The following is a 56237-nucleotide window of genomic DNA, read 5'->3' as shown; positions in this document are numbered from 1 at the left end:
GGCCTCCACCAGGGCGGCCTCGTCGATGAGCCCGCCGCGGCTGGTGTTGATCAGGAACGCGCCCCGCTTCATCCGGGCGAGCTGGTCCCGGCCGATCAGGCCGCGGGTGCCCTGGGTCAGCGGCAGGTGCAGCGAGACGATGTCGGCCTCCGCCAGGAGGGCGTCGACCGAGGCGGTGCGCAGGGCGCCGGCCTCGGTGAAATCGGTCTCCGGGCGGCTCGGCCCGTAGGCCAGCACCCGCAGGCCCAGAGCGGCGCCGAGCCGGGCGGTCGCCTGACCGATCGCCCCGAAGCCGATCAGGCCGAGCGTCAGCCCGGCGAGCTCGATCAGCCGGGTGGTGAACTTGAAGCTGTCGTCGCCCCGCCGGACCGACCGGTCGGCGGCGGGCAGGGCTTTCGCCAGGGCGAAGATCAGCGCCAGCGTCTGCTCGGCCACCGAGACGGCGTTGGCCCCGGGCGTGTTGACCACCACGATTCCCGCCTCGGTCGCCGCCGCCTTGGCCACGTGGTCGGTGCCGGTCCCGTGCACGCCGATCACCCGCAGGTCCGGCGCCGCCGCGATGGCCTGGGCCGGGAAACCGGTGTTGCGGGTGATGACGGCGACGCAGCCGGCGACGTCGCGGGCCAGGCTCTCGGCGTCGGTGCCGCCGGCCGGGCGCGGCTCCAGCCCGGCCGCGCGCAGCCGGTCGAGGCCCGCCGCGTGGATCGGCTGAACGATGAGGCAGGGACCGGTGATCACGGGAGAGGCAGCCTCTGCGGACGGGCGAGCGGGGGACGGCAAGTCGTTTGCCGCGCGCGTCTTGGGCGCTCCGCGCCGGGGTGGCAACCGGTTCGATGGCAGTGGATCTCCGAGCCGCCGCGCGCCGACGGGGCAAACCCATCCGCGGGGCGCGGGGCCGGACGCGAGAGGCCGGGAGCACCGCGATCCTCTCGGAGGGGAAGCCCGGTCCGATCCGCGCGTCTCCCTCCCCGCGGAGGGGGGAGGGCGCGTGACGGTTCCGGACCGCCACACCCGTCGACCGGGCGACGATCGCGAATGCCGATAAGCAGCGCTTTCGCCGACCGAGCGCGGACGCGTTACATTCCGCCCCCCCGATCCGGAGACGAAGGTTCTCATTCCCGGGGCCGTGCCCAGCTTGCGGTTGCGTCCCGCCGTCCAGCCTGTTTCACATCATCGAATCCGCGACAGCGGGACGACGGGGCCGGTGCGCGTCCTGCCGGTCCCGCCCGCCACGAGTGCCATCGGTCCATGAGACACGACACCCTGCGCCTCGGCGCCTTCTTCTACGCCACCGGGCACCACGTGGCCGGCTGGCGCCACCCGTCGAGCGAGGCGGATGGCGGCCTCGTGCTCGACCGCTATGTCGACTGGGCGCGCAAGGCCGAGGCGGCGAAGTTCGATCTCGTGTTCCTGGAGGACGGGACGGGTATCCGCGACGGCAACCTGCGCTCCAGCGAGCGGACGGCCCGCTCGACCCATTTCGAGCCGGTGACCCTGCTCTCGGCGCTCGCGGCCGTGACCCGCCGGATCGGTCTGGTGGCGACGACCTCCACGAGCTTCAACGAGCCCTACAACGTCGCCCGCCGCTTCGCCTCCCTCGATCACCTCAGCGGCGGCCGGGCCGGCTGGAACCTCGTGACCTCGACCACGGACGCGGAGGCCGCCAATTTCGGGGCCGACGCGATCGCCCGGCACGGCGACCGCTACGCGCGCGCGGAAGAATTCGTCGACGTCGTCCTCGGCCTGTGGAACACCTGGGACGACGGGGCGGTGATCATCGACAAGGCCTCCGGCCAGTTCTCGAAGCCGGACGGTTTTCGCCCGCTGAACCATCGCGGCACGCATTTCGAGGTGCGGGGCCCGCTCAACATCTCGCGCACGCCGCAGGGCCAGCCGGTGCTGGTCCAGGCCGGCGCCTCGGGGCCCGGCAAGGACCTCGCGGCGCGCACCGCCGAGATCGTGTTCACCGCCAACCAGACGCTCGCCGAGGCGACCGAATTCTACGGCGACCTGAAGGACCGGATGGGCCGCTTCGGGCGCGACCGCGACGACCTGAAGGTGATGCCCGGCCTCTTCCCGGTCGTGGGGCACAGCGAGGCGGAGGCGCGGGCGAAGTTCGAGGCGCTCCAGGACCTGATCGACCCGGTGGTCGGCCTCGCCCTGCTGGAGCGGATGATCGGCGGCTTCGACCTCTCGGGCTACGATCCGGACGGGCCCGTGCCGGAACTGCCCGAGGCCAACGGCGCCAAGTCCCGCCAGCAGCTGATGTTCGACCTCGCCCGTCGGGAGGGTCTGACCCTGCGCCAGCTCTACCTGCGGATCGCGGGCGCCCGGGGCCATTCGCAGATCGTCGGGACCCCCGCCCAGATCGCCGACGAGATGGAGGAGCGGTTCCGGGCGCAGGGCGCCGACGGGTTCAACATCATGCCGGCGACCCTGCCCGGCGGCCTCGACGACTTCATCGCCCTGGTGCTGCCGGAACTGCGCCGCCGGGGCCTGGTCCGCGACGATTACGCGGGGTCGACCCTGCGCGCGAATCTCGGCACCCGCCCCCCGCCCCGGAATGCGGCCCGGCCGTCGCCCGAGGCGTGACGCGGCAACCGGGATGGGGCCGGCCGGTTTCCCGCCCGTGTCCCATCCCGATCGTCCGGGCCCTCAGGGCCGCGGCAGCGTGTGCAGCGCCCGGAGGAAGGTGTCGACCTCCGCACGGGTGTTGTAGAAGGCGAGCGAGGCCCGGACCGACTGGTCGACCCCGAAGCGGCGCAGGGCCGGCAGGGCGCAGTGATGGCCCGAGCGCACCGCGATGCCGTGGGAATCGAGGTGGCGGGCGACCGCCGCGTTTTCCTGGCCCGCGAGGGTGAAGGACATCACGCTCGCCTTCTCCCGCGCCGTGCCGATCAGGCGCAAATCCGTCACCTCGGCCAAGCCCGCCTGCGCGTAGTCCAGCAGGTCGTGCTCGTAGGCGGCGATCGCCGGCAGGCCGATGCGCTCCAGGTAGTCGAGGGCCGCCCCCAGGCCGACCGCGCCCGCGATGTCCGGCGTGCCCGCCTCGAACTTCTCCGGGGCGCCCTTGTAGACCGTCCGGGTGAAGGTAACGTCCTCGATCATGTGGCCGCCGCCCTGCCAGGGCGGCATCGCTTCGAGCAGGGCGGTCTTGCCGTAGAGGGCGCCGATTCCCGTCGGCCCGAACACCTTGTGGCCGGAGAAGACCAGGAAGTCGGCGTCGAGCGCCTGCACGTCGAGGGGCATGTGCGGCGAGGATTGCGCCGCATCGACCAGCACCGGCACCCCGTAGGCGTGGGCGAGCGCGATGATCTCCCGCACCGGGTTCACCGTCCCGAGGGCGTTGGCGACATGCGTCACCGAGACGATCTTGGTGCGGCCCGAGAGCAGGGCCGCGTATTGCTCGAAGATGATCTCGCCGCGATCGTTGACCGGGATCACCCGGATCGTCGCCCCGGTGGCCTGGGCGAGCAATTGCCAGGGCACGATGTTGGCGTGGTGCTCGATGGTCGACAGGATGATCTCGTCGCCCGGGCCGATATGGGCCCGCCCGTAGGAATTGGCGACGAGGTTGATCGCCTCCGTGGTGCCGCGCAGGAAGACGATGTCGTCCTTCGAGGGCGCGTTGAGGAAGCGGCGCACGGCCTCGCGGCCGCCCTCGAACAGGTCGGTGGCGCGCGCCGCCAGGGTGTGGGCGGCCCGGTGGATGTTCGAGTTGTGCCGACCGTAGAACGCACTCGTCGCGTCGATCACGGCCTGCGGCTTGTGGGTGGTGGCGGCGTTGTCGAGCCAGACCAGCGGGTGGCCGTTGACGCTCTGGTGCAGGGCCGGGAAGTCCCGGCGGACATGCTCCACGTCGAACGGCGCCGCCACCGGGCTCGACCCCTGCGCGGTGAGCCGCGGCGCCGGGCCCGGCTGGCGGGCCGGCTCGACCCGGGGGTGCGCCGGGGCCCGGCGGGCCGGGACGCCGAGGTTCAGGAAGTAGTAGTCGCCCGCCGGCGCCTCATCCCCGCCGGCCTTCGACGGGGCGGCGGGGACGTGATGCGGGGCCAGCGCCTGCGCGAAGGCGTTGGCGCGGGGATGGTCCGCGGCGATCTGCCGGTGCAGCTCCGGACCGCCCGGGAGGAAGGCCGCCGGCGCCGGGGCGCCGGGGAAGGCGAAGTCCCGCAGGACGGGACGCGGGCTCGCCGGGTGGACCGGCGGGATCGCCCCGACATCGGCGAAGGCCGGGCTCGCAGGACGGTGTGACTGGGCGAGGTTCGGGACGGTCGGGCCGGTGAGGCCCGGCGCGCCGACCGGCGGTGCCCCGAACGACCGGGCGCCGAGGGCCGCGACGTCGGGTTGGTAGCCGTAGGGCAGTCCACCGGTCGGCGCCGAGGGGACGCCGATGGAACCGCTCGGCAGCGGCGCGCCGCCGGGACCCTGCGGCAGCCCCTCGACGCCCTGCGCCAGCCCCTCGACGCCCTGCGGCGCTTGCGGCCCCGCCGGGATCGTCGGCGCGAAGGGCCGGCTCGCCGCCTGCCCCGGCCCGTAGATCTCGCGGGCGAGCCGCCCGACGAGATCCGCGTGGGCGAACTCGGGATGGGCGAATTCGCCCGGGTTCGCCGCGGGCGTTCCGAAGGCCGGCGCCTCAAGCGTAGTCATGGTAATTGCCGAGCAGGACGTTATCGAGGCGGGCGATCGCGTCCTCGACCAGCACGGCGGCCGAGAAGTAGCGGGTCACGAGGTGCGAGGCGATGGAATGGTCGTTGGTGCCCATGTAGCGCACCGACAGGCCGGGCTCGATCTCGCCGGTCACACCGGATTTCTGGAGGCCGACCACGCCCTGCTCGCCCTCGCCGACGCGCAGGAGCAGGATCGTGGTGGTCTGGGCGCCGGTCACCGGATCGATGTCGATCGGCAGCTTGTCGCTCGGCACCAGCGGCACGCCCCGCCAGGTGATGAACGGCGCGCCGAACAGGTGCACCACCACCGGCGGCACGCCCCGGCGGGTCGCCTCCCGGCCGAAGGCCGCAATGGCGCGCGGGTGCGCCACGAAGAAGGCGGGCTTCTTCCAGACCAGGGTCAGCAGCTCGTCGAGATCGTCCGGGGTCGGCGGGCCGCCGCGGGTCGGGATGCGCTGGCGCGGGCCGACCTCGCCCAGCAGGCCGAACTGTGAATTGTTCAGGAGCTCCCACTCCTCGCGCTCCTTCACCGCGTCGACGGTGAGGCGGATCTGCTCGCGGAGCTGGTCGATCTCGTTGGAGTAGAGGTCGGTGACGCGGGTATGGGTGTTGAGGATCGTCTGGATGGTCGAGAGGTGGTACTCGCGCGGATCGACCTCGTAATCCACGAAGGTCGTCGGCAGGCGCGGCTCGCCGGCATGCACCGCCAGGAGCTCGATGCCCTGCTCGCCGTAGGCATTGGAGTGGCCCTTCAGCCGGTCGCGCTCCTCCCGGTACTGACCGATCCGGGTGCGGATCGCCTCGTCCTCGATCGCGGCGCGGTCGAGGGTCAGCAGGGTCACCGCCGAGAGCGCCTTCACCGCCGGAGCGGGCGCGGCCTCGTCCGCGAGGTCGCCGTCGCCGAAATAGTCGCCCTTCGTGGCGAGCCCCTGGCGCAGGCGGCCCTTGTAGGGGCCGGAGAGGGTCAGTTCGACGGTGCCGTCGGCGACCACGACGAGGCTGCGCTCGGTCGCGCCTTCCTCGCGGATGACCTCGCCGGCCTGGTGTCGGCTCTCGGTGAACTTGCCCGCGAGCGTGGCGAGCTCGCCGTCGCCGAGCCGGCTGAACAGCGGCACCGCGCGCAGGGAGGCGGCCCGGATCGCCCGGCCCTCGGCCTCGGCGGCGAACTCGACCCGGCCGGGGCGCGCCAGCACCACGGCGCGGCGGTTGACCCGGTAGACGCCGCCGGCAACGTCGACGAACGGCAGGAGCCGCAGGAGCCAGCGCGGGGTGTTGGCCGCGTTCTGGACCGATGTGACGGTGGCGGTCGCTAGATTGCGTGCCGCCGTCGCGCTGACGCTCAAACCCGGTCCGCTCATCGGTCATCGTCTCCCAAGCCAAGGTTTCGGGCACGCCGCATCGACCCGCGCCACGGTGGGCTGTCCCGCGGCCATGGCGGGTTCGGCGCAAGTGTTCTCAAGATCGGATCGGCCATTATCGCCGGGTCCGGTCGCATCGGATCAAGTGTTTTCGCGGTGATCCACGATCAGGAGCCGCGACCGTGCCGGACTCGATTGCGAGTCAACTCGGTACGATCTGAGTAAGCTTGGCGAATGGTCTCGGTCAATAAAAAGATCTTCTCTTTATCTTGATTTCAAAGAAGACCGTGTCGCCGTACAGACCATCCGTAGAACAAGATCATGCGCACGGCCGCCGCACGGAGAAGATCGTTCCCCGAGCCCGGACCCAGGCGGGCGCCGGTCGACGGCATTGTTTTGAAGGGAGGATTTTTTAGCCCGGCCTAGATCCCGTCGCCGTGCCCGAAGGACTGGTCCATGCTCTGCGCCGGCTCCTCCTCCGGGCGCAGGCGCGAGACGACCCGGGCGGGCACACCCGCCACGGTGGTGTGCGGGGGCACGTCGGACAGGACCACCGCGGCGGCGGCGACCTTAGCGCCCTCGCCGACGCGGACGTTGCCGAGCACCTTGGCGCCGACGCTGAGCAGCACGCCGCGCTCGATCTTGGGATGGCGGTCCCCGCTCTGCTTGCCGTTGCCGCCCAGCGTCACGGACTGGAGGATCGACACGTCGTCGGCCACCACCGTGGTCTCGCCGATCACCACCCCGGTGGCGTGGTCGATGAACACCCCCGAGCCGATTCGCGCGGCCGGGTGGATGTCGCAGCCGAACACCTCGGAGATCCGGCTCTGGACGTGCAGCGCCAGGGTCGCCCGCCCCCGGTGCCACAGCCAGTGGCCGGCCCGGTAGGCCTCGAGCGCCGCGAAGCCCTTGTAGAACAGGAAGGGGTCCAGATAGCGCCGGCAGGTCGGGTCGCGCTCGCGGATGGCGACGAGGTCGCGCACGGCGTGGGCGCCCGCCTTCGGATCCGCCTCGAAGGCGGAGAGGCAGAGGTCGCGCATCGACAGGCGGGCGAGGTCGCCGTCGCCGAGCCGGTGGGCGAGGCGGTAGGCCAGCGCCTGGGCGAGGCTGCGCTGGTCGAGGATCGTCGCCTGGATGATGCCGGCGTAGAGCGGCTCCTCGATCAGGGCGGCTTCGGCCTCGGCCCGCAGATCCGTCCAGACCTCGTCCTCCGCGGTGCTGCGGCTAAGGGCGCGCAGGGGCGGTTGAAGGGTGGCGAGGGCCGTCATGGCCGGCATGTCCGCGGGATCGCCATCACTGCACCCGCCGGAACAGGTCCGGCAGGTAATGCCGCAGCGTCTCGTGGCCCTCGAACTTCACGTCGATCGTGGCCGGGCGGCCGCCCCGGCCGTGGATGTCGACGATTCGCCCCCGGGCGTTGCGCCAGATCCCGAGGGCCTCGGCGAGGTCGAGCCGTTCGAACACCACCTGATCGCCCCGCCTGATCGTTGCCGAACCCATCGCGTCCTCCTCATGGCGCGGGCCGATTCCGCCGGCCCGATTCCGCGCTCCGGACCCGCTGTGCCGGGCCCGCGCCCCATCCCGGGAAAGCCCTTCTGCCGCCCCCGGAACGGGAGAGAACGTTTGGTTCGCGGCGGGCCCGGAAAGGAGCATGTTTTTCACTAAGCCATTGACGTAGCTTGATAATTATAGACGGGGCGGCGTTTGGCAAGGCTTGTCCCCGCCGGCCGCCGGCGATATCCCGGTCACGGTCAGCCCGGCGCCGGGGCCGTTGCAGCGGGGACACCATCGATGGACGCGTATCTTCCGGCCCTCGGGGGCGGCCTGCTGATCGGCCTGTCCGCGGCGACGCTGCTGCTGCTCAACGGCCGCATCGCCGGCATCAGCGGGCTCGTCGCCGGGCTCGGCAGGCCCGGGGCGCGGCGGCGCGCCGATGCCGCCTTCCTGCTCGGTCTCGTCCTCGGGCCGCCGCTCTTCACGGCGCTGGCCGGGCACGGGCCCCGCATGCGGATCGAGGCGGGGCTGCCGGTCCTGGCGCTGGCCGGGCTGCTCGTCGGCTTCGGCACGCGGCTCGGCTCCGGCTGCACCTCGGGCCACGGGGTCTGCGGGCTCGCCCGGCTCTCGCCACGCTCGATCGTCGCGGTTCTGGTGTTCCTCGCCACCGGCATGCTGACGGTGGCCCTGGTCCGGGTGGCGTCGTGACCGGCTCGGCGCGCGCCCTCGCGGCGCTGACCGCGGGGCTCCTCTTCGGGCTCGGCCTCAGCCTGTCGGGGATGCTCGATCCGGCCCGCGTGCGCGGCTTCCTCGACGTCGCCGGGGCCTGGGACCCGAGCCTCGTCTTCGTCCTCGGCGGGGCCGTGACGGTGTCGGGCCTCGGCTACGCCCTGTCCCGCCGGTTCGGCCACCCGGTCCTGGCCGACAGGTTCGACCTGCCGCAGCGGCGGCGGATCGATGCCCCTCTGGTGCTCGGCGCGGCCCTGTTCGGGATCGGCTGGGGCCTGTCGGGCTTCTGCCCCGGGCCGGCGGTGGCGGCGCTCTCCACCGGCGCGCGGCCGGTTCTCGTCTTCGTCGCCGCCCTGCTGGTCGGCATGGCGGCCCACGACCTTCTGCGCAACCGCGAAGGCGCCGGGACCGGAGCGCCCGCGGAGCCCTGAAGGCTCCGAGACCGGCCCCGGGGCCGGCCTCAGGCGGAGCGCGAGGCCCGCGGCGGGGCGGCGTAGCGGCTGGGGGGACGCGCCAGGCCGAGATGGTCGCGCAGGGTGGCGCCCGCATAGTCGCGCCGGAACAGGCCGCGCCGCTGCAGGAGCGGCACGACCGCGTCCACGAAGGTCTCCAGCCCGTCCGGGAGCACGTCCGGCATCAGGTTGAAGCCGTCCGCGGCCCCGGCCCGGAACCAGGCCTCGATGTCGTCGGCGATCGCCTCCGGGGTGCCCGCGACGATCCGGTGGCCGACCCCGCCGCCCAGCGCCCGCAGGAGCTGGCGCACCGTCAGCCCGTCCCGGCGGGCGAGGGCGACCGTGCCCAGGAACATCGTGTGGTTGGCGTCCGGCGGCAGGGGCAGCGGGTCCGGCAGCGGCTTGTCGAGGTCGAGGCGGGCGGGGTCGATCCGCAGCGTCCCGGCGAGGCGGGCGAGGCTGTAGTCCAGCGGGACGAGGTCCCAGAGTTCGTCCTGACGGCGGCGCGCCTCGGCCTCGGTGGAGCCGATCACCGTGGCGAGGCCCGGCAGGATGACCAGGGCGTCCGGCCCACGCCCGTAGCGCGCCGCCCGCGCCCGCAGGTCCCGGGCATAGGCCACCCCGTCGTCGATGGTCTGGGCCAGGGAGAACACCGCGTCGGCGGTGGCGGCGGCGAGCTCGCGCCCGTCCTCGGAGCCGCCGGCCTGGAAGGTCACCGGACGGCCCTGCGGCCCCCGCGGCACCGTGAGCGGCCCCGCCACGGAATAGTACGCGCCGCGATGGTCGACCGCGTGGACCTTGCCCGGGTCGGCGAACCGCCCGCTCGCCTTGTCGCCCAGGAAGGCGTCGTCCTCCCAGCTGTCCCACAGGGCGTGGACCACGTCTGTGAATTCCCGGGCCCGGGCGTAGCGCCCCCCGTGCTCGGCGGCGCCCGCGAAGCCGAAATTGCGCCCGGCGGCGGCATCGGCGGTGGTCACCACGTTCCAGCCGGCCCGGCCGCGGCTGACGAGGTCGAGGGTCGCGAACCGGCGGGCCAGGTTGTAGGGCTCGTTGTAGGTGGTCGAGGCGGTGGCGATCAGGCCGATATGGCGCGTCACCGCCGCCACGCTGGCCAGCACGACCGTCGGTTCGAGGGCGTTGAACGGCCGGTAGTCGATCCGGTCGTTGATCGCCGGGGTGTCGGCCAGGAAGATCGCGTCGAGCTTGCCGCGCTCGGCGACGCGGGCGACGCGCACGACATGGTCGATGTCGATGAACGCGTCCGGCCGGCTGTCCGGCAGCCGCCACGCCGACGGGTAGACCCCGGAATGCAGCAGGTTGACGTTGAGATGCAGGGTGCGGCTGCTCATCGAACGCCTCCGGATCAGCGCACGCGCGGCACGATCTGCGCGGCGAAGCGGCGCATCTCGGCCTCGAACGGCTGGAACTGCAGCATGAACAGGTCGATGCCGGCCGCGTGGAAGGCGCGGATCCGCTCCGCCACGGTGTCGTAGCTGCCGACCAATCCGGCCGCGGTGCCGCCGTTGGTGCCGACGTGCCGGGCGGCCGCCGCGTCGGTCTTGGCGAACATCACGCTGGCCTGGTCGGTGCGGGCGCGGGTGTCGGCGCGCAGGTCCGCGTCCCGCCGCGCCAGGGCGAGCAGCCGGGCGTGCTCCCCGTGCGCCTCCGCGTCGGTGGCGCGGGCGATCACGAAGGCCGAGAGGCCGTAGCGCAGCGGGCCGTGGGCGGCGGGGCGACGGGACACGTCGGCGATCAGGGCGGCGACGTCCTCCAGCGGCTGGCCGTTGATGAACCAGACATCGGCATGGTCGGCGGCCAGCGCCCGGGCCGGCTCCGACTCGCCGCCGAGATAGATCCTCGGCCGCGGCCGGAAGGTGCCGGCGGGGCGGAGCCGGTACTCCGCGACCTGGAAATGCGCCCCCGCGACGGTCACGGTCTCCCCGCGCATCAGCCGTTCCACGAGGGCGATCCATTCCCGGCCGTAGGCGTAGCGGTCGTCATGCGCCGGGAAGGGCAGGCCGGCCTGCTCGAACTCGGCCCGGTTCCAGGCATTCACGAGGTTCAGGGCGAAGCGGCCGCCGCTGATGTGCTCGATCTGGAGCGCCATCTTGGCCAGTACCACCGGGTGGTAGAGCCCCGGCTTGATCGCCGCGATGATCTCGATGCGCCGGGTCAGCGCCGCCAGCGCCGCCGCCCCCGTCCAGGCCTCGAGCTGGTCGCGCTCCGGGTCGTAGGGGTTCATCGTGTGCTGGGCGACCAGCACCGAATCGAAGCCCAGGGCCTCGGCCTCCAGCACCAGGGCGCGGTTGCGCGCCCAGGTCGCGTCGTCCGGCTCGTCGGGGTCGTGATGGGCGGCCCGGGAGCCGTGGACGGCGGCCCAGATGCCGAAGCGGGGCGGTGCGGCGGCCATGGCCTCAGCCCCGCTCAACCCCGCCCCGCCGGCGGCTGCCAGATCGGGACGTCGGTGGCGTCGATCCGGCGCGGGATCAGCTTGGCCTCGTAGAACACGTCGGCGATGGCCTGCTGCTCGCCGAGCTGGCCGCGCTCCACCGGCTCGACCGCGTAGGTCCGGCGGCTGTTGGCGGCGGCCACGACCGCGGGGGGCAGGTCGCCCCAGATCGGGGCCAGCAGCGCCACGGCCTCCTCCGGGTTCGCCTTCACCCAGCCCCCGGCCTCCACGAGGGCGCGATACACGGTCGCCACCACCTCCGGCTGCGCGGCGACGAAGCTGTCGTTGACCAGGTAGTAGCGGTGATAGCTGGTTAGGCCGCTGCCGTCGGCGATGACCCGCACCGGGCGCTTGGCCTCGGCGAAGGCCAGGAACGGGTCCCAGATCGACCACGCGTCCAGGCTGCCCTGCTCGAAGGCGGCCGCGCCCTCCGGCGCCTGGAGATAGGCCGGCTTGATGTCGGCGAAGGTCAGCCCGGCGCGCTTCAGGGCGGCGGCGAGCACGTAGTGGCTGCCCGAGCCCCGGGACACGCCGACCGTGCGGCCCTTCAGATCCGCGACGGTGCGGACCGGCGACTCGGCCGGCACGATGATCGCCTCCGCGGCCGGCGCGCCGCGCTCGCGGGCGTAGAAGGTCAGGGGCGCCCGGGCGGCCTGCGTGAAGATCGGCACCGCGTCGGCGACATCGGCGTGGATGTCGACCGCGCCCGCCGTCATGGGCTCGAGCACGCTGGTGAACAGGTGCCAGGTCGGGGCGAAGCCGAGCGGGGCGAGGCGCTCGGCGAGGGTGCCCTTCACCTTCAGCACGGTGAACAGCACCGACGAGCGCTGCATGCTGATCGTCACCGTGCGCGGGGCCGCGCGCACGGCCGGCGCGCCGAGCGCCACGGCGGCGGCCCCGCCGAGGCCCGCCCGCAGGAGGCTGCGGCGGCTCGGGGCCGTCCGGCCCACGCTATCGTCGATCATCGCGCTCTCCGGATCGTGCGGCCGGCCCGACGGCCGGCCGTCGGCGCGGCGACGGTCCTTCAAGGACTCGCGCCGCCTGTCATCGCGGTCTCTATTGAAGGCCAAAGTCGATCGCGGGATCAAGGAAACGGTCTTCCGATCTCGCCGACCCGCGTGAAAGTCCATTCTTCGCAGCGGCGCGATATCGGGGATCCTGTTCCTGTCTCTCCGGCGCGGAGCAGCCCGCACCGCCGCCTCGCGCGTCCACCGTTCCGATGCGCGGCCGGGCGGCGCGGGGGATGGACCGGGTGCAGGCGGCATCGCGCGGGTTTCGGCGCGGAATGGTCTTTCGCGTCGGGCCTGTCTCGCGGGATGAACCTGTTCTCGTTGCGGCTTCTACGAAACGAGACTTCCAAAGGATCGGAGATCTCGCCGTTTCGGCTTGAGATCAGGGTACAACTCCTCGATTCCAGGCGATGCCCTCGGGGCGATGGCCGGGATCGTGGATTCGAAACCATGTCGCAGGTGGATGCGGGCTGGGGCGCGGGCCCGAGCGAACGCTACGAGGCTCTGGCGGATCGCTTCCGCCCGGTCTTCGCCGAGATCCGCGCCACGGCGGTCGCGCGGGACCGCACCCGCGGCCTGCCCCATGCCGAGATCGGCTGGCTGCGCGAGGCCACTTTCACCACCCTGCGCCTCGCGCCCGACGAGGGCGGCCACGGCGCCAGCCTGCCCGAGCTGTTCGCGCTGCTGATCGAGCTGTCCCAGGCCGATTCCAACGTCACCAATGCGCTGCGCGCGCATTTCGGCTTCACCGAGGACGCGCTCTGCGCATCGTCGGCCGAATGGCGCGCCCAGTGGATCGCCCGGATCGGCGCCGGCGCGACGATCGGCAGCGGCGTCTCGGAGACCGGGCCGGCCAAGGTCGGCGCCTTCGACACGGTGGTGCGCCGCCGCGACGGGGACCTGGTGGTCGAGGGCCGGAAATTCTACACCACCGGCTCATTGTTTGCCGACTACATTCACCTCTCGGCCGAGGACGAGGCGGGCGGGGCGGTGACGGCGGCGGTGCCGGTCCGGGCGCCGGGCGTGACCATCGTCGACGATTGGGACGGGTTCGGGCAGGGGCTGACCGCCAGCGGCACCGCGACCTTCGAGGGCGTGGTGCTGGATCCCGCGCTGATCAAGCCCGATCCGGCCCGCTTCCCCTACGCCATGGCGTTCTTCCAGCTCGTGCATCTCGCGACGCTGGCCGGCATCGGCCGGGCGGCGGCCGAGGACGTGGCCCGGCTGGTGGCCGCGCGCACCCGGGTCTACAGCCACGGCAATGCCGGCCGCACCGCGGAGGATCCGCAGATCCTGGCGGTGGTGGGCCGGGTGCGGGGCAACGCCTACGCGGCCGGCGCGGTGGTGCTCAAGGCGGCCGAGGCGCTCCAGCGGGCCTATGCGGCCCATCGGGCCGGCGACGGAGCGGTGGCGGACCGGGCCACGACGCTCGCCGATGTCGAGGTCAACCAGGCGGTGAGCGTGGTCACCGACCTCGTGCTGGAGGCGACCACGAACCTGTTCGACGCGCTGGGCGCCTCCGCGGTGAAGGCGGGTCTCGGCCTCGACCGGTACTGGCGCAACGCCCGCACCATCGCGTCCCACAACCCGCGGATCTACCGGGACCGGATCGTCGGGGCCTTCGCGGTCACGGGCGCACCGCCGCCCCGGCAGTACCGCGTCGGATCGGCGTGAGGCGGCGGCCCGGCCGCGGTGCCGGGCGCCGTGTCCGACGTCGTTCATCGTCGGTCACGGCGCGCCGCGTGCGGCGAAAATCGAGTATAGACGCACGAGGATGCTGATTCAGCAGCAATAAAGTGTTGTATGATCCGGCAGTCTGTCCCGTAAAAATAACTTTCGATGGATGAAAGTCCCCCGGATTGTCCGGGGTCGCACGTGTTATGGTTTTTTCACGACCTTGCTGTTCTAGTGGTTGACGGTCGTCGCGTGACCAAACGACTTTGAAACGGTGGCGCCGTGACATCGAGACCCGTGTTGTCGACAGGATCGCTCGGATTGCGCAGTCCGGTCAGCCGGAGGGGGGCACTGATCGCCGGCCTGTCGACGCTCGCCGGCTGCGCCACGCTGTTGCCGCCCAAGGAGACGAAGCTCACCGTCAAAATCGGGACTGCGGCGACCGTGAATCCATCGGCCGCGGATGTGTCGTCGCCGCTGCTGTTTCGCGTCTACACCCTGCGGGCCGACACCAAGTTCCTTCAGAGCGATACCCAGTCCCTCTACGATGCGGATGCCGCCACCCTCGGCACCGATCTGCTGAGCAAGCACGAATTCCTGCTGGCGCCCTCCGCCGAGGACGGCTTCACCGCGACGGTGCCGGCCGAGGCCGCCTTCGTCGCCGTGGTGGCCGGCTTCCGGCAGCTCGACGTGGCGCAGTGGCGGGCTGCGGCGCCGATCAAGGTCGCCCAGATCAACACCGCGTTGATCTGGGCGACCGGTCTCGACATGACGCTCACCGTCCAGGCGGAGCCCAAGGCCTGGCCCCTGTGACCGCGGGGTGCCGCGACGTTCGGAGCGATGACCCCCCCGCGGGGGAGCACGCCGTCCGATCGCCGGCCGACCGCGTCGTCGCGCGTTTCGCCTCCGGCCACCTCTCCTTCGCGGACGCCGCGCGGACGTTGAGGAGCGGGGAACCGCCGGTCCGGGCGGATGCCGCGCTGGCGGCGCTGCAGCGCGCCATCGACGGCCGCCTGCTGCCTTTTCGGCTCGCGTGCCTGCTGTACGACGCGGTCGCGGCGCCGGCTCCCGCCGCCGACCGAGGCGCGATCGCGGACCGCATCGGCGCGGCCGATCTCGACCGCCTGATCGCGCGGCTGCGGGCGCAGCTCTCCCCGCCCGGAGCCCCCGCCGGGTGGGGAGAGCCCCGCATCGGTCAGGTGTTGCGCGACCGCTTCGTCCTGGATGCCGAGATCGGGCAGGGCGGCATGGGTGCGGTCTACCGCGCCATCGATCGCCGCCGCCAGGAACTCGACACGCTGTCGCCCTTCGTGGCGATCAAGATGCTGGCGCCGCGCTGGGCGGGCGACAGGACGGCGATGCGGGCGCTGGAGGCGGAGGCACGCCATACGCAGGCGCTGCGGCATCCGAACATCGTCGCGGTCCACGACTTCGACCGCGACGGCGCCGACGCCTTCATCGTGATGGAAAACCTCGTCGGCCACGCGCTCGACGTGATGCTGGACCGCTATCCGGGCTTCGCCGGCAGCGCGCTGGCCCGGGCGACCCTGACCCAGCTCCTGGACGGCCTGGCCGCGGCGCATGCCCGCGGCGTCATCCACGCGGACCTAAAACCCTCCAACCTGTTCATCTGCACCGACGGGGACCTGAAGATCCTGGATTTCGGCATCGCGGCGATCCTGTGGGAGGGCGGCGCCGACAGCGCGATCGGGCGGGCCATCACCCCGGCCTATGCGAGCCCCGAGCGCCTGTCCGGCCAGCCCCAGACCCTGCGCGACGATGTCTATGCCCTGGGCTGCCTGATCCACCTGTTCCTGACCGGCCGGCATCCCTTCGCCCGCCTCGACGCGCGCGAGGCGCGGCGGAGGGGGTGCGTGCCCATGCCGATCACGGGCGTGTCCGACGCCATCAACGCCCTCGTGGCGCGCGCCCTGTCGTTCGATCCGGCCGCGCGGCCCATAAACGCGTGCGAGGTTCAGGCCGGCATCCGCTTCCCGTGAGACCCGGCCGACGGCCGCCCCTCCGTGATGAGGTCCGCGATCCGGTGCAGGCCGGCGGCGAAGGCGGTCCAGGCGGGGGACTGGCCCGGGCGCGGGCTGCGGCCCGGCGGCCCGATCCCGTCGCAGCGGGGCAGGATGGCGGCGACCGGCCGGCGGCAGGACGCCGCCATCGCGTCGGCGCAGGCCTGGACGTCGAGCCCCGGCGCGGCCTGATTGCCGACGATCAGCATCCGGGCGGGTTCGAGCCGCTCCAGCAGCGTCAGGTCCAGGCCGGCGTGCCGCTGCGGCTCGGTGGGCAGCAGGACGAGCAGGCAATCGGCCAGGGCGGCGGCCAGAACGGCGTCGTCGCCGAACCCCGCCGGCGCGTCGAGGATCAGCAGGTCGAGGGCCAGGACCTCCACCGCCTGGCGCAGGCCGCGGGCGAGCCGGCCGGGATCGAGTCCGTCGTTCAGCAGGCGGGCGATCTCCCCGGGGGCCGGGCTGGCCGGCAGCAGGTACAGCCCGGCCCCGGCCGGCAGCGGCCCGGGCAGGTCGCCCCCGAGGTCCAGGGCCGCCTCGGCGATCCCGCAGCGGTGCCAGAGGAAGTCGTTGAGGCAGGCCGTGGCGGCCACGCCGAACAGCGCGTGCAGGTCCGGCGCCCGCAGGCAGCAATCCGCGACGCCGACCCGCCGCCCGCCGCGGGCCGCCTGCACCGCGAGGTGGCCGGCGAGCGTGGTCGTGCCGACGCCGCCGCGCGGGCTGTGGACGGTGACGATCACCGGCCCGGAATCCTCAGCGCCGGATCGCCCAGACCGGCGAAGTGGAGGATGGTCTCGTCCGGCACTTCGAGCCGTCCCCGCAGGGATGGGAGGCCGAGGCCGGTCAGGTGCGCGAGGGCTTCGCCGTAGCGGTCGACCGCGCCCCGCAGCTTCCGGTCGTAGTTGATGACGATGCGGTACTTGCTGGCGGCGCCGTAGAACAGCGTCACGGCCCGGTGCTGGAAGAGATCGAGGAAGGCCTTCAGCCCCGGATTGTTGGCGTGCAGGCTGTCCGCCACCAGGGCGGTGTAGCTGTAGGGCAGCACGCCGACCGGACCGAGCAGGCCGAATCCCGAGACCGTGACACGCAGGACCGCGCCGTCGAAGCGGGCCGCCGTCAGGGTGGCGTGGGGATAGCGCAGGCGCGTCTCGGTCACGAAGCGCGCGCTCGGCCGCCCGCCGCCCGGGTGGGCGTCCCCGGGCGCGGCGGGATCCGCGTGGCCGAGGCCGAACCTCGCCTCGATGAGGCGCAGCGCCTGAACGAAATCGAAGGCGTGCGGCCGCTCGGTCAGATGCGCGATCACAGGACCTGCCGGTCGCCGGCGCGGGCCGGCCATGCGCGGAGGATCCCCGGCTGCCCCCGCACGGTCGCGGTCAGCCGGGTGAAGGCATTGATGCTCGCGTACAGGGCCAGGAAGTGGTCGAGCACCAGGGCGAACAGGAACAGGCTGCCGCCGACGAAATGCGCCGGATCGAAGGTGACGCCGACGTCGATGCCCCGGCAGAGGGCGTCGGCCCAGGGCGGATCCGACGGTCGTCTCGGGGCCCGCGCCGTGCCGCGCCGGGCGGACAGGCCGACGAGGCCGTCGATCTGGCGCAGGGTCTCGGCCGAGTTGCGGAAGTCGTAGAGCCGCAGGATGTCCTTGAGCGCCTCCAGGCCCCGCTCACCGGTGAGCGACAGGTGGTTGAGGCTCAGGTGGCAGAGCAGGCTCCAGCGATGACTGTCCGGGGGGCGGGTGTGGAGCGGTGCCGTCGGCGGCACCACGCAGTCGAGGCCCGCGACGGCGCTCGATCCGTCGATCAGGCTCAGCCGCGGGTGGCCGCCCCCGTAGGGCAGCCGGGTCGGCAGGTCGCGGTTGCAGCACAGGGTGTCGAGGGTCACCGTCCATTCCGCATAGGCGGCCGTGGCATCGGTCAGGTCGCTCCCCGTGAAGGAGAGGAACAGGTCGGTCCCGCGCCGGCCCCCCTGGGCCGGACGGCGCGCCCCGTGCCAGAACAGGCCCGGGGCGTTCGCGGCCCGGCGATTGGCGTAGAAGGGCAGGACATCCCGCTGCTGGCCGGCGGCGTTGCTCACCGAGGCGGCGACGACGGAATGCACCTCCAGGACGCTCTCGCGTCGACAATCCGGGACGAGCCTGTGCTCGAAGCGGTTGGCCGCCATCAGGATCGGCTCGGCCCGCTGGGGGAACAGGTTGACGACCGGCGTGCAGCCGAGGGCGAACAGGTTCTTCGTCACCGCCCGTTCGAGGCTGGCGTCGCGCGTCCGGAAATAGAGGACGATGCGCAGCTCGCGCCCGGCCCGGGCCAGGACCTTCTGGAGGATCTCCACGTCGAAGAACAGGAACTTCTCCGGGAAGACGAAGAACTCGGTGAGGATGCGGTAGGCGCCCTGCGAGCGGGCCGGATAGGGCAGCAGCGCCTCGTCCGGGGCGAAGCCCACGGCCGTCACCGCGCCGGGCGGCACGATCACCGGATGCGGATCGGTGGCGCTGTCGGCCAGGGCCACCGAGACGGTGTCGTTCAGGATCATCTGGTGCAGGGTGTAGACCTGGGAGGCCGGCCCGCGCAGGTAGAAGCGCAGCCGCTCCGGCTGCAGCTCCGAGAAGGTCATCCCGTCCGGCAGGCAGCGCAGCGTCAGGCTGAGCGCGGCGCTGGCCCCCTCGGCCTCCGGGTTGGCCGGCGCCGCCAGCGGCTGGCCGAGCATGGCGGCCTCGGTCAGCTCGATCGGCCAGAGGGTCACCGGGTAACAGGTGCGGAACCGGCAGGTCTCGCCCTCGACCGTCTCGGTCTCCAGCATGCTGCCGCTCGGGATCAGGTGCGGCCCGGTCACCTCGGCCGCGGGCCTGAACCGCACCACCGACATCGACGGGATCGGCGCGAGGTAGTGCGGGTAGAGCACCTCCAGCAGCGTGTCGACGAGTTCGGGGAACTCGTCGTCGAGCTTGCGGGCGGTGCGGGCATTGAGGAACGCCACGCCCTGCATCAGCCGGAGGACGTGGGGATCGTCCATCGCGTCGCCGCTGAGCCGCAGATGCCCGGCGATCCGGGGATGGGCGGCCGCGAAGTCCTGCGACATCCGGCGGAGGACTTCGAGCTCGCGGTTGTAATACGGGAGCAGCTCGTCGCTCATCGCGCGTTGACCAGGGCCACGGTGTTGGTGAGCGGATCGATGATGGTGTCGAAGACCATGGGCTCGGGCGACGGTTCGAGCAGGATCGACGCCTCGATCCGGATGCGCAGCGCCCGGTCGGTGGGATCGGCGTTGGGCAGGGCGACGGCGTGCAGGTTGGCGAGGCGCGGCTCCCATTCGTGCACGATCTCGCCGATGATCGTCACCACCGCCGCGCGCCGCTCTTCGGTCGCGAGATTGACGGTGGCGAGATCCATGATGCCGAAGCTCAAGAGCGAATGATCCAGCTCGGTCAGGTGGGCGGGCCACCGGCGCACCCGGGGATTGGCGTTCAGCAGATCCTCGAGATCCCGGCGCAGGCCGTCGCGCAGCACCGTGAGGGCGCTCTGCTCGGGGGCGAGCAGCCGGTCGAGGATCGACAGGCGGATCCCCCGGCCCATCGGGCCCATCACGGGGCCTCGAACGACAGCGTGCCGAGATCGTGGATCGCCACGCTCGCGTCCCCGACCAGGAAGCAGCGCAGGCCGCGACCGCCGACCCATCCGCCCGGCCGCTCGATCCAGTCGGTCCTGCGGCCGATCCGGATCGCGTCGTCCGCCTCCCTGTCCGCCGCCTCGCCCGCCGCCTCGTCCGCCTCCGCCGGGGCGGGGTAGATCGCCGGCACCACGACCTGACCGGCCGGGCCGTCCTTGACAGACAGCTCCAGGGTGCACCAGGCAGCGTCGATCGGACGGCGGGGCGGCTCCACGGCGAGCTCGAACACCTGCTCCAGCGCCACCCAGAAATACTTGCCGGTCGGGGTCATCACCTCGAGCACGCCGCCGATCAGGTCGTCCATGTCGCGCCAATCGTCGAAGGGCTGCCCATCGCGGGTGCCCGCCACCGCGGGCCGCGCCGCCTCGGCCTCGGCGAGGCGCAGGGCCGCCCGCTCGGCCTCGCCCCGGCGCAGGTCGACCAGCGCCTCCAGGCGCAGGCGGAGGTGATCGGGGGCCGGGCCGACCAGCTCGGGGGCGCGGCCGTTCCGCCAGACCTCGCGGCGGGCGAGGCCGGCCCGCACGAACTGGCGCAACGCGCTCACCCGCGGCGCCGTCATCGGGGCCTGGGTCGCGATCGTGTCGAACTGCCGTTCGGCCCGCTCCAGCGCGTCGGCGAGGCACAGGAACTCGGCGAGTTCGCTGCGCAGCCGGATGTCCTGCGGGGCGGCCTTGACCTGCTCGGTCGCGATCGCCAGCGCCGCCTCCAGGCGGCCGGCCGCGAACAGCGTGAGGGCGGTGTCGGTCATGATCGGCTCCCGAAGGTCGGACCCTGGGCCGGCGCGCGGCCCGTGAGCGATAGGTCGGTGACCAGCTTGAAGGTGGTCGAGATCCGGTCGAGCTGGAAATGCGGCCGCAACTGCATGATGCAGGCGTAGGCGCCCGGGCGGCCCGGGATCTCCCGCACCTCGACCCGCGCCTCGCGCAGGGGATAGCGGGCCTTCACCTCGGGCGCGGCATCGTCGTTGCCGATGGAGTAGGCGTGCAGCCAGAGCTGGAGGGCGGCTTCGCAGGCCTCGGGCGTGGCGTAGCTGCCGACCCGATCGCGCACCTGCACTTTGACGTAATGGGCGAAGCGCGACACGCACAGCATGTACCGCAGCATCGCCGAGACCCGGGCGTTGACCACCGCCGGGGTGGGGGCGCCCTGCGGCACCGCCCCGATCGAGACGCCCGAGCGGAAGATCAGGTAGGGCGTGTCCTTGCAGGCATTCAGGTTCATCAGACCGAGCTGCCAGAGGTCGGCCTCGACAGGGGCCGGGATCACGATCTCGCAGCCGAGACGCTGGACCACCTCCGGCGCGTCCGGCTCGGTCGACGGGGCGGGGACGCCGGTGACGAGGCCGTGGTCGATCTCGTCCGGACGGGCGCCGCAGATGTCGGCGAACCACCCGTGCTGATCGAAGGCGCGGATCAGCACCTCGCCGAAGGCATAGACCGCGTTGCCCCAGCACAGGTCGTCCCGGTCGAGGCCGCGGCGATCCTCGCGGTAGCGGAACGGCATCGGCACGTCCGCATAGGGGGCCCGCATCAGGATGCGCGGCAGCACGAGAGCGAGGAAACGGGTATCCTCCTGCTGCCGCAGCCGCTCGTAGCGGTGGTATTCGTCGCCGCGAAACAGCTGCGCGAGGCCGTGCAGGCGGTCGAGGTCGGCGAAATCGTCGAGGCCCAGGAGGTGCGGCGACGCCCCCAGCACCGCGGGCGCGAAGGCCGCCGCGGCGACGCCCGCGAGGCTGGCCAGCACCGAGATGTCGTCGGTCGGGTGGGACGGCAGGGGCCGGTGGCGGATCTCGTAGTCGCACAGCAGCACGCCGTAGGGCTGACCGCCGGGCATGCCGAACTCGGCATTGTAGATCTTCTCGAACAGCGCGCTCCGTTCGACGTCCTCCGCCCGTTCGAAGTCATGGGCGAGGTCCGTCCAGCTGACGTTGAGCGCCTTGATCCTGACGGCGGGCGCGGAGGCGCCGCAGCGGCAGAGGTAATCGAGGCCGCGCCAGGACGCCTCCAGCGCCCGGAAGCGGGGATGATGCAGGATGGCGTTGAGCTGGTCGGTCAGCATCGTGTCGAGCATCGCGATGTCGCGGTCGAGGGCGTCGGCGACCGACCGGCCCCCGAGGCGCGCCAGATCGTCCCCGAACCACGCGCGCAGCGCCGAGATCGGGTCGGCGGCGGCCTGGAAGCGGTCGAGCGTGTCCGCCGGCAGCCGTCCCAGCGCCAGGTCGGCGGCGCGCCGCCGCAGCGGCGCGGGGACGGTGGCCGTCCCTGCGGGGACGGGGGCCGCCCCCGCGGGGCCGGGGGCCGCCTCTGCGCGGACGGCGCCCGGGGCAGCGGACGTGCCGACGGATGTCGGGGATGGGATCGACACGGGGTCCTTCGGACAGCGCGGGGTATCGGGTGGGGGAACGGTGTCCGCGGCGCGGCACGGCGGGGCGCGCTCCGTCGCCGAAGCGCGCGGCCGTCCCGTCCCGGGGCTTGAGCGGGCCGGTCGCGCCCAGCCCGCTCGATCGAGACCGAACGGGCCGGCGAATGTGGATCAGGCCGCCGTGCTCACGAGGCGCTCGGGATCCGGGCGACCATCCGCATCGAGGTCGTCAGCTCCTCGAGCTGGAGCCAGGGCCGCAGCCAGGCGACGGCGTTGTAGGAGCCCGGCCGCCCGGGGATCTCCCGAACCTCGATCTTCGCCTCGGCGAGCGGATACTTCGCCTTCATGTCCTGGCCGGCATCCGGGTTGCCGTTGACGTAGTTGATGATCCACCGGTTGAGCCAGTCCTCGCAATCCTTCGCTTCCATGAAGGAGCCGATCTTGTCGCGGGCCATGATCTTGAGGAAATGGGCGAAGCGGGCCGTGGCCATCATGTACGGCAGGCGGGCCGAGATCGCCGCGTTGGCGGTCGCCTCCGGACGATCGTACTTCTTGGGTTTCTGGGTGGTCTGGGCGCCGAAGAACACGGCGTAATCGGTGCCCTTGTAATGGCACAGCGGCAGGAAACCGAGCTTGGACAGTTCCGCCTCGCGCCGGTCGGTGATGCCGATCTCGGTCGGGCATTGCTGGTCGGTATCGCCGTCGTCGGAGACGAAGACGTGGCTCGGCAGGTTCTCGACCTTGCCGCCGCCCTCCGCGCCCCGGATGGCGGTGCACCAGCCGTGCTGGGCGAAGGCGTCGGTCAGACGCGCGCCCAGCACGTAGGCGGAGTTCATCCAGCAACATTCGTCGTGGACCATCCCGTGGGCGACGCCGTCCTGGATGTTGCCTTCCTCGTAGTCGAACTCCTCGATCGGCTTGGTCGCGGACCCGTAGGGGAGGCGGGCCAGGGTCCGGGGCAGCGTCAGGGTGACGAAGCGGCTGTCCTCGGATTCACGGAAGCTGCGCCACTTGGCGTACTCGACCGTATCGAAGATCTTCTCGAGGTCGCGCGGCTTCGAGAGTTCGGTATAGCCGTCGAAGCCGAACAGCTTCGGGCTGGCGGCGGCGATGAACGGCGCGAAGGACGCCGCCGCCACGTTCGACATGAGGCTCAAGAGCTCCACGTCTTCGGGGTGGTTCGTGAACTCGTAGTCGCCGATCAGGCACCCATAGGGTTCGCCGCCGGCGCTGCCGAATTCCGACTCATAGATCTTCTTGAAGATGGTGCTCTGATCGAATTCGGAGGCCTTCGTCAGGCTCTTGTAGAGTTCGCGCTTGGTGCAGTTCAGGGCCCGGATCCGCAGGCTGGTGCCCGTCTCCGAGTTCATCACGAGATGGTTCAGCCCGCGCCAGGTCCCCTCCAGCTTCTGGAAGTCCGGGTGATGGAGGATGGCGTTGAGCTGGGTCGAGAGCTTCTGGTCGATGCTCGTGATCGCGGCGGTGATGGTCTGCGTCAGGTTCTTCGAATAGGTGACGGTGCCCGACATGGCCTCGCGGGTCAGGGTCCGCAGCAGCTCGGTGGTCCGGTCGGGATCGGTCTGCTTGGTGGCGGCGATGGCCTGGTCGAGGAACGACAGGTCGGCGGTGCCGGCTTGCGCCTCGGCGGTCTCGGGCGCGGCTTCCGTGCTCATCAGTGGGCGTCCTCTTCCGTGCCGACGCCGAGCTGTTCGCCCAGCGACTTCAGATCGGTCTCGTTCGACAGGATCTGTTCGAGCAGGGTCTCCAGATCCTCCGACCGGTCGGCTTTCGACAGGAGGTCGCGGAGCTGGTTGCGCGCCTCGAGCATCTTGCGCAGCGGCTCGACGCGCGCCACGACGGCGGCCGGATCGAAGTCGGACATCGACTTGAAGGCGAGTTCGACCGACATCTGGCTGCCGTCATTGGTCAGCGTGTTCTCGACCTTCATCTTCAGGCCAGGGGTCATGCGCGCCAGGACCTGATCGAAATTGTCCCGGTCGATCTGAATGAACTTGCGGTCGTTGAGCGGTTTGAGCGGCTCGCTCGGATCGGCCGAGAAGTCGCCGAGCACGCCGACGACGAACGGAAGCTCCTTCTGGACGACGGCCCCCTCGGTCTCGACGTCGTAGGTGATGTGTACCCGCGGTTTGCGGACCCGGTTCAGCTTTTCGTGGATACTTGCCATGGATCAACACCTCGAAGATTGATATTTTGCGATTCGCATCGGCGCGCGCCGAGCCTGCGTCGGTGACGTCACTCCACCTCTTCTTTGGGCTTCACCCCCGACGCGATGAAGAAGAACCGGCGTGCGTCGGGATCCATGATCAACTCGTCGAGCAGTTGCGGCAGCGGCAGCCGGCCGCGGCGGACCACGTCCTCGAGCGAGTATGAAATCGGCGAATGCGGCTCGGTCGCGCGGAAGAAGGCCGCGATCTGCAGCAGCTGGCGGAACGCGTCCTCGCGCCCGGCCGGTTTGCCGGGCGCCGGGACCCTGCCGTCCGGGGCGCCGGCTTCGTCCGCGGAGGCCGCGGCCCCGCCGCCCGGCATCTCCGCGGTGGCGACCGCGCCCGGATCGGGGGGCGCCTGGAGCAGCTTGTCGGCCGCGGCGACGCGCACGGCGTCCTCCAGGTCCTGCAGGATCCCGCGCAGGCCGCCGGCGGGGGGCGCCTCGCGTCCGACCCGGGCCGCGAAGGCGTCCGAGAGGGCGTCGAGGGATCGGCGTGCCTCGGCGACGTCGTCGAGGAGGTTGGCGTAGAAGGCGGCCGGGGTCTCCCGAAGCGCCTCCAGGAACTCCTCCATGCTCAGGGCGCCGCCCGCGAGGCGGCTCGCCCGCTTGCCCTCGTCGGCGAGGGCCTCGATCTCCCGCGCCTGCTCGTACTGCCACAGGGCGTAGCCGGCGCCCCCCGTCAGGGGCAGCTTGCGCAGCGCCTGGGTGAGCGTTCCGTCGCCGCCGCTGCCGTTGAGGGCGATGAACGGCGAGAGACGCGGCTCCTGGCCTTCCTCGTCGGGCCGCGGATGCACCTCGTCCCAGAACTGCTCGACCAGCCCCTGGGCCACCGTCAGGCCGGTGAACAGGCCGGGCAGGCCGTCGAGCCGCAGCAGGGCCTCGATGAGCCAGGCGGCGATCTCCAGATCCTTGCCGTCCTCGGACAGCACGAGGCAGGCGTTCTGCGCCACCTCCGACCAGTCCTCCGTCGGCGGAGCCGCGTCGGCGTCGATGTCGAGGGCCCGCTCCTTCCGGCGCGCGCTGGCCCGGGCGTCCTTGATCAGCAGGAAGCGCGAGGCCGGCGACAGGTCGGCCCGCGGATCCTGTCCGGCCGGGCTCGCGCCGTCGAACGGGGCGAGCAGGGTCTGCGGGTCGAGGGTCGGTGGACTGATCATCGCGGCTCCGGTCGGCAGCGTCCCGAGGCCCGGAGGCCGCAAGGCCGGCGCATCCGGGCTTCCCCCGGGAACAGGTCGGGCGCCGTGCCGCGCTCCGTCGCGCCCGGTCCCGTGTCGCGGCGGGGCGTCATGACGACGAGGACCCAGAGACCAGCGACGGCAGGCACCGGAAGCCGCTCATCAGGTTCGTGCCGAAGGGATTGTCGACCGTGGCGGGCTGCAGCGAGAAACCGGCGGTCCGGCTGCCGAGCTGGACGGTGAAACTGAAGCTGTTGCCCCCGGTCACCCGGAGGGATCGGTCCGCGAGGAAGCGGAACAGCGCCCAGGGCCCTTTGACGGTGATGAAGGACGGCTCGCCCGGATCGTTCGCCCCGAAGCCCACCCGCACGCCGCTGTGCGTGCCGGGCCACTGCATGGCGACGCTCTGCTGCGGCCCGTACTGGTACGTGAGCGACTGTCCGTCGATGTCGAGGGTCACGCGCATCGCGCCGGGATCGAGATCGGTCGGCGTCACCGCAAACGGGACGAGCGGGGCCGCCGCCCCGCCGGGGAAGAACACGGTGCGGATCCGGCTCGCCTGCTCGAACAGGCGCAGGGCCTCCGGGGTGACGTCGAGCCGGGCGCCGGCGATGGCCGGGAGCTTCCACGGGCTCGCGCTGGTGTCGACGAAGGGCTTGAGCTGGCGGGTGAAGAACTGATCCAGCAGGCCGCCGGGGGCGAACATCCGCCTGAAATCCGCCAGCGCCACGTCGGCCGCGGCGGTGTCGAACGGATAGCGCCCGCCGATGGCGGATTGGCAGAACGGCAGCACCTGCGCCTTCCAGGCGGCGTCGAGATCGGACCGGACACTGGTGTTGGCGATCGCCGAGGTCCGGCGCACCAGGGTGCGGATCGAATCGGACACCGGCGGCGGTGCGCTCATCACGCTGAGCTGGAGCTGGCTCAGGGTTTGGGCGAAGGCCGGATTGGACGTCATCTCGGTGGCCAGGGCCGGAACCGCGCGACCCGCGCTGGCCACCGGGCCGAGCAGGGCCCGGAGCTGGTTGATCTGGGCCAGCAGCCCGTCGAGGGCGCTCGGCGCGCCCGCGACGAAGCGGTGCAGCACGGCGAAATGATCGGTGACGGCCCGAGCCGGGGCCACCGAAGCGGCGGGCGCCGCGCTCAGATCCTGCTTGACGCCGTCGGGCGTCGGCTCGCCGCCCGGCGGCTTCTGGCCGGCCAGGGCGGTGTTCTGCGCCACCGCCTGCAGGAGGGCGGCGTAGGGCGAGGGCGGTCCCGAGAGGGCCTGGAGCACCCCGAAGGCATCGGTGAAGTTCGCGAAGGGCGCGATGTCGATGGCGTTGAGCAACTGCTCCCAGCGCGAGACGTACTCGCCGATGTAGAGATCGACGATCTCTCGATACAGATTGTCGATCAGGATAGGATTGCGGCCGCGTTCGGACTTCGGATAGCGGACCCAATCCGCGTTGATGACGCGCTTGGCGACCTCGCCGATCTTCGGCAGCACCGCCGTCGCGAAGGCGGCACGGGTGTAGAGACCCGGGATCGTTTCGCTCAACGGTTGGCCGGACGAGCGCCGGACGAGACCGTAGGAGGCGAGCGGCCCGGTGACGTTCGTCAGCTGCCAGGGCGGCAGGCTCGTGATCTCGTCCGCCGCCTTGAGCAGGGCCAGGCCATACAGGGCCGGGGACAGGGCGTTGAGGGCGGTGCGGGCCTGGGCCACCAGGGCGGCGTTCAGCGCGATCGGCTCGAACCCGACCTCGAGGAGGTTCTGCACCTGGCCCTGGAAGTCGCTGCAGAGCTGGTTGTGCAACGGTTCGGGATAGAGCGCGCGGCACCGCTGGTTCATCCAGCCCAGGACGACGTCGTCCTCGACCGCGTGCTCGCCGCCGAGCATCAGATAGACCATCAGGGCGCCGTAGAGGTCGTTCGGCCTGTTCAGGCTGGCCTGGATCCGCGTCTCGAGCTTCAGGGCGAGGCGGGGCAGGAAGATCTGCTGCAGGGCCTGCACATACTCGCCGCGGGTCGCCGCGGCGATCACGCCGTGCTGGGACAGGCCCCCCTGCTCTTCGAGCGGCACCGCGTCGGACCGGGAATTCCAGCCCTCCGGCAGGGCCTGGAGCCGCTTCAGGGCCGCCAGCAACGAAGCGAGGTCGACCGCCGTGTTCGCGCGGCCTTCGGTGTCGGCGATCAGGGCAAGGCTCGAGCGGACCTTGGGCACCTGGGCGCGGACCGTGTCGATCAGCCGTGCGTTGCCGAGGAAGCTCACCGACCACCACGCCACCAGGGCGACGGCCGCCGCGGTGGTGGTCCCGAGGAGGGCGGCGCGCAGGGTCAGGGCGGTCCGGCTCGCCCTGGCGTTGAGGCCGGCGAGGCCGGATTCGGGCAGGATCACCTTGTCGATCAGGTCGCGGATGAACAGGCCGGGTTCCGCCGCCGGCCCCGCCGCCGGCCCCTCGGCCGGCCCCCCCGGCAGCGCGAGGTGGCCGGCATCGGGCCGCGCGCTGGTGAAATAGACGCCGCGCAGGAGCAGCGGCTCCTCGAACTGGCTCGGCCTGAACACCTCGGCGATGACATCGCCCAGCCGGGACTTCAGGGCGGCAAATTCCGGCAGGAACATGAAGGCGTCGAACCGCGACGCCGCCTCGCCCTCCGCGTTCATCAGCTCCAGGGTCCGCGGCGTGTGCCACTGCACCAGTTCGTCGAAGCCGCGGCCGAACACGGTGGCCACGTCGTCGGGATCGGCGCCCCCGTGCGACCCGTCGAGGAGCGGCAGGGTGAAGCCGAGGACGCCGTCGCGGGGGAAGGCCGATGCCCCGCCGAAGAAGGCGCGAAAGCCCGGCAGCGCGTCGAGCTTGGTGAAGACGAGATAGACCGGCAGCCGCACGCCGAGGCGGCTCACCATCTCGCCGAGCTGGTGACGGAGATCGTCGCCCAGGGCCAGGGTCTGGGCGGGAACGGCCGCGCGGAACTCCGGCAGGCTCAGGGTCAGGATCACGCCGTTGGCCGGCTGCTGGCGGCGGAACCGCTTCAGCAGGCCGAGGAAGTAGCTCCAGCCGCGCCGGTCGAGCTGGCTGCCGAGGGCGCTCGCGCTGTCCACGAACACCGCCCGGTCCGTCAGCGACAGGGTGTAGGCGGGGCCTGCCGCGACGGTATTGCTCTGTCGGTCGCCGCCGCCGAACCGCAGGCCCGAAGCCTGGACCAGGGCGGTCTTGCCGGCGCCCGCAGGGCCGGTGACGAGGTACCAGGGCAGGGCGTAGGCATGGGAGCGGCCGCGCCAGCCGGTCCCGGGCAGCTGGCGCAGCATCCGCATCATCCGCTGCATCGAGCGGTCGAGGGCTCGGCTCTGCCGGCCGTAATCGTCGGCCGCCGGGGTCTCGGCGGAGGCCCGGGCCGGACCCCGGCGCAGCGCCAGGGCCGCGATGACCCCGAGCAGGAGGATGACCAGCGTCACGAACAGCCGCAGGGCCGGGTCGGCCAGCATCGGCTGATTGCCGATCCTGAGGTCGGGACCGAGGAACCACGTCGCCGCCGCCAGGCCGAAGCAGGCGATCGCCAGCAGCAGCCACGGCCAATAGGCGAGGATCTGCTTCGTACGCGTCATGGCTCGCCCCGCGGCGCGGGCGCCGAGGCGCTGGGCCGGGGCGCCCGCGCCGGGCTCGGCGGGGGCGTGAACCGGACTTCGACCCGCCGGTTGGCCCTGCGCCCCTGCGGCGTCGTGTTGGGTGCGATCGGGTCCGCCGCGCCGAGGCCCGTGAAGGCGACGCGGCTCGGATCCGTGAGATTCGCCATGAGCTGGTCGGCCACGACCTCGGCCCGGGCCCGCGACAGGCTGACGTTGTCCGGATACGCGGCGGTGCGGATCGGGACGCTGTCCGTGTAGCCGACGACCTGGATGAGTCCAGGCCTGGATTCGAGCGCCCCGGCGATCGCCTGGAGCGTCTCGGGATAGGGGTCGCGCAGGACGATCGAGCCCGAGGCGAACAGGTCGCGCGTCGTGGTGACGACCGTGGCGTCGCCGCGCTCGGACACGGTCAGCAGGCCGGCCTGCTCCTGCGGCGCCAGAAGGCTCGCGATGCTCGGCGGCGGCGGAGGCGGGGTGACGATGGCCGGTGCGACCGGCGGGGCCGGGGGCGGCGGGGCCGGGACGGGATCGGGCGGGGTGAGCACCAGCGTGCTGATCTCGTCGGCCGCCCGCGTGGCGTTCCGGTGCAGCAGGGTGCTCAGGACGATGAAGATGCAGGCCGCCGCCAGGACGATGCCCAGGCCGGCGAGCCAGTACGGCATCAGGCCGCGGAACCGGTCGCGCGCCACGACCAGGCCCCGCCAGGCCGGCGACAGGTCGGCCGGCGGCGCGCCACGCAGCTCGCGCAGGAACAGGTACAATTCCTCGCGGATCCGCCCGCGCTCCGCCGCGCCCTGCGGCTCCAACCGGTAGCGCCCCTCGAACCCGAACTGCAGGCAGTGGTAATAGACCTCGATCTCGCGCGCGAACGAGCGCGACGTCGCCATCATCTGGCTCAGCAGCACGTAGAACCGCTCGCCGCCCCAGGTTTCGCGGAAGAACATCGAGATCATGCTCTTGTGGGCCCAGGGGCTGTCGCCACCCCAGGCGGTCTTGAGCACGATGTCGTCGACCGTGGCGGCGAGCCCGTAGAGCAGGATCCTGATATGGACCGGCGTGAGGCCGCGATGGGCGGCCTGAACCTCGAAATTCTTGAGCGCCGCGACCAGATATTGGTGCAGCGAATCGACGTCGATCTCTGTGGCGTACTGAATCCTGAACAGCCAATCGAAGATCGGCGCCGCGAGGGCGAGTCCGACATTGTCGCCGTAGACGTCGACGACCGTCGGGAGGCCGGCGCTGTGCTCGGACAGGGGCAGCGTGGTCCGGACCATGTCGGTTCCGGTCCGCAGCGGCGGTTCGACCGCGGACGACCGCGGCGGCCGCAGGGCGCTCGGGGCTGCATCCGGCAGCGGCGCGACGCGGGCTGGCGGCTCGCTCGCGATCGGCCTCATCCGGGACGACGGGATGGTCTGGCCGCCGGGCGAAAAAATCGTGGGGTCGTTGTGAGCCGTCGCAGTGCTCGAGGCCATCGTATATTCCCCAATCGATCGACTTATTTGATAATAAATCTCCCGAATAAGACATCCGGAGTCTGTGATTTATATCGACTCGTAAGTTGAGTTATGATGTCCAGCGCGGCTCGTGGACCATAGGGAAAGACTTTAAAAAAGCAATGCGATTTTCTGAGAGCGAGAGTAATTTTCTGTGAACTCTTTAGTCTGCAAAGATTCAAGGTCCATCTTCGTCGTTCCGTCGACTCGATCTCTGAGATCTTATGCTTCATATCGTCGAAGACGGCATATTGAAACTCTAAGCCGCGCCAGAACTATTACTGCGCGGGAATACGTGCGCTTTCGCGGGAGGGACTCGAAGTGCGGCTGCGAGGCGCGGACCCATCGGCGTCGACGACGCGCTCAACCGGCCGCGGCCGTCAGGGTCACCAACCGGGATCGATAGGTGACGGTGGCGTTGTCGTGCAGCCGGACGGACCAGGGCAGGTCGAGGGGCGGTCCGGTCGGCACCAGGGGCTTGGCGTCGGGGACGCCCCGATCGGCCATCGCGATCATCGCCGCGAGGGCCTCCGGGCTGTCGAGCCAGGCGGAGGACGGGGTGGCGTGGGAGGCCCAGTCGAGGGGCGTCGCGACGGCGACGTCACCCCCCGGCCGCGTCACCCGGCCGATCTCGGCGACGAGGCGCGCCGGGTCCGGCACGCAGTCGAGCACGTTCAGCGCCAGGACGCGCTGGAACGTGTCTCCGGCGAAGGGCAGGGACAGGGCGTCGGCGATCCAGAAATCCACCCGCTCGGCCTCCGGCGGGGAGAAGGGGGTTTCCCGGCGCTCGTAGCGGTTGCCGAGACGCCGGAGCGGGTAACGCAGCAGGCCGCGATCGAGGATGCCCCGGCCGATGCGCAGCAGGGGCCAGTTCAGGTCGATGCCGAGCACGGGTTCGTCGCACTGCACCGCCAGGTCGAGGCTGGTCCGCCCGGCGGCGCAGCCGATATCGAGCCGCGGGCCGCCGCCCCCGGCGCCCAGGCGCCGCAGGGCCTGATCCAGGCAGCGGCGCACGCTGCCGGGCGGCGTCGTGGCGTCCGGCTCCCCCGCGAACAGGTCGCCGTAGTGATCGTGGGCGTAACTCGATTGCTGGTGCCGGGCGATGCTGAAGGCCGAATCCGGCCCGACCGCGGCCCCGATCACGGCCTCCACCGCCGCGTCCTCGACGTCGCCCGCCAGGACGAGGTGGAGATTCGCCGCCAGCCATCCGGCGAGGTCCGGGACCAGCACCGGAACGCCCGCGATGATCGGGAAGCGCTGGCCGCACGCCGCGTCGCAGCAGCGCAAGACCCCGAACACGATCGCGTCGCCCGTCGCCTCCGCCCCCGGCTCCGGGATCAGGCGGCCCCGGCGGCAGGCCGGGCAGAGGGGCTTCAGGGCGTCGAAATGCAGACGGCGCATCCGGTCACCCGCCAATGATCACGGTGGCGCAGCCCGGCGGCAGAATCTTGCCGGACGGGCTGGGAATCGGTGCCACGCAACTCGCGTGGAGGGTCGCGTCGCCGGCGCGCGCCGCCGGCATCTTGCCGATCAGCACCGTGGACGAACCCTTGGCGATCATGCCGGGACCGGCCGGAACGCAGCCGATCAGGAGGCAGGGCATGGTCGTGTCGGTGGCCCGTGCCGCCGGCATCTTGCCGATCAGGACCGTCGGGCAGCCCTTGATGATGGCGAGCGGCATGGCCGGATGCGGCACCGGCGTCGGCACCGGGGCGGGGGGGTGGATCGGCGCGTGACAATGGGGCGCCGTCTGCAGGACGAGGTCCCCGATGCGAGCGGCCGGCGGCATGGGCGGGGCTCCGGTCGGCGCGTTCAGCGCACCGTGTAGACGAAGCCGCCATCGCGATCGATGCCAGCATGGACATGCTGGATGGGCGCGCCGCCGGCCAGATGTTCGAGGACGCGGACCGAGAGCTCGGGGAGCAGGGTCCGCGACAGGATGTTCTCGACGTTGCGCGCCCCCGACGCGCTCTCGGTGCACCGTTTGGCGATGGTCTCGATCAGGTCGGGATCGTAGTCGAACGTCGCCTTCTGCGTGTCGGCAAAGCGCCGGCGGATCCGCTCCAGCTGCAGCACGACGATGCGGCGCAGGGTCTCGTCGCTGAGCGGCAGGTACGGCACCAGGGTGACCCGGCCGAGGAACGCGTCCTTGAAGACCTTGCCGAGTTCCGGCCGCAGGGCCGCCGCCAGGGCGGCCGGATCCGGTATCGTCTCCGGGTCGGCGCAGAGCTTGGCGATCAGATCGGAGGCCGCGTTCGAGGTCATGATGATGACCGTGTTCTTGAAGTCGATGTCGCGGCCCTCGCCGTCCCGCATCTGGCCCTTGTCGAACACCTGGTAGAACACGTCCTGGACGCCGGGATGGGCCTTCTCCATCTCGTCGAGCAGGATCACGCTGTAGGGCCGGCGCCGGACCGCCTCGGTCAGGATGCCGCCCTCGCCGTACCCGACATAGCCGGGCGGGCTGCCCATCAGCAGGCTGACCTTATGCTCCTCCTTGAACTCGGTCATCGTGAGGGTGGTGAGGCTCTGCGCGCCGCCATAGAGCAGGTCGGTGAGGGTCAGGGCGGTCTCGGTCTTGCCGACGCCCGAGGGGCCGACCATCAGGAACACGCCGAGGGGCTTGCGCGGGTCGGTCAGGCCGGCCCGGGACGTGACGATCGCCTGCACCACGGCCTCGAGCGCGTGATTCTGGCCGATGACCCGCTCCGCCATCGCGGCCCGCAGGGTCAGGACCGAGCGGATCTCCGTCGACTGCATGCGTCCGGCGGGGATGCCGGTCCAGTTCTGGACCACTTCGGCGATGGCCTGCGCGTCGACCAGCGGGAAGACCAGCGGCGCCTCGCCCTGGAGCGCCCTCAGTTCGTCCGAGGCGGCCGTGAACGCCGCCGACAGGTCCGCCGATGGATCGTCGCTCTCCGCCGCCTCGATCTCCGCCCGCAGCGCGCCCAGGCGGGCGACCAGCGCCTTTTCCCGATCCCAGCGCGTCGTCAGGGCGTCGAGCTCCCCGGCGAGGACGGCCCGCTCCTGCGCCAGGGTGGCGAGGCGCGCCCCGCCCTGGCCGTCGGTCCGCGTCTCGCGCGTCAGCATCGCCGTCTCGGTCTCGATCGCGTCGAGCCGGTGCCGGCGGTCCTCGATCGCGCCGGGCAACGTCGTCTGGCTCACCGCCACGCGCGCGCAGGCGGTGTCCAGCAGGGAGACGGATTTGTCGGGGAGCTGGCGCGCGGGGATGAAGCGCGCGGCGAGCCGCACCGAGGCCCCCACCGCCTCGTCGAGGATGCGGACCTTGTGGTACCGCTCCAGGGTCGCCACGAGGCCGCGCAACATGGTGATCGCGACGGGCTCGGACGGCTCGTCGATCTTGACGATCTGGAAGCGGCGCGTCAGCGCCGCGTCGCTCTCGAAATACTTCTTGTACTCGGCCCAGGTGGTGGCCGCGACGGTGCGCAGCTCGCCGCGCGCCAGGGCGGGCTTAAGCAGGTTTGCGGCATCGCCCTTGCCGGCGGCGGCCCCCGCCCCGACGAGGGTGTGGGCCTCGTCGATGAACAGGATGATCGGCTTGGGCGACGCCTTCACCGAGTCGATGACCTCGCGCAGCCGGCGCTCGAACTCGCCGCGCATGCTGGCGCCGGCCTGGAGCAGGCCGAGGTCCAGGGAGCGCAGGGTGACGTCCTTCAGGGCCGGGGGCACGTCGCCGGCGACGATCCGGAGGGCGAGACCCTCCACCACCGCGGTCTTGCCGACGGCGGCCTCGCCCGCCAGGATCGGGTTGTTCTGGCGCCGGCGGATCAGGATGTCGATGCAGCGCCGGATCTCCGCGTCGCGACCGAGAATCGGGTCGATCTTCCCCGCGCGGGCCTGCGCGGTCAGATCGACGGTGAACTGCTCCAGGGCCCCGCCGGGCCCCGGCGGGAGGCCCCCGGCCGAATCGGGGGCCGCGCCGCCCTGCGCGGTCGGCGCGGCCTCGGCGCTCGCCGCCGTCAGGGCGGCGAAGTCCCGCTTCACACCCTCGGCCGACAGGCGATGGAGGTCGTCCGCGATCTGCCCGAGGCGCCGCGCCGACGCCTCGTCGGCCAGCATCGCCCACAGGATGTGGCCGGAGCGGACGGAGGTCGCGCCGGCCTCGACCGACGCCAGGAGCCAGGCCTGCTTGATCAGCGCCACCACGTCCGGGGCGAAGCCCGGCGGCCGGCCGTTGCCGCTGCGCAGCCCGTCGAGGATGCGGTCGAGACCGGCGATCAGGCGCCCCCGATCGATGCCGACCTGATCCAGCATCATGGCCACGTCCGACCGGGGATGCTCCACGAGGCGGCGCAGCCAGTGCTCGATCTCGATGTTGTAGTGCGCGCGGGTCAGCGCAAGGCCGGCCGCAGCCTCGAGCTCCTGTCGGCACACGTCGTTCAGGCGGCGAACGAGCAGACGCAAATCAACCGACACCATCTGAACGCTTCCTGTGGCCGCCTGGCCGCACTCTCTAAGCTTAACTTTGCGGATTGGCGAGTGTTCAGTGTCAAAAAACCAGCTTCGCGAGATCTGAGGATTATAGAAGCCGACAAAAAGATCGAAGTTAAAGGCGTAAATAGTGAAATTTATTATAGAAATGCTCGATTTTAAAAAGTATTTTTCGTTACGTTCTAGATCTATAAGTCATATTGACTGCCTTTCGCGGAAAGGATCTGGGCGGCGTCAGCGCGGACCGGTCGCGAGGCCCGAGCGGCAGGGCCTGGGAGCGTCCAGCCGCAGGAGCTGGCCCTGTTCGCGCCGGAACGCGTCCCGAAGCGCGACATCGGACGCGATGCGGGCACGTTCCACGGCTTCCCGGTCTTGCACCGCCGGGCTTCGAGATCGGCCGCCGGCACCGTCCGGCTGAACGCTGGGGCGCTGTCCCGGGCGGGCGGGGGACCGCGGCGAGGCGGTTCGAGGCCGCCGCTGCGCTCCGGCACGTCAGGATGAGGGCCCGGATGGGTGGTTCTCCGCCGAGCGGCGTTTCATCGATCCTGCGACGGTTCTCAGGCCGCCGTGGGCACGCGGGTCCCGCGCGAGTTCAGGACGCCGATACTCGCCGCCAGCCCATCGGCCGCCTCCTGGATCGCTCCGGCGACCTGAGCTTCGCCCCGGCCGGTCAGGGCGCGCCGGCATCGGCCCAGCTCCCGTTCCAGATCGGAGGTCAGCACATGGTCGCCGAGGGACGACAGCAGCCGGCGGACCGTGTCCGTCAAGGCCGGCAATTGCGCGGCGGGCACATCGGCGATCAGCGTCGCGAGGGTCCGCCAGACTTCGGCGGCGAGGGTGTTCTGCATGCTCTCCGACGCGACGACACCGATCGCGGCGATCGCCTGGATCGCGTCGTCCACCGCCTTGTCCCGGTAGATGACCCGTGACGCGGCGCGTTCCGGGATCGGCCCGGCGCAGCTCCAGCGCGCGATGATGTCCCGCAGGCCGTGGCAGACCAGAATCGCCGGCTGCGGGTTCTGCTTCGATGTCGACGCGGTGGTCCAGGCGATCGAGGAGAGCTGCTCGATGCCGAAGCCGGCATCCCTGTCGATGGTCCGCCGGGATTCGATCCTGATGGCCGCGCCGACCGCCCCTTCGAGGGCAGCCCGGGCGTCCGCCGTCAGGGGCCGGGGGGCATGCAGGCGGTAGAGGGGATCCCGGAAGGCCACGTGGGTTCCGATGCGGGCGATGATCTCGATGTCGGTGTCGTGATGCGCCGCGGACCGCTCGATGGCCGGCACGTCCAGGTCGCAGACCACGCCATAGGCGTCCGTGCGGACGATCTGCGACCACGGCAGGCCCTCGCGCGGCGTCCGGCGCGTGGCCTCGATCAGGGGCCGCTCCGCCGCGCGGGCCTTCAACGTGTGGCCATGGATCGCGGTGACGACCGAGTGGGGCCGCATCTGATCGATGGTGCTGTAGATCAGGATGACCACCAGGCACAGCGCGGCCCCGGTCATCAGGAGCGACAGCAGGGCCCCGAGGATCGGTTTGTGCTCGGGGCTGGCGCTGCCCAGCGTCAGCAGGACGAACACGCTGAGCCCGACGAAGAAGCCGAAGCTGACCTTGTTCGAGCGCCGCTGAATGAACTGGTCGTAGACGTCCGTGGAGAGCGTCGCGGCCGTCTGCTGCACGGCGATCAGCAGGAGCGAGAAGGTGATCGAGGTCACCGTGATCATGCCGGACGCGACCGTGCCCAGGAGGCTCGCGATCGCGGCGGTGTCACCGAGCAGGTGAGCCAGCCACGGCAACGGGGCGGGACCGGGCCCGCCCCAGAGGATGTCGTCGAGGACGTAGGTCAGCGCGAAGAGGCCGAAGAACCCGGCGATGACGATGAGCGGCAGGCCGATGAACTCGCGCAGCGACCGCCTTGCGAGCGCCAGGAGCCGATCGACGACGTGGCTTGCGATCCTCATCGGGCGACGGCGGGCAGGCTTCCGGATCGGTGCGTCACGCCGATGCCCCGGTCGGTACCGCGCGGTGCGGGCCGGTCCCGACCAGCGCCGCTCGACGCTCGACCGCGTGCACCGGCGGCCCGATCAGCGACGCATGTCCGTGGGCAGGTGCTGGATCGGATCGACCGTGCCGCCGTTTCCCGCGCCCTGCACCGACCCCCCCGACGTCATCACATCGGTGGACGAACTGATGGCGCTGGGCGGCGCGACGCGACCTGTCGACTGGTCGGCCGGCGCCACCGGACTGTCGGACCGATGGGTCCCCGGAGGAAGGGTCGCGGGCGTGGGTTGGTCGATCCGGCTCCCCGCCGACTGCGCTTGCGCCGCGCTCGACATCGTCAGGATCATGAGTCCGAGACCGCCGACGGTTCCCAGACAGGCCGCAAAGGGACGCGCAGATCGCTTGAACAATGGAGTGTCCTTGAAGGAGTTAGACTCGGCCCCCGGCCATGCGCGGCGAGCCGCGCGTGGCCGGGGTTGCGGATGGCCGATGCGCGGTCGAGCCGCTCCGGCGCCGCGCTCGACCGGACTTGCGCGCCCTACTTGACGCCGCTCGGCTGGCCGGTCGGCCCCATACCGATTCCGCGACCGTTCGGCGCCGACGCGGAGGCCGTCCCAGCCCCCTTCCGCATCATGTGCCGCCGATGCGTCGTCGCGCGGTTCCGGGTCATCCGAGCCCAGCTTGTCGGAGCGCCGTTCAATCCCGCGACCCGATCGCCGCTGCGAGCGGTCGCCGGTGTGGCCAGGCTCGTGGCAACGATCATGAAGCCTGCGGCCAATCCCATGAACCTGAGTGACATGATCGTTACCCCCCCTGGAATTATGGAAACAATCTGGAAACAGAGATCCGAACTCTAGGTGGCCTGAATAGTTCCGCAGTCAGAAACGCGTCATCCGTTCCGCGAAACGATCCCCGGGCGGAACGACCGCTCTCAAGCGCAGCTCCGACAGGGGGCACGGCAGCGTCGGGCCGGACGCGGGGCGACCGCCCGGCCTGATCCCGCCTCGGACCGATCCGCTCGGGGATACGGGCATCGGTGCCGCTGCCCGGGAGACAGCGCAGGGGAGACGTCGCATGACGGAAGGTGCCCGGATCGTCCATGTCGTGTTCGGCCGGTCGGTCGCCGCCACGCTGCGCGACACCCTGGCGTCGCTCGGCATCCCTGAGCCCGTGATCGGCCTGCCCGACAGCCTCAGCGTCGGTCCCATCGACCCGGCCGATGCGGATACCCGGCAGGCCTGGGACAGGTCCGTCCTGCGGTCGGGGTCCGCGCTGCGGGATGAACGCGACGACGACCCGATCGACGCGGAACAGGCCTGGGCCGCGGCGACCGCGCCCGGCACCGCGCCGGTGTTCTGGGCGTGCCTGCGCGCGCCGGCGGAGCACGCCTGCTTTCTGGCCTTCGCCGCCCGGATGCACGGGAGGCCCTTCGATTTCGTCGACGCGACCGACCTCGACATCACGACGGCGGACGGGATCCGGAGCCCCTGGTCCCTCGGTATGCTGCGGCGGCAGGACATCGTCGCGTCCAACCTCTACGCGCGCCGGCGTCCGCTCTCGCCCGACGCGCGTCGGGCGGCGTCGGATGCGTGGTCGCGCCTGCAGCGCGAGAACGCGCCGTTCCGGATCGTGCGGGCCGGGCGCTTGGTGTCGGCACCGCTCACGCATTACGACGCCCTGCTGGTCGGGCAGGCCGGCCCGGATTGGGAGATCGCCGCGCGCCTGATCGGCCGGGCGATGGCGACGTTCTGGGACGCGCCGAGCGGCGACGCCACGGGGGACGCCGTCCTGTTCGGGCGCATGCTGGCGCTGGGGGAGGCCGGCGCCCTCGAGATCGCCGGTCCCGGACCGGGCCTGCGCGCTTATCAGGTCCGCCGTCCGGCCGGGTGAGAGGCGACCCGACGGGATGCGGTGCCCGCACCCCATCCCGGGCGATCCGACCTGCTGACCGGCCATGCCGGCGCGCTTGCCGCGCCCGATCCGCTGCGCCAGCGGGGGCCGGCGCCCGGCAAACCTGTCGCCGGCCGGCAGGCCGTGCCGGGGCGGCGTGCTACGCCCTGCAGCGCGCGACGACCTGGCGGAGGGACTCGCGCTCCTGGGCCGGTGCGAAGCGATCGGCGCGCTCTGTACAGAAGGCGCCGAGGGCGCTCAGGAACCCGGGCTCCTCTTCGGCCCGCAGGAGCAGGGCGGCCAGGGCCGCGTCGTCGCCGACCGGGAAATAGCCGGGATAGGTCGGTCCCAGCAGGCCGCGGGTGCCCGGAATGTCGGAGGCGATCACCGGCAGGCCGGCCACGACGGCCTCCGACACCACGTTGGCCCCGCCCTCCTGGTGGGAACTGAGGACCATGACACGCCCGCGGGTCAGCCAGCGCCGCACCAGGGATCCGGGCCGGTCCCCGAGCCACAGGTAGCGCGGATTCTCGGCCATCTCGGCGTGCGCCCGGGCCGCCCAGACCGCCTCGTGGGCCCCGCCGAGATGGACGACGCGCAAGCGCGACCGGGCCGGAAGCCGCCGGGCGGCGCGGGCGGCGCGGAACGGGTCCTTCTCGGCGCGCAGGTGCCCGACGACGAGGACCTCGAACGCCTCCGCGGAGGCCGGCCAGCGCTGGCGACGGGGCAGGGCGGACTGGAACACGACATCGACCTTGGCGCGGTGACGCTCCGGAAGGGCGGCGGGGATCAGGTCATGCAGGCCGATCAGCCGGTCGGCCAAGTCGAGCGAGCGCAGCGTCGGCTCCGGGTCGGCCGCAAGATAGTGGTAGACGTCGGTGCCGGTCAGGGCGACGATGAGCGGCCGCTCCGGGTGGCGCGCCTTGAAGCGCGCGATGGACGCGGCGCTGCGCCAGGCGTGCAGCGCCAGCATCAGGTCGGCCTCGCTCTCCGGATCGTAGGTCGTCGCCACGTCGACTTGGTGCCCGAGATCGCCGAGGATGCGCGCCCAGCGCATCGCCGTCGTCCGGTTCCCAGCGCGCGACCGCTTCGCCGCCGGCGTGATGAGGCTGATCTTCATGATTGCGACAGGCTTCCAGGACGTCTGATGACCGCACAGGTTTCCGCCGCCGATCTCGTGGCGATGCTGCAGGACTCCCGGGCGCGAACGCTCGAACTCGTGGCAGGCCTCGACCGTGCGCAACGCATGGGGCCACAGCACGACATCGTGAACCCCCTCCTCTGGGAAATCGGGCATCTCGCCTGGTTCCACGAACAATTCATCCTGCGCGGCCCCGACGGACATCCGCCCCTGATGGACGGGGCCGATGCGCTCTACGATTCCGCGCGGGTGCCCCACGCGACGCGCTGGTCGATCCCGCTGCCGGCGCTGCCCGAGACCCTCGCCTACATGGCCCGCGTCCACGCGGCCCTGATCCGGCGTCTCGCCGATCGCGAGCCCACACCCGAGGAGGCCGATCTCTACCAACTCGTGATCTTCCACGAGGACATGCACGACGAGGCCTTCACCTACACGCGCCAGACCCTCGGCTACCCCGCGCCCGCCTTCGCCGCATCGGCCTCCGCCCGGCCTGCGGGAACCGGTCCCTGGCCCGGCGACGTCGCCGTGGGCGGCGGGACCTGGCGGCTCGGGGCGGAGCCCGGCGGCGGCTTCGTCTTCGACAACGAGAAATGGGCGCATCCCGTTTCCGTCGCACCGTTCCGCATCGCCCGCGCGCCGGTGACCAACGCCGAGTTCGCGGCCTTCGTGGCGGATGGCGGCTACCGGGAGGCGGCCTACTGGGACGCGGAGGGCGCGCGCTGGCGCGACGGCTGCGGCGCCGAGCACCCAATCTACTGGACGCGTCGCGGCGCGCGGGACTGGACCGTTCGCAGGTTCGACCGGGACGCGCCGCTGGCCCCCGACCAGCCGGTCGTCCACGTCAGCTGGCACGAGGCCAACGCCTATTGCCGCTGGGCGGGACGGCGCCTGCCCACGGAGGCGGAGTGGGAGGCCGCCGCCGCCGGTGCCCCGGCCCGCGACGGGACCCTCGACGCGGCCAAGCGCCCCTATCCCTGGGGCGAGGCGGCGCCCACCCCCGAGCGCGCCAATCTCGACGGCGGCCATCTCGGCTGCGTCGACGTCGCCGCCTACCCCGCGGGCGACAGCGCCTGGGGCTGCCGGCAGATGCTCGGCAACGTCTGGGAATGGACGGCGAGTCCGTTCCTGCCCTTCCCCGGCTTCGCGCCCGATGCCTACAAGGAGTATTCGGAGCCCGCCTTCGGGACCCGCAAGGTGCTGCGCGGCGGCGCCTGGGCGACCCGCGCGCGCATGGTCGACACCGCCTATCGCAACTTCTTCGGCCCGGACCGCCGCGACGTCTTCGCCGGCTTCCGCACCGTGGCGCTCTAGCCGCGCGCAGCAGGCGCACGAGGCGGGATCGAACCCGCCTCAGGCCTCGACCCGGATGCCGGGGGGGCCGGCCTCGAACCGACCGACGATGGCGGCCTGCGTGAAGCCCGCGGCGTGGACCTGGGCCAGGATCGCCTCAGCCCGACCGGGCGCGCAGGTCACGAGCAGGCCGCCGGAGGTCTGGGGATCGGTCAGGATGTGGCGGCGCCAGTCCGGCAGACCCTCGGGCAGGGTCACGTGGTCGCCGAAGCTCGCCCAGTTGCGGTGCGAGGCCCCGGTGACGAAGCCGTCCCGCGCGAGCGCCTCGGCCCGGGGCAGGAGCGGGATCGCGCCGCCCGCGACGACGAAGGTCAGGCCGGCGCCGCGCGCGAGTTCGAGGCCGTGGCCGAGGAGGCCGAAGCCGGTGATGTCGGTGATGGCGTGGACCTCCGCGTCGCCCGCGAGATCCGCCCCGACCCTGTTGAGGCGCGTCGTGGTGGCGACGAAATCGGCATAGCCCGCGGCATCGAGGGCCTCGCGCTTGATCGCGGCGGAGTAGATCCCGACGCCGAGGGGCTTGGTCAGGATGGCCACGTCGCCGACCCGGGCGTCGGCGTTGCGCCGGACGCGGGCCCGGTCGCACAGGCCGATCACCGCGAGGCCGTAGATCGGCTCCGGCGTGTCGATCGAGTGGCCGCCCGCGATGGGGATGCCCGCCTCCGCGCAGGTCGCGGCGCCGCCCTTCAGGATCCGGGCGACGACCTCGGGGGCGATCTTGCCCACCGGCATGCCCAGGATGGCGAGCGCGAGGATCGGCTTGCCGCCCATGGCGTAGACGTCGGAGATCGCGTTGGTGGCGGCGATCCGGCCGAAATCGTGGGGATCGTCCACCATCGGCGTGAAGAAGTCCGTGGTGGCGATGAGGCAGGTCCCGTCATCCAGCGCCCAGACCGCCGCGTCGTCGGCCGTCTCGTTGCCGACGAGCAGGCGCTCGAACGGGCCGGCCACCGGCTGGTCGGCCAGCAGCGTGCGCAGCACCGCGGGGTCGAGCTTGCAGCCGCATCCCCCGCCATGGGCGAGGCTGGTGAGGCGAACCGGGGGCGTGTCCATAGTTGATTCCTGTGGCATCGGGGGCTGTGACGGGCGCGGGTTGGGCCGGTCCTACCAGACAAGGGCCCGCCGCCGCGATCGCGCGGCATCGACCGGCGAAATCCATCCGCGACACGGGGTCGCCCGGCGCGGCGAACCCGCGCCGGCACGCGCGCATCGTCCCGGGAGGCGGGTTCCGGCTTTCGGGAAAAGACGATGCGGATCAGAAAATTAGCGTCGCGTCCCGGTTCCGGTTTCCGCGACGATGCGCTAGCCGTCAAGGGACGGGTCCATCGGCCTCCGCCTGCGGGCGTCGAATGTCGGAACACGGCTGGGAGCGGCGATGCTGAGACGGACGTTGAACGGTGCGTTGCTGGCGGGGCTGGGAAGTCTCGTCGTGTCCGGTCCCGCGGGTGCGCAGGAGCGCGCCAAGCCGGCCTTCGTCTTCACCGGCATTCCCGACCAGGACGAGAGCCGCCTCGTGGAGCGCTTCGGCAAGGTCGCGACCTATCTCGAGGACAAGCTCGGCGTGCCCGTGACGTACATCCCCGTGAAGAGCTACCCGGCGGCGGTGACGGCCTTCACCAACGGCCAAGTCCAGCTCGCGTGGTTCGGCGGATTCACCGGGGTGCAGGCGCGCAAGGCCTCCCCCGGCGCGCAGGCGATCGCGCAGGGCGCGGAGGACGCGGCCTTCAAGACCTACCTCATCGCCAACACCAAGACCGGCCTGACGAAGGCGGCCGACTTCCCGAAGGCGATCGCCGGCAGGACGTTCACGTTCGGCTCCCGCGCCTCGACCTCGGGGCGCCTGATGCCGGAATACTTCATCCGCGAGGCGTTCCCGGGCAAGACCCCGGACGAGGTGTTCGCCCGCGTGGGCTTCTCCGGGGACCACAGCCGCACCATCCAGCTCGTCCAGTCCGGGGCTTTCGAGGTCGGGGCGGTCGACTACTCGGTCTGGGACCTCGACAGCAAGGCCGGCAAGGTCGATCCGAAGGAGGTCGGCATCATCTGGGAGAGCCCGCCCTTTCCCGACTACCAGTGGACCGTGCGGGGCGATGTCGACGCGATCTATGGCGCCGGCTTCACGGACAAGCTGAGGGCGGCGCTCGTCGGTATCACCGATCCGGCCATCCTCGCGCCCTTCGCCCGCTCGAAGTTCATCCCCGTGACCAATGCCGCCTACGCGCCGATCGAGCGGGTGGCGAAATCCACGGGCCTGCTGGACTGACGCGGGCGCAGCGCGGTGACCGTACCCCGACCCGAGCCGGAGATCGTCCTGTCGGGCGCCCGGGCGGCCTATGACGGCAAGCCCGTCCTGTTCGGGGTCGACCTGACCATCCGGGCCGGCGAGCGGGTCGCCCTGATGGGACGCTCGGGGGCGGGGAAGTCGACCCTGCTCGGGTTGATCCACGCCCAGGCGCGGGCCCGCACCGCGCTGATCCCCCAGGCGGCGGCCCTGGTGCGGACCCTGTCGGTCTTCCACAACGTCTATATGGGCCGGCTCGACCGGCGCTCGACCCTGCACAACCTGCGCACCCTGGCGTTTCCGGCCCGGGCCGACCTGTCGGAGATCCGGGACGTGCTCGGGGAGGTCGGGCTCGCCGGCGAGCTCCGCGCCAAGGCCGGCGCCCTGTCGGGGGGGCAGCAGCAGCGCGTCTCCGTGGCGCGCGCGCTCTATGACGGGCGCCCGATCCTGATCGGCGACGAACCGGTCTCGGCCCTGGACCGCGCGCAGGGCGGCCGCGTCCTGGAGCGTCTGGCCGCCCGCCACGAGACCCTGGTGCTGGCCCTCCACGACATCGCCCTGGCGCTCGCGCATACCGACCGGATCGTCGTCCTCGATGCCGGGCGCATCGTGCTCGACGCCCCCGCCCGCGACCTCGACGAAGCGGCCCTGGTCCCGTTCTACGGGCAGGCCGCGTGAGCGTCCTCCGCCGGATCCCGGGCTGGGGCTACGCGGCGGTGACGCGCTGGTTCGCGGCCGGCGCACTGGCCGCGCTCCTGGCGGCCGATCTCGCCGTCACCAGCCTCCATCCCTGGGCCGACCTGCGGCGCCTGCTCGGCGGCCTGCTCCATCCGGACTTCCCGGCGGTGGAGGTCTGGAGCGTCGTCTACACCGTCGCGTTCGCGATCCTCGGGGTGACGCTGGGGGCCGGGGCCGGCTTCGTCCTCGCCATACCCTTCGCCCGGGCCCGGAGCGTGCGCCTCGTCTGCGCCGGCCTGCGCTCCGTGCACGAGCTGTTCTGGGCGCTGCTCCTGATGCAGGTGTTCGGCCTGTCGGCCACCACCGGCATCCTCGCCATCGCGCTGCCCTATGCGGGCATCTGCGCCAAGGTCTATTCCGAGATCATGGAGGAGGCCGACCTCGCGGCCCTGCGGGTGCTGCCCGCGGGAACCGGTGCCGTCTCGGCCTTCGTCTACGGCCGCCTGCCGGACGTGGCCGCCGCCTTCCGGCATTACACGCTCTACCGGTTCGAATGCGCCATGCGCTCGACCCTGGTGCTCGGCTTCATCGGCCTGCCGACCATGGGCTTCTACCTCGAATCCGCCTTCCGGCAGGGTCGCTACACCGAGGCTGGGGCCCTGCTCCTCGTGTTCTACGCCCTGATCGGCTCGCGCCGGCTGTGGATGCGGCTCGCGACCCTGCCGGTCCTCCTCGTCGCCAGCGTCCTCGCCCTGCCGCGGACCGTCGGGACGACGCACTGGCTCGCCAGCCTGGGACGCTTCGTGACGCACGACATCGTCCCGAGCCCGCTCCGGTCCGGCGCGCTCCTCGACCCGGCGACCTGGAGCCGGCTCGGGCTCTGGTTCCAGCCGATCCTCACCCAGCAGATCCTGCCCGGCGCGGTCCAGACCCTGGTGCTCGCCCAGGTCGCGCTGGTCGCCACCGCGCTGGGCGCCCTGCTCCTGTTCCCCCTGGCCTCCCGCCGGTTCGCCGGTCCGATCGGCCAGCCGTTCGGGCGCGTCCTCCTCGTCGTCGTGCGCTCGACGCCGGAATACATGCTCGCCTACGTGCTGCTGCAGCTGCTCGGACCCTCGATGCTGCCGGCGATCCTGGCGCTGACGATCCACAATGCCGGCATCGTCGGCTATCTGATGGGGCGTCATGCCGACGATCTCCCCTACCGGGCCGACGCCCCGACGGGCCTGAACCTCTACAGCTACGAGACGGTGCCGCGGCTCTACGGGCAGTTCCTGGCCTACCTGCTCTACCGCTGGGAACTGATCCTGCGCGAGAGCGCGATCTTCGGCATCCTCGGCGTCGCGACGCTGGGCTTCTACGTCGACGCCGCGATCTCGGAGCTGCGCCTGGACGTCGCCGTGCTGCTGATCGGGGCGACCGCCCTCCTGACCATGCTGGTGGACGCCCTGTCGCGGACCCTGCGCCGGTCCCTGCGCCTCACCGAGCTGCCGATCCGCCTGTCCGAGCCCCGGCACGGATCCGCCCCGAACCCACCCCTCCGGACGGCCTGCTCCTGACGGGCCCGCGGCCCTTCACCGACCCGTGGCTGCGACCGTGTCGTCCAGTCCGATCTGTGAGCCCGCCGGGCGAGGGGCCGGGCGAGGCGCGGGACGCGTGCGGGTGAGATCCGGACCGCGGTCGCCTCGCGGCTCGGCCGCGCTCACGCGGCCTGGCGGGAGGCGGCGAGCCGCTCGGCATACTCGATCGCCTCGATCAGGCTGCGCTCGTTGGCGGTCCCCTGGCCGGCGATGTCGAAGGCGGTGCCGTGATCGACCGAGGTGCGGATGATCGGCAGCCCGAGGGTGATGTTCACCCCCGACAGGTCCATCCACTTGCCCGTGGCCGGGTCGATCTCGAACCCCAGGAGCTTCACCGGGATGTGCCCCTGGTCGTGGTACATCGCGACCACCGCGTCGTATTGGCCGGCGCGCAGCTTCACGAACACCGTGTCGCCCGGCACCGGGCCGTGGATGTTCAGCCCGTCGGCATTGGCCTGCGCGATCACCGGGGTACTGACATCGATGTCCTCGCGCCCGAACAGGCCGCCCTCGCCGGCATGGGGGTTCAGCGCGGCGATGGCGATCTTCGGGTTCGTGATACCCAGGCCCTTCAGGGCTTTGTCGGTGAGGTCGATCACGAGGCGCAGGCGCTCCGGGGTCAGGCGCTTGGGCACGTCCTCCAGGGCGACGTGGGTGGTGACGTGGGAGACCCGCATGTTGCCGTGGGCCAGCATCATCACCGAGCCGCGCACGCCGGTCAGCTCCGCCAGCATCTCGGTGTGGCCGGCATAGTGGTAGCCGGCCTTGTTGAGCGCCTCCTTGTTGAGCGGTGCCGTGACGATGCCGCCGATCCGGCCCGCCAGGGCGAGGCGCACCCCGGATTCGATCGCCTTGTAGGCGAAGCGACCGCCATCGGCCGAGAGCCGGCCGGGCTCGATCGGGGCGCCCTCGGCGTCCGCCTGGAGGCAGCAGAGGGCCGGCCAGGCGCCGTCCTCGGTCACCTCCGGGATCGGCTCGGGCAGGAGGCCGAGCGCCGCCTCGGCCCGGTGCAGGGCCGGATTGCTGCCGATCACGACAAGCCGCAGATCACCGACAGCGATCCGGTCCTTCAGCCGGGCGGCGGCCTTGACGATGATCTCCGGGCCGATCCCGGCCGGATCGCCCATGGTGATCGCGAGGTGGGGGGTCATGGGTCGCTCCTGTCGGGCGTGAAGCCGTTCCGATGAAGTAGATCCCGCCAGACGCCCTCCGTTCCGAAGGCGCCGGATTTCGACACCACCGCGAGCCCGTCCCAGCGGCCGCCCCGCAGGGTCGAGCGGGGCAGGCCCGGGGCGATCTGGCCGGTGACGTCGAGGCGTTCGACCTGCAGGGCGAGGCAGAGCGCCTTCAGGGTCTCGCCGCCCGCCACCAGCAGCGTGCCGGGCTGCGGGATCCGGTCGACGAGACCCGCGAAGGCCCCGGCGATCCGCGCGGCGGCGGCCTCCCGGGCGGTGCCCTCCGGGAGCGCCAGGCTCGCCAGGGCGACGCCGTCCCGATCGAGGCGCGCGCTCACCGATCCGGCATGGTCGGTATCGTCCGGTGCCAGGACCAGCCGGTGGCGGCCGCAGGCCGCGAGCTGCGCAGCGGTCTCGGGCCGGTCGGAGCCGAACAGGCCGAGCACCGGCCCGACGAGGCGGTCGTCGCCCGGCGCCGCCGTGCCCCGCGCCAGCGCCGCCGCGAGGCCGCCGCTGCCGCACCACAGGACCGGGCCGCCGCGGCCGAGATCCGCGACCCGGGCGAGATCGGCGTCTGACGCCGCGTCGTAGACCGCCACGCCGGGCACGGGGCCCTCCGCCACGGCGGCCCGCCGCGCCGGCAGCCCGGCGGCCCGCAGCGCCGCGGCGATGTCGCCGGAGACCGGCCCCCAGCCCCCGTCGCCCCGGGCGTGCTGGCGCCCGTCCACCGTGCGGCGCCCCTGGTAGGGGAAGGCCGGCGCGACGATGCAGCGGTCCCAGGCGCCGATCCGCATCACCGCCGCGAGCTCCGCCGCCCAGGGGCCGCGCAGCAGGCTGTCGACCTTCTTGAAGGCGATGTCGGCCCCGCGGAGGCGGGGCGCCACGGCCCCGACGGTCCGCTCGGCCGGCGCGGCCGCCCGTTCGCGGGTGCCGGAATCGATCGCCAGGCACCCGGACCCGGCGTCGGTCAGGATCTCCGGCCACGCCACCGGGATCGGCCCGCACAGGCCGGTGAAGCCGGCCGCGGTGTCGAGGGTGCCGGTCAGGTCGTCGGCGATGAGGCGCAGGCGGGTCATGGCAGGCGGGTCATGGCAGGCGGGTCATGGCAGGCGGGTCATGGCAGGCGGGTCATGGCAGGCGGGTCATGGCAGGCGCGTCTTGGCAGGGGCGAGGCGCTCACGGCGTTTGCCCGATGGCGGCGTGGTCGCCGCCAGCACCGGCGCGCCGCGCGCGAAGGCCTGCTCCGGCGCTCATCCCTGGCTTTCCCGCGATCGGCAACCACAGCGTGTTGTGACGGTGTCCGCCGGATACGCCCGTCCTGCGCGGCGGGTCAAGGAATGCCGCGGAGACGGCGCGGAGCGGTTCCTCACCGTGTCCGCGGGATGGCGGTGATGAGACGCCACGCAACGCCGTCGGAGAGCTGCCACACCGTTCGCACGGTCGGGCTGCGCCCGTCGGGGGCGACGATCGGGCCCTCGCAGATCAGGCGTCTTCGTCCCGCGACGTCCGTTTCCTGAATCCGCAGGCCGGTCGCGGTCCGCTGGGCCAGCAGCGCCTCCGCCAACTGCATGGGTCAGGACGGATCGAAGCCGAAGGTCAGGAAAGACCGGGCTTTTGGACCGTCTTTCGGATGGTTCACGTTCAGCAGGTAATGGACGATCTTGTCTTCGGGAACCTCGAAAAGCGGTTCCCGATCCCGGTCGATCAAGGCACCGAGCGCCCGATCCGCGCGATGCACGCCGCTTCCACCGTCGCCAGAGCGCCCATCGGTTCCGGAAACTCGACCTCGAACGCGTCACCCAAACCCCAGACGGCGACCACCGTCCCCTCGCGACCGGCGGGGATCGTGTCCCCATCGAGGGTCACGACGTCCGAAAGCAGGCGCACGTCGTCGAGCTCCCGGATGGCGCAGCCGGGCTGGTCCTTCCTCAACAGATACACGGCTTCGACCGACATGCCCGCATTCTGCCGCGCCTTCGACCGGGCCGCAAGGCATCCCCGGGGCCTCTCGCGGCCGGTGAGATCGTACTCGCTGGGCAGGCGCGCCTACGCCGCGTCGGTCCCGTCGGCGATTCCCGTGTGGGCCGCGTGGTAGATGCCGTCGGCCGAGGCGCTGACGGGGGCCTCCGCCGGACCGGCAGGCGCCTCGGCCGGGCCGGACAGGGCTGACGACATCCGGTACCGCCTTCGCGCGCAACGACGGCCAAGTCGGCGATGGGGCAGCCGGGTTGTCGACACGTCGGCGGTTCACCCCTGTGTTGCACGCACTTATCGAAAGGTTGTAGCTGGCGCCGGGGGGATGTGCGGGTGCCGGCCTCGGGACAGGGGCCGCACCGGAGGGCGGCCCATGCAGATTCCGATCAAGCGCGCGCTGGAGCGCGTCCCCGGCGGCCTGATGGTGGTGCCGCTCTTCCTCGGGGCGATCCTCCACACGCTGTTCCCGAACACCGCGACCTTCTTCGGCTCGTTCACCGGGGCGCTGTTCAACGGCGCGCTGCCGATCCTGGCCGTGTTCTTCGTCTGCATGGGCGCGGGCATCGACTTCCGCGCCACCCCGGCGATCGCCCGCAAGGGCGGCGTCCTGCTGGCCACCAAGGTCGGCGTCGCGGCGATCCTGGGCGTGGTCTTCGGCCAAGTCCTGGGTGAGGCGCCCATCGTGGGCGGGGCCTTCGCGGGGCTCTCGACCCTGGCGATCGTCGCCGCCATGAACGACACCAATGGCGGGCTGTACCTCGCCCTGATGGGCCAGTTCGGCCGCCCGAAGGATGCGGGCGCCTACGCGATCATGAGCCTCGAATCCGGCCCGTTCCTGACCATGGTGACCCTCGGGCTCGCGGGCCTCTCCGCCTTCCCGTGGCCGACGCTGGTGGGCAGCATCCTGCCGCTGGTGGTCGGCATGGTGCTGGGCAACCTCGACCGCGACATGCGCGCCTTCCTGTCGGGGGCCGCCCCGGTGATGATCCCGTTCTTCGCCTTCGCGCTCGGGTTCGGGCTGGACCTCGGCAAGATCTGGCAGGCGGGCCTGCTCGGGATCGGCCTCGGCGCGGCGGTGGTCGCGGTCACGGGCGCGGTCCTGTTCGTCGCCGACCGGCTCACCGGGGGCAACGGGGTCGCCGGGGTGGCGGCCGCCTCCACGGCCGGCAACGCCGCCGCGGTGCCGGCGATCATCGCGGCCGCCAACCCCGCCTACGCGGAGGCCGCCGGCCCCGCCACCGTGCTGGTGGCGGCGAGCGTCGTCGTCTCGGCGCTGCTGGTGCCGCTGCTGACCGCCTTCGTGGCCGCCCGGGTCGGGCCGGAGGCGGAGCCGTCCGAGCCCCGGCGCGCGCCCGTCCCGCGGCCGGCGACGCCCGGGCCCTGATCCGTCCACAGGCCCGCATCGACCCGGGCCCGGCTCGGCAACCGAAGGCGGTGACGCTCGGTTGTCTCAGCAGATGGCCCGGCACCGCCGCGGCGCAGGCACAGATCAGGACGCGCAGCATGTCCACCGAACCCAGAGGCAAGACGCATATCGACATCTACGACCGCGCCATGCGCGAGGCCTGGGCCCAGCGCTTCGGCGTGAGCGAGGAGCGCCTGCGCAAGGCCGTCACGATGGTGGGGAGCCGGATCACCAGCGTGGCCGCCTATCTCGACAAGCCGGCCATGTGAGGAGGCCGGCGGCGTCGCCGTGACGTCCGACGTTCATCCGCCTCCGGGGCCCTCGGCTCCGGAGCACCTGCCTCACGCCTCGGGTTCATCGTCCGTGTCCGACGACAAGACCGCGTCTCCCCCGGCCCCGGCGCCGGACACCATCCCCTTCGAGCAGATCCGCGAGCGCGCCTACGAATTATGGGAGCGCAACCACCGGCCGGAGGGATTCGAGATCGAGTTCTGGCTCCTGGCCGAGCGGGAACTGCGCAAGGAGCGCGCGCGGCGCGCCGTCGCGAACGGGTCGGGGGCTTAGGGTTACGCCGTATCGCGGGGCCAGCCCGAGCCCTTGTTCCGGGCGGTTGCACGTACCGCGATGACGTGACCCGTGACCCGCGATGCGCCCCCGCAAAGATCCGTCCCCTGGCGCCGCGCCGATCCTGGCGTGTCCCTTGCCTCCCGGAGCCCCATGAGCGATCGTCGGCGCGGCCGGCGGCGTGACGGGAGCCCGCCGTGGAGACACCTGCTCTGACACGCCGCCACTTCGCCGGCCTCGGCCTCGGAGGGGCCGCGGCCGCCGCGTCCGGCGGCGCGCTGGCCCAGGCCGGCCCGGCGCCCGCGTCCCCGGGCCAGCCCGGCCCGCTCGCCGCCGCGCCGGTCTCGCAGGCCGGTCTCGGCCCGCGCCTGACGCTGCACGCCATCGACAATTTCCACGGGACGCCGGCCGCCGGCATGGTCTGCGATCTCGCCTGGCGGGAGGGCGACACCCTCACGCCGATCAAGAGCGTGGTCACGGGCGCCAACGGCCGGCCGGCCGAGCCGCTCCTCGCCGACGCCGCGCTGCGGGTCGGCCAGTACGAGCTGCTGATGCATGTCGCGGCCTATTTCGCCGCCCGCGGCGTGAGCCTGCCGAGCCCGAACTTCCTCGACCGTGTGCCGATCCGCTTCCGGATCCGCGACGCGGGCCAGCGCCACCATCTGCCGGTGCTGTTCACGCCCTGGGGCTATTCCTACTATCGCGGCAGCTGACCTCGATCCCCCGACCGTCAGGACATCGACTTATGGCCGGCATCTCGACCCACGTCCTCGACACCGATCGCGGCCGCCCCGCCGCGGGGATCCGCATCGATTTCTCCGTCCTGGAGGGCGAGACGTGGCGGCTCGTGAAGAGCGTCGTGACGAACGCGGACGGCCGCACCGACCAGCCGATCCTGGCGCCCGAGGAGGCCCGGGTCGGCCAGTATCAGCTGGCCTTCCACGTCGAGGATTATTTCCGGCGCCGGCCCGGCACCGCGCAGGCCGACATCTTCATCGACGACCCCGTGGTGCGCTTCGCGATCTTCGACCCGGCCCAGCATTACCATGTGCCGATGCTGTGCGCGCCCGGGAGCTTCACCACCTATCGCGGCAGCTGAGGCCGTGATCGACCTCGCCGCCGTCAACCGGATGGATGCGGGCGCCTTCGAAGCCCGCCTCGGGGGCGTGTTCGAGCACGCGGCCTGGGTGGCGCGGGACGCCTGGGCCGCGCGGCCCTTCGCCAGCGTCGCCGACCTGCACGCGGCGATGATGCGGGCGGTGCGGTCCGCCCCCGCGGCGGCGCAGCTCGCCTTCCTCAACGGCCATCCGGAACTCGCCGGCCCGGAGGCGCGGGCACGCAGCCTGACGGACGACTCGGCGCGCGAGCAGGACGGCGCCGGCCTCGCCCGGATGAGCGAGGCCGAGGCGGCGGCCTTCGACCGCCTGAACGCCGCCTATCGCGCCCGGTTCGGCATCCCGTTCATCATCGCGGTGCGCGGGCGCGGACGGGCCGAGATCCTGGCCGCGTTCGAGGCCCGCCTCGGCCGGGATCGGGCGGCCGAGATGGAGACCGCCCTGGAGGAGGTCGCGCAGATCACCCGCTTGCGGCTCGATCGCCTGATCGACGGCTGAGCTGCCGCGTCAGGCCGCGGCGACCGCTTTCCCCACGTCCTTGATGGCCGCCTCGAAGGCGATGAAGGCCGCGGTCGCCTCGTCCCAGGCCTGGGCGCGCACGTGGCGGATCATCGCCGCGGCCTGCTCCCGGGCCTGCGCCAGGGGCACCTCCACGGCGGCCGGCCGGGCCGGATCGGCCGGAACGGCCGCCGGCGGCGTGTCCGCCGGGCGCATCCCCACCAGGGTCGCCGCGATGGCGCGGCGCCACAGGGCGCAGTCGGCCGGGAGGCGGATCACGCGCGCCTCCGTCCCTTGCTCCGCCCCTTGCCGGGTCTGCTGATCGAGCAGGGTGCGGCCGAGATCCTCGATCTGCTCGAGCTGGCCGAGGGCGTCGCCGATCTCCCGGCGCGCCTTGTCGGTGCCCTCCGCGATCTGGCCGACGGTGCGGGCGATGTCGCCGGTGGCCTGGATCTGCTGGTTCAGGATCTCGGCGGCCTCGCGCATCTGCGCCGCGACGTTGGCGACGGCGCCGCTCTCGGCCTCGACGCGGGCATTGGCCCGCATCATGGCGCCGGACCCGGCCTCGACCGCGTTGCGGCTGCGGGTGACCGCGGCCTGCATCGCCGCCATCTCCTCGCGCAGGCCGGCCACGCGGGCGCGGATCTCGTCGGTCGCGCGGGCCGTCTGCGCCGACAGCGTCTTCACCTCGGCGGCGACCACGGCAAAGCCCCGCCCGGCCTCGCCCGCCCGGGCCGCCTCGATCGTGGCGTTCAGCGCCAGCAGGTTGGTCTGGGCCGAGATCGCCGCGATGGTGCCGGCCATCTCCTCGATCCGCAGGGCCGCGGTCGAGAAGCTGTCGAGCCGGCTGCCGATCTCCTCGGTGCCTTCCTCGATGCCGCGCATCCCCTCGGTGGCGCGCTGCAGGTCGCCGACGCAGGTGGCGATGCCGGCGCGGGCCGTCTCGGCGGTCTCGGCGGCCGAAGTGGAGCGGGCGGCGATCTCACCCGTGGTGGCGGCGAGTTCCTCACTCGCGGCCGCGATCAGCCGCGTCTGCTCGGCGGTGCCGGTGGCATCGTTGGTCATCCAGCCGATCGAGGTCCCGGCATCCGAGGCCGCGGCCGACATCCGCGCCAGGAGGGCCTGCCAGTCCCGACTCACGGAGAACTCCGGTTCCGGGCGCGGATCCGGCGCGGCCGGCGCCGCGGCGACGATCACCGCCGGGCCGGCCTCCGCTACGGCAGGAAGCCCCGCACCTCGGCGTTTGAGGCGCAAATTGAACATGAAAGGCGCTCCGGCAATCGAATCGGTGCGCAGAATGGCATCAAATCTTCAAATTGGCCTTAAGATTATCGGGTCGGCTGGCGCTGCGGCGCGCCTGTCCGGCGCCGAAGACGGCCCGGTGCCGCGCCCCCGGACCGAAACCGATCCGGGGGGGGCGGGTGCTCATTCGCCCGTCAGCGCGGCCTTGGTGCGGGACCACCAGCCGGCGCGCTTGGGCCGGTCCGGGTCGGCCGGCGGAGTCAGCACGACCGCGACCGGCTCGGGCGCATAGTCAACCGCGGCCTCAGGGGCCGGCTCGGCGGCCCCGTTCGCCGCGGGGTGTTCGGCGGCGTCCGGCTCCGGCGCGGCGGCCACCGGCAGATCCACCGCGGTCTCGCCGCGGGCGGGTGCGGGCGCGGCCTCCACGACCTCGGCCACGGCCCGGTCGCTCACCGGCTCCTCCGCCGACAGGGCGACGACGTCCTCGGCGGAGGCCGGGGCGTCCTCCGTCTCGGCGGCCTCGCGGGTGCGGCCCTCGCCGCGCCCGCGTCCGCCCCGGCGTCCGCGGCGACGGCGACGGCCGCCCTCGTCCTCGGCCGGGACGGCCTCGTCCTGGCCCGCGGCGGTCTCGTCGGCGGTCCCGCTCCCGGCCGCGACGGCGGCCTCGGCCGTCTCGCCGACGGGCTCCTCGGTCCGGGCCGGCTCTTCGCCGTCCCAGTCCTCGTCCCGGCCGTCCTCGTCCGGACGCGCCCCGTCCTGTTGCTCCTCCTCGGACCGGCCGTCCTCCGCGCGGCCGTCCGCGCGGCCGCCACGCCGGCGGCGGCGGCGACGGCGGCGGCGGCCGTCCCCCTCGTCGCGGGTCCCGTCCTCCCGCGCCTCGGTGCGGCCCTCCTCGGCGTCGCCCTCGGGCTCCGCCTCGGCCTCGACCCCGACCTCGACCTCGTCGATCTCCTCGTCCTCGTCCTCGAGCTCCGTCGTGGGCGAGATCGCCTGGGCGCGCACCCCCGTGACGGGGCCCTCCGCCCGCTGGGCCGTCTCCCCCCGGTCGAGCTGGAACGCCGCGGTGGCGGCCAACCGCTCATCGGCCGCGATCGTGATGGTCACGCCGAAGCGGACCTCAAGCTCACGCAGGTGCCCGCGCTTCTGGTTGAGGATGTAGAGGGCGACCTCGGTGCGGGTGCGCAGCACGAGGTTGTGGGAGGCCGACTTGAGCAGCGCCTCCTCGATCGAGCGCAGGATGTGCAACGCCACCGAGGCGGTGGCGCGCACGTAGCCCGAGCCGCCGCAATGCACGCACGGGATCGAGGACGATTCGAGCACGCCGGTGCGGATGCGCTGGCGGCTCATCTCCATCAGGCCGAAGGGCGAGATCCGGCCGACCTGGATGCGGGCGCGGTCGTTCTTCAGGCAGTCGTTGAGCTTCTTCTCGACGGCGCGGTTGTTGCGCTTCTCCTCCATGTCGATGAAGTCGATGACGATCAGGCCCGCGAGGTCGCGCAGGCGCAGCTGGCGGGCGACCTCCTCGGCCGCCTCCAGGTTCGTCCGCAGCGCGGTGTCCTCGATGTCGTGCTCGCGGGTCGAGCGGCCCGAGTTCACGTCGATCGAGACCAGCGCCTCGGTCGGGTTGATCACCAGGTAGCCGCCGGATTTCAGCGAGACATGGGTCGAGAACATCGCGTCGAGCTGCTGCTCGACCCCGAAGCGGGCGAAGATCGGCGTCGAATCGCGGTAGGGCTTCACGACCTTGGACTGGCCGGGCATCAGCATCCGCATGAAGTCCTTGGCCTCGGCGTAGGCCTCCTCGCCGGCGACCAGAACCTCATCCAGATCCTTGTTGAACAGATCGCGGATCGCCCGCTTGATCAGCGAGCCCTCCTCGTAGACCAGGGCGGGGGCCATCGAGGTGAGCGTCAGCTCCCGGACCGATTCCCACAGGCGCATCAGGTACTCGAAGTCCCGGGCGATCTCGGGCTTGGAGCGCGAGGCGCCGGCGGTGCGCAGGATCACGCCCATCCCCTCCGGCACCTCCAGGTCCGCCACGACCTCCTTGAGGCGCTTGCGGTCGGCCGCCGAGGTGATCTTGCGGGAGATCCCGCCGCCCCGGCCGGTATTGGGCATCAGCACCGAGTAGCGGCCGGCCAGCGACAGGTAGGTGGTGAGCGCCGCGCCCTTCGTGCCGCGCTCCTCCTTGACCACCTGCACCAGGATGATCTGGCGGCGCTTGATCACCTCCTGGATCTTGTACTGGCGGCGGTAGTGGCGGGGCCGCTCGGGGATCTCGGCCAGCGCGTCGCCGTTGCCGCCGATCTGGGCGATCCGCGGCTCGGCGTCGGGATCGTCCGACTCCTCGTCAGACTCCTCGTCCGAATCCTCATCCTCGTCGGACTCGTCCTCGTCGTCCTCCGAGTCGTCCTCGTCCTCGTCGTCTTCGTCCTCCTCGGGCTCGTCCTCGTCGGACAGCTCGTCGGCCTCGCCGGTGGCCGGACCGCTGCGGCCCGACGCCTCCGCGGCATCCTCCGCCACGGT

The 56237-nt window shown here is 72.1% G+C and carries 51 protein-coding genes (2 of these 51 running past the window's edge); 17 read left to right on the top strand and 34 right to left on the bottom strand.

The annotated features are described in order from the left end of the window. Positions 1-738 carry the 5' portion of a hydroxyacid dehydrogenase gene (locus tag AC3IF3_RS09965; RefSeq protein ID WP_243968929.1) on the bottom strand. The gene continues 255 nt to the left of window position 1, outside the view, so 738 of the gene's 993 nt are visible here — the first part of the coding sequence; it begins with the start codon at positions 736-738; its stop codon lies off the left edge, out of view. A 510-nt stretch (positions 739-1248) separates the two neighbouring features. On the opposite strand from AC3IF3_RS09965, the gene AC3IF3_RS09960 reads away from it, so the two are divergent. Then, positions 1249-2592 (top strand): LLM class flavin-dependent oxidoreductase, encoded by a 1344-nt coding sequence (locus AC3IF3_RS09960; protein ID WP_243968927.1) that lies wholly within the window; start codon positions 1249-1251, stop codon positions 2590-2592. Between the two features lie 63 nt (positions 2593-2655). Here the strand turns inward: AC3IF3_RS09960 and AC3IF3_RS09955 are convergent, their stop codons facing one another. The 4 genes from AC3IF3_RS09955 to AC3IF3_RS09940 all read right to left on the bottom strand — a co-directional run bounded on the left by AC3IF3_RS09955 (position 2656) and on the right by AC3IF3_RS09940 (position 7525). After that, complete coding sequence (locus AC3IF3_RS09955; RefSeq protein ID WP_489228574.1) at positions 2656-4647, bottom strand: family 2A encapsulin nanocompartment cargo protein cysteine desulfurase; 1992 nt, start codon at positions 4645-4647, stop codon at positions 2656-2658. Beyond that, positions 4634-6025: a family 2B encapsulin nanocompartment shell protein gene (locus tag AC3IF3_RS09950; protein WP_489228573.1), complete on the bottom strand. Its 1392-nt coding sequence runs from the start codon at positions 6023-6025 to the stop codon at positions 4634-4636. The genes AC3IF3_RS09955 and AC3IF3_RS09950 overlap by 14 nt, the downstream gene beginning before the upstream one ends. Positions 6026-6447: 422 nt before the next feature. Then, positions 6448-7293 (bottom strand): serine O-acetyltransferase, encoded by an 846-nt coding sequence (cysE, locus tag AC3IF3_RS09945; RefSeq protein ID WP_489215595.1) that lies wholly within the window; start codon positions 7291-7293, stop codon positions 6448-6450. A gap of 25 nt (positions 7294-7318) precedes the next feature. Further along, a complete protein-coding gene (locus tag AC3IF3_RS09940; protein ID WP_243968922.1) occupies positions 7319-7525 on the bottom strand; it encodes a hypothetical protein in 207 nt (68 codons plus the stop codon). Between the two features lie 291 nt (positions 7526-7816). On the opposite strand from AC3IF3_RS09940, the gene AC3IF3_RS09935 reads away from it, so the two are divergent. Then, a complete protein-coding gene (locus AC3IF3_RS09935) occupies positions 7817-8227 on the top strand; it encodes a YeeE/YedE family protein (RefSeq protein WP_243968920.1) in 411 nt (136 codons plus the stop codon). After that, positions 8224-8679, top strand: a complete 456-nt coding sequence (locus AC3IF3_RS09930) for a DUF6691 family protein (RefSeq protein ID WP_489228570.1) — start codon at positions 8224-8226, stop codon at positions 8677-8679. The genes AC3IF3_RS09935 and AC3IF3_RS09930 overlap by 4 nt, the downstream gene beginning before the upstream one ends. Positions 8680-8708: 29 nt before the next feature. Here the strand turns inward: AC3IF3_RS09930 and AC3IF3_RS09925 are convergent, their stop codons facing one another. From AC3IF3_RS09925 to AC3IF3_RS09915, 3 genes are read right to left on the bottom strand one after another with little or no spacing between them, the layout of a single operon-like run. Beyond that, complete coding sequence (locus tag AC3IF3_RS09925) at positions 8709-10049, bottom strand: LLM class flavin-dependent oxidoreductase (protein ID WP_489228569.1); 1341 nt, start codon at positions 10047-10049, stop codon at positions 8709-8711. Positions 10050-10063: 14 nt separating this feature from the next. Beyond that, a complete protein-coding gene (locus tag AC3IF3_RS09920; protein ID WP_489228567.1) occupies positions 10064-11110 on the bottom strand; it encodes an LLM class flavin-dependent oxidoreductase in 1047 nt (348 codons plus the stop codon). A gap of 14 nt (positions 11111-11124) precedes the next feature. Beyond that, entirely contained in the window at positions 11125-12114 is a 990-nt protein-coding gene (locus AC3IF3_RS09915; protein WP_489228565.1) for an ABC transporter substrate-binding protein, read from the bottom strand. A gap of 495 nt (positions 12115-12609) precedes the next feature. On the opposite strand from AC3IF3_RS09915, the gene AC3IF3_RS09910 reads away from it, so the two are divergent. The 3 genes from AC3IF3_RS09910 to AC3IF3_RS09900 all read left to right on the top strand — a co-directional run bounded on the left by AC3IF3_RS09910 (position 12610) and on the right by AC3IF3_RS09900 (position 15833). Then, complete coding sequence (locus tag AC3IF3_RS09910; protein ID WP_243968913.1) at positions 12610-13833, top strand: acyl-CoA dehydrogenase family protein; 1224 nt, start codon at positions 12610-12612, stop codon at positions 13831-13833. Between the two features lie 321 nt (positions 13834-14154). Further along, positions 14155-14646, top strand: coding sequence for a type VI secretion system lipoprotein TssJ (gene tssJ / locus AC3IF3_RS09905; RefSeq protein ID WP_243968911.1), 492 nt, complete (start codon positions 14155-14157; stop codon positions 14644-14646). Positions 14647-14774: 128 nt separating this feature from the next. Continuing rightward, positions 14775-15833 (top strand): serine/threonine-protein kinase, encoded by a 1059-nt coding sequence (locus AC3IF3_RS09900; protein WP_489228563.1) that lies wholly within the window; start codon positions 14775-14777, stop codon positions 15831-15833. Here the strand turns inward: AC3IF3_RS09900 and AC3IF3_RS09895 are convergent. The 16 genes from AC3IF3_RS09895 to AC3IF3_RS09820 all read right to left on the bottom strand — a co-directional run bounded on the left by AC3IF3_RS09895 (position 15809) and on the right by AC3IF3_RS09820 (position 37171). Next, a complete protein-coding gene (locus AC3IF3_RS09895) occupies positions 15809-16591 on the bottom strand; it encodes a tyrosine-protein kinase family protein (protein WP_489228561.1) in 783 nt (260 codons plus the stop codon). The genes AC3IF3_RS09900 and AC3IF3_RS09895 overlap by 25 nt on opposite strands. Next, positions 16588-17154, bottom strand: a complete 567-nt coding sequence (locus tag AC3IF3_RS09890) for a type VI secretion system baseplate subunit TssG (RefSeq protein WP_489228560.1) — start codon at positions 17152-17154, stop codon at positions 16588-16590. The genes AC3IF3_RS09895 and AC3IF3_RS09890 overlap by 4 nt, the downstream gene beginning before the upstream one ends. Continuing rightward, positions 17151-18980, bottom strand: a complete 1830-nt coding sequence (gene tssF / locus AC3IF3_RS09885) for a type VI secretion system baseplate subunit TssF (protein ID WP_489228559.1) — start codon at positions 18978-18980, stop codon at positions 17151-17153. The genes AC3IF3_RS09890 and tssF overlap by 4 nt, the downstream gene beginning before the upstream one ends. Further along, on the bottom strand, positions 18977-19429 hold the full coding sequence (tssE, locus tag AC3IF3_RS09880) for a type VI secretion system baseplate subunit TssE (protein ID WP_489228557.1): 453 nt from the start codon (positions 19427-19429) through the stop codon (positions 18977-18979). The genes tssF and tssE overlap by 4 nt, the downstream gene beginning before the upstream one ends. Then, positions 19429-20262, bottom strand: a complete 834-nt coding sequence (locus AC3IF3_RS09875; protein ID WP_489228555.1) for a type VI secretion system accessory protein TagJ — start codon at positions 20260-20262, stop codon at positions 19429-19431. Before AC3IF3_RS09875 ends, tssE begins: the two co-directional genes overlap by 1 nt. Beyond that, positions 20259-21878, bottom strand: a complete 1620-nt coding sequence (tssC, locus tag AC3IF3_RS09870; protein WP_489228554.1) for a type VI secretion system contractile sheath large subunit — start codon at positions 21876-21878, stop codon at positions 20259-20261. The genes AC3IF3_RS09875 and tssC (AC3IF3_RS09870) overlap by 4 nt, the downstream gene beginning before the upstream one ends. Positions 21879-22060: 182 nt before the next feature. Then, positions 22061-23548: a type VI secretion system contractile sheath large subunit gene (tssC, locus tag AC3IF3_RS09865; protein ID WP_489228552.1), complete on the bottom strand. Its 1488-nt coding sequence runs from the start codon at positions 23546-23548 to the stop codon at positions 22061-22063. After that, entirely contained in the window at positions 23548-24060 is a 513-nt protein-coding gene (gene tssB, locus AC3IF3_RS09860; RefSeq protein ID WP_489228550.1) for a type VI secretion system contractile sheath small subunit, read from the bottom strand. The genes tssC (AC3IF3_RS09865) and tssB overlap by 1 nt, the downstream gene beginning before the upstream one ends. Positions 24061-24128: 68 nt before the next feature. Next, positions 24129-25256: a type VI secretion system protein TssA gene (tssA, locus tag AC3IF3_RS09855; RefSeq protein WP_489215547.1), complete on the bottom strand. Its 1128-nt coding sequence runs from the start codon at positions 25254-25256 to the stop codon at positions 24129-24131. Between the two features lie 127 nt (positions 25257-25383). Next, positions 25384-28860 carry a type VI secretion system membrane subunit TssM gene (tssM, locus tag AC3IF3_RS09850; RefSeq protein WP_489228548.1) on the bottom strand — a complete coding sequence of 1159 codons (3477 nt, stop codon included), beginning with the start codon at positions 28858-28860 and terminating at the stop codon, positions 25384-25386. Next, positions 28857-30353, bottom strand: coding sequence for a type IVB secretion system protein IcmH/DotU (gene icmH / locus AC3IF3_RS09845; protein ID WP_489228546.1), 1497 nt, complete (start codon positions 30351-30353; stop codon positions 28857-28859). The genes tssM and icmH overlap by 4 nt, the downstream gene beginning before the upstream one ends. A gap of 384 nt (positions 30354-30737) precedes the next feature. After that, entirely contained in the window at positions 30738-31775 is a 1038-nt protein-coding gene (locus AC3IF3_RS09840) for a methyltransferase domain-containing protein (RefSeq protein ID WP_489228544.1), read from the bottom strand. A 4-nt stretch (positions 31776-31779) separates the two neighbouring features. Then, positions 31780-32163, bottom strand: coding sequence for a PAAR domain-containing protein (locus AC3IF3_RS09835; RefSeq protein WP_489215539.1), 384 nt, complete (start codon positions 32161-32163; stop codon positions 31780-31782). Positions 32164-32186: 23 nt separating this feature from the next. Then, positions 32187-34814: a type VI secretion system ATPase TssH gene (gene tssH / locus AC3IF3_RS09830; RefSeq protein WP_489228543.1), complete on the bottom strand. Its 2628-nt coding sequence runs from the start codon at positions 34812-34814 to the stop codon at positions 32187-32189. A 569-nt stretch (positions 34815-35383) separates the two neighbouring features. Next, entirely contained in the window at positions 35384-36784 is a 1401-nt protein-coding gene (locus AC3IF3_RS09825) for a DUF2254 family protein (protein WP_489228541.1), read from the bottom strand. A 123-nt stretch (positions 36785-36907) separates the two neighbouring features. After that, positions 36908-37171, bottom strand: coding sequence for a hypothetical protein (locus AC3IF3_RS09820; protein WP_489228539.1), 264 nt, complete (start codon positions 37169-37171; stop codon positions 36908-36910). 727 nt (positions 37172-37898) lie between these two features. Here AC3IF3_RS09820 and AC3IF3_RS09815 point away from each other — a divergent pair. Then, on the top strand, positions 37899-38714 hold the full coding sequence (locus AC3IF3_RS09815; protein ID WP_489228537.1) for a DUF3658 domain-containing protein: 816 nt from the start codon (positions 37899-37901) through the stop codon (positions 38712-38714). 160 nt (positions 38715-38874) lie between these two features. Here the strand turns inward: AC3IF3_RS09815 and senB are convergent, their stop codons facing one another. Continuing rightward, complete coding sequence (gene senB / locus AC3IF3_RS09810; RefSeq protein WP_489228536.1) at positions 38875-39834, bottom strand: selenoneine biosynthesis selenosugar synthase SenB; 960 nt, start codon at positions 39832-39834, stop codon at positions 38875-38877. Between the two features lie 27 nt (positions 39835-39861). Here senB and senA point away from each other — a divergent pair, with 27 nt between their 5' ends. Further along, positions 39862-41166: a selenoneine synthase SenA gene (gene senA, locus AC3IF3_RS09805; protein ID WP_489228534.1), complete on the top strand. Its 1305-nt coding sequence runs from the start codon at positions 39862-39864 to the stop codon at positions 41164-41166. A gap of 39 nt (positions 41167-41205) precedes the next feature. Here the strand turns inward: senA and selD are convergent, their stop codons facing one another. Next, a complete protein-coding gene (gene selD / locus AC3IF3_RS09800; RefSeq protein ID WP_489228533.1) occupies positions 41206-42255 on the bottom strand; it encodes a selenide, water dikinase SelD in 1050 nt (349 codons plus the stop codon). Between the two features lie 322 nt (positions 42256-42577). Here selD and AC3IF3_RS09795 point away from each other — a divergent pair, with 322 nt between their 5' ends. From AC3IF3_RS09795 to AC3IF3_RS09785, 3 genes are read left to right on the top strand one after another with little or no spacing between them, the layout of a single operon-like run. Next, positions 42578-43465 carry a putative selenate ABC transporter substrate-binding protein gene (locus AC3IF3_RS09795; RefSeq protein ID WP_243968892.1) on the top strand — a complete coding sequence of 296 codons (888 nt, stop codon included), beginning with the start codon at positions 42578-42580 and terminating at the stop codon, positions 43463-43465. A gap of 15 nt (positions 43466-43480) precedes the next feature. After that, positions 43481-44161 carry an ATP-binding cassette domain-containing protein gene (locus AC3IF3_RS09790; protein WP_243968890.1) on the top strand — a complete coding sequence of 227 codons (681 nt, stop codon included), beginning with the start codon at positions 43481-43483 and terminating at the stop codon, positions 44159-44161. Beyond that, on the top strand, positions 44158-45717 hold the full coding sequence (locus tag AC3IF3_RS09785; RefSeq protein WP_489228531.1) for a PhnE/PtxC family ABC transporter permease: 1560 nt from the start codon (positions 44158-44160) through the stop codon (positions 45715-45717). Before AC3IF3_RS09790 ends, AC3IF3_RS09785 begins: the two co-directional genes overlap by 4 nt. A 143-nt stretch (positions 45718-45860) precedes the next feature. On the opposite strand, the gene pdxA is transcribed toward AC3IF3_RS09785, so the two are convergent. The 6 genes from pdxA to AC3IF3_RS09755 all read right to left on the bottom strand — a co-directional run bounded on the left by pdxA (position 45861) and on the right by AC3IF3_RS09755 (position 49088). Then, complete coding sequence (pdxA, locus tag AC3IF3_RS09780) at positions 45861-46889, bottom strand: 4-hydroxythreonine-4-phosphate dehydrogenase PdxA (protein WP_489228529.1); 1029 nt, start codon at positions 46887-46889, stop codon at positions 45861-45863. After that, entirely contained in the window at positions 46886-47989 is a 1104-nt protein-coding gene (locus tag AC3IF3_RS09775; RefSeq protein ID WP_489215516.1) for a four-carbon acid sugar kinase family protein, read from the bottom strand. Before AC3IF3_RS09775 ends, pdxA begins: the two co-directional genes overlap by 4 nt. Positions 47990-48279: 290 nt before the next feature. Beyond that, positions 48280-48483 carry a DUF6883 domain-containing protein gene (locus AC3IF3_RS09770; protein WP_489215514.1) on the bottom strand — a complete coding sequence of 68 codons (204 nt, stop codon included), beginning with the start codon at positions 48481-48483 and terminating at the stop codon, positions 48280-48282. 3 nt (positions 48484-48486) lie between these two features. Beyond that, positions 48487-48621 carry a hypothetical protein gene (locus AC3IF3_RS09765; RefSeq protein WP_489215512.1) on the bottom strand — a complete coding sequence of 45 codons (135 nt, stop codon included), beginning with the start codon at positions 48619-48621 and terminating at the stop codon, positions 48487-48489. Next, entirely contained in the window at positions 48618-48869 is a 252-nt protein-coding gene (locus tag AC3IF3_RS09760) for a DUF4926 domain-containing protein (protein WP_489228527.1), read from the bottom strand. The genes AC3IF3_RS09765 and AC3IF3_RS09760 overlap by 4 nt, the downstream gene beginning before the upstream one ends. 90 nt (positions 48870-48959) lie before the next feature. Next, entirely contained in the window at positions 48960-49088 is a 129-nt protein-coding gene (locus tag AC3IF3_RS09755) for a hypothetical protein (RefSeq protein ID WP_489228526.1), read from the bottom strand. A gap of 172 nt (positions 49089-49260) precedes the next feature. Here AC3IF3_RS09755 and AC3IF3_RS09750 point away from each other — a divergent pair, with 172 nt between their 5' ends. The 6 genes from AC3IF3_RS09750 (at position 49261) to uraD (ending at position 52469) form a co-directional block, all read left to right on the top strand. After that, positions 49261-50271, top strand: a complete 1011-nt coding sequence (locus tag AC3IF3_RS09750; protein WP_489215508.1) for a 2-keto-3-deoxygluconate permease — start codon at positions 49261-49263, stop codon at positions 50269-50271. Between the two features lie 119 nt (positions 50272-50390). Next, positions 50391-50561, top strand: coding sequence for a DUF3606 domain-containing protein (locus tag AC3IF3_RS09745; RefSeq protein WP_243970073.1), 171 nt, complete (start codon positions 50391-50393; stop codon positions 50559-50561). A gap of 94 nt (positions 50562-50655) precedes the next feature. Then, positions 50656-50856 (top strand): DUF2934 domain-containing protein, encoded by a 201-nt coding sequence (locus AC3IF3_RS09740; protein ID WP_489228525.1) that lies wholly within the window; start codon positions 50656-50658, stop codon positions 50854-50856. Between the two features lie 197 nt (positions 50857-51053). Further along, entirely contained in the window at positions 51054-51569 is a 516-nt protein-coding gene (gene uraH, locus AC3IF3_RS09735; protein WP_489228523.1) for a hydroxyisourate hydrolase, read from the top strand. A 32-nt stretch (positions 51570-51601) separates the two neighbouring features. Further along, positions 51602-51955: a hydroxyisourate hydrolase gene (gene uraH, locus AC3IF3_RS09730; RefSeq protein WP_243970078.1), complete on the top strand. Its 354-nt coding sequence runs from the start codon at positions 51602-51604 to the stop codon at positions 51953-51955. A gap of 4 nt (positions 51956-51959) precedes the next feature. Continuing rightward, on the top strand, positions 51960-52469 hold the full coding sequence (gene uraD / locus AC3IF3_RS09725) for a 2-oxo-4-hydroxy-4-carboxy-5-ureidoimidazoline decarboxylase (protein ID WP_489215502.1): 510 nt from the start codon (positions 51960-51962) through the stop codon (positions 52467-52469). A 9-nt stretch (positions 52470-52478) separates the two neighbouring features. Here uraD and AC3IF3_RS09720 read toward each other — a convergent pair whose 3' ends face one another. Both AC3IF3_RS09720 and AC3IF3_RS09715 read right to left on the bottom strand, forming a co-directional pair. Then, positions 52479-53732, bottom strand: coding sequence for a methyl-accepting chemotaxis protein (locus tag AC3IF3_RS09720; protein WP_489215500.1), 1254 nt, complete (start codon positions 53730-53732; stop codon positions 52479-52481). Positions 53733-53894: 162 nt separating this feature from the next. Continuing rightward, on the bottom strand, positions 53895-56237 hold the 3' portion of the coding sequence (locus AC3IF3_RS09715; protein ID WP_489228522.1) for an Rne/Rng family ribonuclease. Its footprint extends 750 nt past the window's final position; the window shows 2343 of its 3093 coding nt (coding positions 751-3093); its start codon lies off the right edge, out of view — the gene reads right to left on this strand; the stop codon is at positions 53895-53897.

The organism is Methylobacterium sp. J-118, assembly GCF_057836565.1.
Note: the sequence above shows the minus strand (reverse complement) of the source record. Positions and strands in the feature narration are given on the sequence as shown.

Coding starts and splice junctions, on each gene's coding strand:
- tssC (WP_489228552.1), bottom strand. CDS start 23,548: ATGAGCACGGAAGCCGCGCCCGAGACCGCCGAGGCGCAAGCCGGCACC.
- tssM (WP_489228548.1), bottom strand. CDS start 28,860: ATGACGCGTACGAAGCAGATCCTCGCCTATTGGCCGTGGCTGCTGCTG.
- AC3IF3_RS09955 (WP_489228574.1), bottom strand. CDS start 4,647: ATGACTACGCTTGAGGCGCCGGCCTTCGGAACGCCCGCGGCGAACCCG.
- AC3IF3_RS09910 (WP_243968913.1), top strand. CDS start 12,610: ATGTCGCAGGTGGATGCGGGCTGGGGCGCGGGCCCGAGCGAACGCTAC.
- tssA (WP_489215547.1), bottom strand. CDS start 25,256: ATGATCAGTCCACCGACCCTCGACCCGCAGACCCTGCTCGCCCCGTTC.
- icmH (WP_489228546.1), bottom strand. CDS start 30,353: ATGGCCTCGAGCACTGCGACGGCTCACAACGACCCCACGATTTTTTCG.
- AC3IF3_RS09775 (WP_489215516.1), bottom strand. CDS start 47,989: ATGACCCGCCTGCGCCTCATCGCCGACGACCTGACCGGCACCCTCGAC.
- AC3IF3_RS09770 (WP_489215514.1), bottom strand. CDS start 48,483: ATGCAGTTGGCGGAGGCGCTGCTGGCCCAGCGGACCGCGACCGGCCTG.
- tssB (WP_489228550.1), bottom strand. CDS start 24,060: ATGGCAAGTATCCACGAAAAGCTGAACCGGGTCCGCAAACCGCGGGTA.
- selD (WP_489228533.1), bottom strand. CDS start 42,255: ATGGACACGCCCCCGGTTCGCCTCACCAGCCTCGCCCATGGCGGGGGA.
- senA (WP_489228534.1), top strand. CDS start 39,862: ATGACCGCACAGGTTTCCGCCGCCGATCTCGTGGCGATGCTGCAGGAC.
- AC3IF3_RS09840 (WP_489228544.1), bottom strand. CDS start 31,775: ATGCGCCGTCTGCATTTCGACGCCCTGAAGCCCCTCTGCCCGGCCTGC.
- AC3IF3_RS09835 (WP_489215539.1), bottom strand. CDS start 32,163: ATGCCGCCGGCCGCTCGCATCGGGGACCTCGTCCTGCAGACGGCGCCC.
- AC3IF3_RS09760 (WP_489228527.1), bottom strand. CDS start 48,869: ATGTCGGTCGAAGCCGTGTATCTGTTGAGGAAGGACCAGCCCGGCTGC.
- uraH (WP_243970078.1), top strand. CDS start 51,602: ATGGCCGGCATCTCGACCCACGTCCTCGACACCGATCGCGGCCGCCCC.
- AC3IF3_RS09820 (WP_489228539.1), bottom strand. CDS start 37,171: ATGATCCTGACGATGTCGAGCGCGGCGCAAGCGCAGTCGGCGGGGAGC.
- senB (WP_489228536.1), bottom strand. CDS start 39,834: ATGAAGATCAGCCTCATCACGCCGGCGGCGAAGCGGTCGCGCGCTGGG.
- tssE (WP_489228557.1), bottom strand. CDS start 19,429: ATGGGCCCGATGGGCCGGGGGATCCGCCTGTCGATCCTCGACCGGCTG.
- cysE (WP_489215595.1), bottom strand. CDS start 7,293: ATGACGGCCCTCGCCACCCTTCAACCGCCCCTGCGCGCCCTTAGCCGC.
- AC3IF3_RS09940 (WP_243968922.1), bottom strand. CDS start 7,525: ATGGGTTCGGCAACGATCAGGCGGGGCGATCAGGTGGTGTTCGAACGG.
- tssF (WP_489228559.1), bottom strand. CDS start 18,980: ATGAGCGACGAGCTGCTCCCGTATTACAACCGCGAGCTCGAAGTCCTC.
- AC3IF3_RS09960 (WP_243968927.1), top strand. CDS start 1,249: ATGAGACACGACACCCTGCGCCTCGGCGCCTTCTTCTACGCCACCGGG.
- AC3IF3_RS09925 (WP_489228569.1), bottom strand. CDS start 10,049: ATGAGCAGCCGCACCCTGCATCTCAACGTCAACCTGCTGCATTCCGGG.
- AC3IF3_RS09825 (WP_489228541.1), bottom strand. CDS start 36,784: ATGAGGATCGCAAGCCACGTCGTCGATCGGCTCCTGGCGCTCGCAAGG.
- AC3IF3_RS09750 (WP_489215508.1), top strand. CDS start 49,261: ATGCAGATTCCGATCAAGCGCGCGCTGGAGCGCGTCCCCGGCGGCCTG.
- AC3IF3_RS09950 (WP_489228573.1), bottom strand. CDS start 6,025: ATGAGCGGACCGGGTTTGAGCGTCAGCGCGACGGCGGCACGCAATCTA.
- tssH (WP_489228543.1), bottom strand. CDS start 34,814: ATGGTGTCGGTTGATTTGCGTCTGCTCGTTCGCCGCCTGAACGACGTG.
- AC3IF3_RS09795 (WP_243968892.1), top strand. CDS start 42,578: ATGCTGAGACGGACGTTGAACGGTGCGTTGCTGGCGGGGCTGGGAAGT.
- pdxA (WP_489228529.1), bottom strand. CDS start 46,889: ATGACCCCCCACCTCGCGATCACCATGGGCGATCCGGCCGGGATCGGC.
- AC3IF3_RS09755 (WP_489228526.1), bottom strand. CDS start 49,088: ATGTCGTCAGCCCTGTCCGGCCCGGCCGAGGCGCCTGCCGGTCCGGCG.
- AC3IF3_RS09815 (WP_489228537.1), top strand. CDS start 37,899: ATGACGGAAGGTGCCCGGATCGTCCATGTCGTGTTCGGCCGGTCGGTC.
- AC3IF3_RS09935 (WP_243968920.1), top strand. CDS start 7,817: ATGGACGCGTATCTTCCGGCCCTCGGGGGCGGCCTGCTGATCGGCCTG.
- AC3IF3_RS09745 (WP_243970073.1), top strand. CDS start 50,391: ATGTCCACCGAACCCAGAGGCAAGACGCATATCGACATCTACGACCGC.
- AC3IF3_RS09720 (WP_489215500.1), bottom strand. CDS start 53,732: ATGTTCAATTTGCGCCTCAAACGCCGAGGTGCGGGGCTTCCTGCCGTA.
- AC3IF3_RS09875 (WP_489228555.1), bottom strand. CDS start 20,262: ATGACCGACACCGCCCTCACGCTGTTCGCGGCCGGCCGCCTGGAGGCG.
- AC3IF3_RS09915 (WP_489228565.1), bottom strand. CDS start 12,114: ATGATCGACGATAGCGTGGGCCGGACGGCCCCGAGCCGCCGCAGCCTC.
- AC3IF3_RS09920 (WP_489228567.1), bottom strand. CDS start 11,110: ATGGCCGCCGCACCGCCCCGCTTCGGCATCTGGGCCGCCGTCCACGGC.